Consider the following 55,301-nt stretch of genomic DNA (forward strand, 5'->3'; position numbering starts at 1 on the left):
CGGTTGATCTCGGCGATGACGCGTTCCCAGAACACGACCGGTTTGGTGTGGGGGTTGTCCACGCGGAAGATCCGCACGCCGTGGGACATCCAGTGCTTCAGGACGCGGACGGTCTCGGTGATCAGGCCGTCCATGTCGGTGTCGAAGGCGATGGGGTAGATGTCCTGGTACTTCTTCGGGGGGTTCTCGGCGTAGGCGATGGTGCCGTCGGGGCGGTGGTGGAACCACTCGGGGTGTTTGTGGACCCAGGGGTGGTCGGGGGAGCACTGGAGGGCGAAGTCCAGGGCGATCTCCAGGCCCAGGCTCGCGGCTTTTCGCACGAAGTGGTCGAAGTCGTCGAGGGTGCCGAGGTCGGGGTGGACGGTGTCGTGGCCGCCTTCGGGGGAGCCGATGGCCCAGGGGACGCCGACGTCGTCGGGTCCGGCGGTGAGGGTGTTGTTGCGGCCTTTGCGGTAGGTGTGGCCGATGGGGTGGATCGGGGGGAGGTAGACGACGTCGAAGCCCATGGCGGCGATGGCGTCCAGACGGCGGGCGGCGGTGCGGAACGTGCCGTGGGGGTGTTCGGGGGTGCCCTCGGAGCGGGGGAAGAACTCGTACCAGGAGCCGTACAGGGCCCGTTCGCGTTCCACCAGCAGCGGCAGGGGTTCGGAGGCGGTGACCAGTTCCCGCAGCGGGTACCGGGCCAGGACCTGGTCCACCTCCGGCGCCAACGCCGCCGCCAGCCGGGACTCCGGGGACAGGGAGTCGTCGCCCAGGGCCCGCGCGGCCGCCAGTACCGCCCCGCGCTCCCGGCCCGCGGGCACCCCGCTCGCGGCTCGGGCGTGCAGTTCGGCGCCCTCCTCGAGCACCAGGCCGGTGTCGATCCCCGCCGGGACCTTGATCCGCGCGTGGTGCCGCCAGGTGGCCACCGGGTCGCTCCAGGCCTCCACCGTGTACGTCCAGCGGCCCGTGGCCCGCGGGGTGACCTCGGCGCCCCACCGGTCGGTGCCCGGGGCGAGTTCACGCATCGGCGTCCAGGGCCCCGGGCGGCCCTCGGGGTCCCGCAGGACCACGTTCGCGCCGACGGCGTCGTGCCCCTCGCGGAAGACGGAGGCGGTGACCTGGAAGGTCTCGCCGGCGACCGCCTTCGCCGGGCGCCTGCCGCACTCCACGGCAGGTTGGACGTCCCGGACCGGGATGCGGCCGATGGTCTCGGTCGAGCTCATGGGTGTCACCTCCGCCGTGCGCGAAGCCGGGCCCGGGGCCCGGCTGTGAATCCGATGGGTGCTGGTGGATCAGGTCAGTACGTTCCCGCCGTCGGTCGCCGGTCGGGCGGGGGAGCCCGTCTGGCCCGGCCCTTCACGAGGGGCCGCCCGGCCTGCTCCTGGAGGTAGACGGCGAGGGTGGTGCGCAGATAGCGCTCGGCGGCGTCCGCGGCCTCCCGGGCGCACCGTTTTCCCATCAGCACGCACAGGGTGTAGCCCGAGTCCTCGAAGGCGGCCCGTACCGTGCGGTCGGAGGGCGAGGCGAGCATCAGGCGTTCCCACGCCCGGTACCGCCGCAACAGGCGGGCCACTTCGGCCTTCGCGGGTAGCAGCATGGCCCCTTCACCTTCCGATGCTCTCGACTGGGCACGCTTCCCGACGGTCGGGTGGCATCCGGGCACGGAGAGGCACGGATCCGTTACGGCGATCGAGGCTTTCACTTATGGTGCACGCGCAGCCACGCAACGTCTTGTTGGCTCTTCAACTACCTCACTGTTCTCTCGTGTTGCACGAATGGCGTAGCGCGCGCACTGTGGATCTGACTCAGAAGCGATCAGCGCTCACACTCCGTGTCCGGCACTGGGCCGGGCGCGGCGAGTACGAGCGAGAGCTTCGCCGGTGAGGAGCAAGCGACGATGAAGACCGCAGTGCCCTGCTACTACCACCTCGACGTGGAAGTCAGCCCCGAACGGGTCGGACAGGTCAGCCGCATCCTGGCCGCCCACCTCCGCTACTGGGACCTCGAGAACCTCGTGGATCCGGTCCGCAGCGGCACCGAGCTGCTGTTGCGGGCGATCGACGAGCACGCGACCGACAAGCACATCTCGATCGAGATGTGGTGGAACGGCCAGCACCTCATCACCGCCGTCGGCGGCGACGACCGCGACCTGCGCCCCGACCAGGACCTGCGCACCTGCCTGGTCCGCATCGCCGCGATGAGCGACGGCTGGGGCTGCTGCGCCACGGCCACCGGCAGCAAGATCATCTGGTTCTCCCGGCGCGCCCGTGCCGGCCAGCGCGTCCCGCTGGTCCCGACGGCCCCCGCGCCCAACCTCATCGAGGGGCTCGACCTGCCCCGCGAACCGCCGGTGACCGCCCTCGCCGCCGCGACGGACGGCGCCCTGGAAGGGGCCCGGTGACCGCGCGGCGATCCCGGAAAGGGGCGCCCGTGTGGAGCGGGCACCCCTACCCGCTCGGCGCCTCCTTCGACGGGCAGGGCACCAACTTCGCCCTGTTCAGCGAGGTGGCCGAGCGGGTCGACCTGATCCTGCTCGACGACTCGGGCACCGAGATGCCCGTTCCGCTCAACGAGGTCGACGGCTTCGTCTGGCACGGCTACCTGCCGGGGATCGGGCCGGGGCAGCGCTACGGCTACCGGGTCCACGGACCCTGGGACCCCGACCTCGGCCACCGGTGCAACCCGGCCAAGCTGCTCCTCGACCCGTACGCGCGGGCCGTCGACGGGCAGATCGACAACCACGCCTCGCTGTACGAACGCGCGCCGAGCGGTCCCTCCCCGGCCGACAGCGCCGGGCACTCCATGATCGGCGTGGTCATAGACCCGTACTTCGACTGGGGCGACGACCGCCCGCCCCGGCGGCCGTACGCCGACTCCGTGATCTACGAGGCGCACGTGCGGGGACTGACCCGCACCCACCCCGACGTCCCGGAGCGGCTGCGCGGCACCTACGCCGGCCTAGCCCACCCCGCGGTCGTGGAGCACCTGACCGGACTGGGCGTGACCGCCATCGAGCTGATGCCGGTGCACCAGTTCGTGCACGACGGCGTGCTCCAGGACCGCGGCCTGTCCAACTACTGGGGCTACAACACCATCGGCTTCTTCGCCCCGCACAACGCATACGCCGCCCAGGGCAGCCGGGGCCAGCAGGTCAACGAGTTCAAGGCGATGGTGAAGGCGTTGCACGAGGCCGGGCTCGAGGTGATCCTCGACGTGGTCTACAACCACACCGCCGAGGGCAACGAGATGGGCCCCACCCTCTCCTTCCGCGGCATCGACAACGCCTCGTACTACCGCCTCGTCGACGGTGACTGGGCGCACTACTACGACACCACCGGCACCGGCAACAGCCTGCTGATGCGGCACCCCTACGTACTCCAGCTGATCATGGACTCGCTGCGGTACTGGGTCACCGAGATGCATGTCGACGGCTTCCGCTTCGACCTCGCGGCCACCCTGGCCCGGCAGTTCCACGAGGTGGACCGGCTGTCGGCGTTCTTCGACCTCATCCAGCAGGACCCGGTGATCAGCCGGGTCAAGCTGATCGCCGAGCCGTGGGACGTCGGCGAGGGCGGCTACCAGGTGGGCAACTTCCCACCGCTGTGGTCGGAGTGGAACGGCCCCTACCGGGACGCCGTACGGGACTTCTGGCGGGCCGAGCCCGGCTCCCTCGGCGAGTTCGCCTCCCGGCTGACCGGCTCCGCGGACCTGTACGGGCACAGCCGGCGCCGGCCGCGCGCCAGCGTCAACTTCGTCACCGCGCACGACGGTTTCACCCTGCGCGACCTCGTGTCGTACAACGACAAGCACAACGAGGCCAACGGCGAGGACAACCAGGACGGCGAGAGCGTCAACCGGTCCTGGAACTGCGGGGTGGAGGGCGAGACGGACGACCCCGCCGTACTGGAGCTGCGCGCCCGCCAGCAGCGCAACCTCCTGGCCACACTGCTGCTGTCGCAGGGCATCCCGATGCTCTGCCACGGCGACGAACTGGGCCGCACCCAGCGCGGCAACAACAACGCCTACTGCCAGGACGGCGAAGTGTCCTGGGTCGACTGGCGGCTGACGGAGGATCAGCGAACCCTCACGGACTTCACCCGGCACGTCATCGCGCTGCGCACCGCGCATCCCGTACTGCGCCGCCGCCGCTTCTTCCGCGGCGAGACGGCCACCAACTCCGAGCAGCCGCTGCCCGATCTGGTCTGGCTGCGCTCCGACGCGCGCGAGATGACCGACCGGGACTGGCAGCGCGCAGACGCGCACTCGGTCGGCGTCTTCCTCAACGGCGACGCCATCGTCGAACGGGACGCGCACGGGCGCCCGGTGGTCGACGACTCGTTCCTGCTGCTCCTCAACGGCTACTGGGAGCCCGTGCACTTCCGCCTGCCCGACCGGACCTACGGGGAGCGCTGGGCCACGCTGATCGACACCGCCGATCCCGACGGCGTCCCCGACGAACGGGAACGCAAGGCGGGCACCCGCCTGCGGCTGGAACCACGCAGCCTCGTACTGCTGTCCCGCCCGTCCCGCAGCGCGCCCGCGTAGCCGCGCGGCACCCGGAGGTCACCGCTGGAGGTCACCGGTCGGATCGGGCCGTGACCGTGAACTGCGCGCCGTCGGGGTCGCGCAGGATCGCCTCGTCCACGTCCTCCCGCAGCACGCTCCCGCCGTGCTTCTCCGCCGCCCGGGCGCAGGCCGCCACGTCGTCCACGGCGAAGTGGACCTGCCAGTGCGGCCGGACCGTGGGGTCGGGCGCCGCCTCCGCGGCCCCGGAGTCGATGCGCGCCACCACGTCGCCCCGGCTGCGCAGCACGACCTCGCCCCCTTCGTACTCGACCTGGCAGCAACCGGGACGGTCCGAGGAGGCCCAGTCGAGGATCTCACCGTAGAAGATGGCCGAGTCGAAGGCGTTGCGGGTGTGCAACCGGATGAAGGTCGGTGCCGCCTGGCGCCAGACCTCCCAGTTGGAGACGAGCTTGCCCTCCCAGATCCCGAAGGTGGCACCGTCCCGGTCGGCGAGGAGCGCCGCCCGGCCGGGCGGGAAGGACAGCGGGCCGACGGCCACCGTTCCGCCGCGTTCCCGGGCCCGTGACGCGGCCACGTCCGCGTCCGGGACCGCGAAGTAGGGCGTCCACGCCACCGCCATCTGCCACATGGTGGCGACCGCCGCGATCCCCGCGACCGGTACCCCGCCGGCCAGCGCGATGCGGAAGTGGTCGCCCATCCGGACCTCGCGCCACTGCCAGCCCAGGACGGCGCCGTAGAACTCCTGTGTGGCCCGCAGGTCGCGGCTGGTCAGACTCACCCAGCAGGGCGTACCGAAGACGGAGTGCGTGGAGACGACGTGCGTGAGGTTCCGCGGGTCCGTGGTACCGCCGGGGAGGGTGGTGTCGTGATTCATGGCAGTCGCGTCCTGGTCTCGGCGACCGGCAGCCACCGGTCTCCCACCAGTGTCCATCCGGAAGCGGTACGGGCGCCTGCGGAGTACCCCGTCCGCGTGCGCCCAAACGGCTCGGTGGCGCATGGCGGGGCCCGGCACGACGGTGTATTGATGGGCTCACGGCCGGAAGGCGATGCCCTGGGCCGACAGGGAGGCGACCATGACCACGAACGGCCGCCAGGACGAGGCCGACCCCGATCGCGTCCTCGCGTTGCAGGAAGAGGTCCAGCAGCTGAAGGAGGCCGTCACCTCGCACGCCGTCGTGGACCAGGCGATCGGGGTGATGGTCGGGCTGGGGCGGGTCACGCCCGACCAGGGGTGGGTGGTGCTGAAGGAGGTCTCCCAGCACACCAACACCAAGCTGCGCAACGTCGCCGAGCTCGTGCTGATCTGGGGCCGCACGGGTGACATGCCCGCCGACGTCAGGGCCGCGCTGGAGGACGCCCTCGACCGGCTCGGGCCGACCCAGATTCCCGGGACGCCGCCCGCATGACGGATCAGACCATGTCGGTTTCGGCCAGCAACTCCTCCCGCAGGTGCGTGAAGCAGCTGCTGAGCAGCCGGGAGACGTGCATCTGGGAGATGCCGAGCTGCTGTGCGATCCGGCTCTGTGTCATGCCGCGGAAGAACCGCAGGTAGAGGATCATGCGCTCGCGCTCGGGCAGCGCCTGTAGACAGGGTCTGACCGCCGCCCGGTCGACGACCAGGTCGTAGCCGGGCTCGGGCCCGCCCAGGGCGTCTCCCAGCGCGTAACCGTCCGTGCCGGGCATCTCGGCGTCCAGTGACAGCGCCGTGAAACACTCCAGTGCCTCCAGACCGGTCAGCACCTCGTCCTCGGACAGGTGGGCGCGCTCGGCGATCTCGGCGACGGTGGACGCGCGGCCCGGGGTCGTCTGCGCCAGCTCCTTCACGGTGCTCCGCACACGGTTGCGCAGGTCCTGCACCCGGCGCGGCACGTGCAGGGTCCACATGTGGTCACGGAAGTGACGCTTGATCTCGCCGGTGACGGTCGGTACGGCGTACGCCTCGAAGGCACGGCCGCGCGCCGGGTCGAAGTGGTCGACCGCCTTCACCAGGCCCAGCGCCGCCACCTGGTACAGGTCCTCCAGTGACTCGCCGCGGCCCCGGAAGCGCACGGCGATCCGCTCGGCCATGGGGAGCCAGAGCCGGACCAGTTCGTCCCGCAGCGCCTGCCGCTCCGGGCCGTCGGGCAGCACCGCGAGTCGCTCGAACGCCTCGGCGGTGTCCGGGGCGTCGTCGTGCGGGTGGGGTTTCGTCCTGTTGGTGCCACGCATCGCGCGCACCTCCCTCAGCGGATGCCGGGTGGGAAGACACGTTCGCAGTCGGATGTCTCACAATGAATCACCTCAAAGGGTGACATAAACCGATTATCTCCCTTCCTCTCGCTCTTGACCTCCGCTTGAGCGAGATTAGCTCTGTGACAGAGGTAATCTCGCCGTGTGGAATCGGCGGAATCAGCGGAATCGGTGACTTTTCCGGAGGAACTGGCCAACGCCCTGATGGGGGTGCAGCGGCTCATCCGCCGCCGGATGCGCGGCGGACTCACCGGACCGCGGCTGCGCGGCGCCGAAGTGGAACTGCTGCGCCTGGTCGAGGCCCGTCCGGGCATCGGCATCTCGGACGCCGCCAAGGAGCTGTACCTGGCCGGCAACTCGGTGTCGACCCTGGCCAATCAGCTGGTCAGGGACGGATGCCTGCTCCGGGAGACCGATCCGGCCGACCGGCGCGCCGCCCGTCTGCGACTGACCGAGGCGGCCCGCGACCGGCTGAGCGACTGGCAGCGCCGGCGGGCGGCCCTGGTCGGCCGGCACGTGGCCCGGCTCGGCGAAGCAGACCGGGAAGCGCTGCGCGCCGCGCTCCCGGCGCTGCGCAAGCTGGCCGTCACCCTGCACGAGGAGGCCGAGGAATCATGACGCGGGACACCACCGCCGACGCCGTCACCTGTGCCGGGCTCGCCTACGCCTTCGGGGACACCAACGCGGTCTACGGGCTCGACCTGGCGGTGCGCGAGGGCGAGCTTCGGGCTGCTCGGCCCCAACGGCGCGGGAAAGACCACCGCCGTCCGCTGCATCACCACCCTCCTGCCGGTCCCGCCCGGCATGGTCCGGGTCTTCGGCCACGACACCGCCAAGGACCGCATGGCGGTACGCCGGCTGCTCGGCTACGTCCCCCAGCAGCCGTCCGCCGACAGCGGGCTCACCGGGCGCGAGAACGTCGCCCTGCTCGCGCGGGTCTTCGACGTCCCCCGCCGTGAGCGCGCCGACCGGCTCGCGGGCACCTACTTGGGCGGCATGGTCCGCCGCCTGGAACTCGCCCAGGCCCTGGTCAGCGCCCCGCGCCTGCTGATCCTGGACGAGCCCACCATCGGTCTGGACCCGATCGCCCGCACCGGCGTCTGGGAGCACATCAACGCAGTCCGCGCCGCCACCGGCATGACGGTCCTGGTCACCACCCACTACATGGACGAGGCCGACCAGTACTGCGACCGGGTGGGCCTGATGCACCGCGGCCGCGCCCCGGCTGGCTCCAGGCGGTCAGCAAGGTCAACCCGCTCAGCTACCAGGTCGACGCCCTGCGCGGCCTCCTGCTCGGCACGCCCGCGCATCTCGCCGCCGATTTCGGCGTCCTCGCGGTGGCCGCCGCGCTCGGCATCACCGCGGCCTCCTCGACGCTCGGCCGGCTGGCCCGCTGATCTTGCCGAGGACGTGATGTGCGGCACGCACCCTCACCCCCTCGGCGGGCCCGGTGACGGGATTCCTGCTGCGCAACGCTTGATCGTCGATCAAAGCGGGCGAATCCCCTGGCCACAGCGCATTCTGCTCATTTGACAGTGCGCTGAGCCCACAGATAGGAAGCAGGCCTTGAGGTCGAGAGGGGCACTGTGTACGAGCCGAACGTGGTCGGGGACTGGCAGGAGTACGAGGAGCATGCCGGTCTGCGGGTCCGCGTCCACCGTCTGGAGGCGGCGGAGCCACCGCGCGGACGGGACGACGCCGCCGCCGGGCTGACGTACTTCCGTCTCCGGGTGACCGTCGAGAACCGGGGTGACCAGCACTTCCTCGTGCACCTGGAGGACGGCCAGATCGACGTCCGCCTCGGCCCCGACGGCGAGGGCGCCTTCATCGACTGGCGCAACTCCCAGTTCATCGAGGGCTTCGACGTCTACCCGCTGCGCCGCGCCACCGCCGTGCTGTACGCCGCCGGTCCCGAGGCCGCCCTGGCCCAGGTGGACGTCCAGATCCAGCTGCGGGTCGACGAGGAGTGGACCGAGCGCCGGCTGTGGGCGGGCGGCATCGGCGTGCACGAGACCCAGGTCGGCGCCGGCGCCACCACGGGCGCCGGACCGGGCAGCCTGGCCCACCAGGTCAGCGCCTTCCTGCGGGACCAGGGAGAGCCTGGCTCCGCCACCGCCTAGGGCAGGCCCTCAGTGCGGGATGCCGTCGATGATCTCCCGGGCGCCCTGCCGCAGCAGGGACACCGCGACCGAGGTGCCGAGGGTGGCCGGGTCGAGGCGGCCCGCCCACTCGTGGGCGTTCAGCCGGGTCTTGCCGTCCGGGGTGAACACACACGCCCGCAGGGCCAGTTCGCCGCTGGGTTCGACGCGCGCGTACCCGGCGATCGGGCTGTTGCAGTGCCCCTGGAGCACATGCAGGAACATGCGCTCCGCCGTGGCCTCCCGGTGGGTGTCCGGGTCGCCCAGCCCGCTGACCACGTCGATCAGTTCGGTGTCGCCCTCGCGGCACTGAAGCGCGAGGATGCCCGCCCCGATCGGCGGCATCATCGTCTCCGGCGACAGCACCTCGCTGATCACGTCCCGCCGTCCGATCCGCTCCAGACCGGCGACCGCCAGCAGCAGCGCGTCGGCCTCACCTGCCGCGAGCTTCTCCAGACGCCGGTTGTCGTTGCCGCGGAACGGCACGCACTCCAGGTGCGGATGGGAGGTGGCCAGCTGGGCGATCCGGCGCACGGAGGAGGTGCCGACGCGGGTGCCCGGCGGAAGTTCGCCCAGGGTGAGTCCGTCCGGGTGGACGAGCGCGTCACGGATGTCGTCCCGCTTGAGGAACGCGGCGAACACCGTCCCGGCGGGCAGCGGCCGGTCGGCGGGCACGTCCTTGACGCAGTGCACCGCGAGGTCGGCCGCACCGGCCAGCAGCGCGGCGTCCACCTCCTTGGTGAACGCCCCCTTGCCCTCGACCTTCGCCAGGTCGCCGAGCCACTTGTCCCCGGTCGTCTTCACCGGTACGACCTCGGTGCGCACCTCCGGGTGCAGGGCGGCCAGCTCGGCGCGGACCCGCTCCACCTGGGCGAGCGCCATGGGCGAGTCGCGGGAGACGATACGGATGAGTTCCGGGACAGCCATGGGGACACGATAGTGGGTGCGCGGCCCCCTGGGCGCCACCCTTCACCGGGTGACGGTCAGGCTGTAGCGGAACACTTCCTTCGCCTCAGCGCCGAGCCGGTCGTAGAACCGCACGGCGCCCTCGTAGCTCGGACCGTCGGCGCGCCCGGCGTGCCGCACCCGGGCGGCGCCGGTCGACGGGCCTCGCCCGCGAGCGCGTCGAGGCTCCACGAGGTGAGGCGTTCCGGCAGTGGGCCGGTGCCGTCGAGGACGTGCCGGGAGAACGTCTCCCGTTCGTGCGCGAGCACGGCCGCCTCCCACACGCAGGGAGCGAGTCCCGCCCGCCCCGGCCGCAGCAGGTCGGGCCGCTCCACGGGCCCCGTGAAGACGGCCAGGTCGGACATGTAGCCCTCGATCCAGCTGTGCACCAGCACGTAGTCCCCGTCCCCGCCCGCGTGCGCGATCAGGACCGCGAGTCCGAGCGACCCCCGCGCCCTGCCGAGCGCCAGATGGGCCGCGGCGACCTCCAGTGCCGCCTCCGCGTCCCGCTCGGTGACCTTGCGGCCCCGCGCCTGGAGCGCGTAGACCTTCACCAAGTGACCGGCGGCCTCCCGGGGGCCCACGTACCGGACGGTGCGGGCGTGGTGGTCCTCGGCGAGGCCGAGCAGGGCGTCGGCGTCCACCGCCGGGGGCAGTTCCGCGTGAAGATCCATCAAGTCATCATGGGGCTCCGGCCGGAGGGCGTCCACACCGGAGCTCCCCGACTGTCTCAGGCCGCCGGATCGAACGTGATGCCGGACGGCTTGGCCTTGGTCAGGTGCGAGGCGAAGCTGTCGTCCTTCAGCCCGAAGTGGGCGCTGCCGAAGTCGTACGCGCTCAACTTGTCGCGCAGACCCGCCGGGTAGCCGTTCCAGCCGACCAGCGGCGGGTACTGCCAGGTGTGCTTGTGGTTCTCCGGCGGCTCGTCGTTGCCGTTCGCCAGCCGGAAGCAGTGGGTGCTGATGCCGTCCTTGTGGTAGACGACCTTCGGGTGCGTGCCCTCGAAGCGGACCTCGGAGGCCGCGTGCACGGTGAACGAGCCGTGGTTCGAGGTCGACACGTACTGCACCCGGCCGTCTCGCACCCACACCACGACGTGCTCCCAGTCGTTCCGGTGGCCGCCGATGCTGCTGCCCGGCAGGGCCTGGTCCTTCTCGAAGTACAGGCCGTACATGTAGGCGCACCAGCCGTTGTCGCACTTGTAGCGCGAGTAGCTGTTGGTGTTGTCCAGGTCAAAGGCGTCGTGACAGTTGCCGTTGAGCGCGCCCGTCGGTTTCAGACCGCCGTTGACCGTGCCGTCCGGGCCGATGGCGGGCGTCGGGTAACAGCCGTCGGTGTCGTAGTCGAAGGCGGGCTGGTACGTGAGTTCCGCGGTCTCGGCGTTGACGGGCAGCGCCTGGGGCGGGGCCGCGAAGGCGGCGGCGGGGAAGGCGACGACGAGGGCGGCGGCACCGGCCAGTCCGGCGAGCCATCTCCGGCGCCCGATGCGGAACGTACGGGACGACACTGGTCCTCCAACGGGAGTGGGGGGCAAGGCAGTTCAGCATCCACGCCCGCCCTTGCGTTGCCAAGGGGGCATGGGCGTACCGGTGGTGAAGCCGTGCCCAACAGTGACGTGGCGTCGGGCGGTGTCGGACCGGGCCGGACCGGGCCGGACGGGGCCGGTCGGGGGGCGGGCGGGATCAGACCGTGTCGTCGGGCAGGTCCGCCGCCGACTCCTCCGGCGCGAGGTCCGGGCGCAGCCGCAGCCAGGACGGCTGGCGCAGCAGGCCCGCCCGGGTACGGGTGCTGTAGCTGACCTCGCCGACCAGCCGGGGCAGCACCCAGTGCGCGCCGGAGACCGGCGGCACGGGGTCGAAGGGGCACACGCCGGTCTCGGCGGCCCGCAGCAGCAACGCCAGTTCGGCCCGCTCGGCCTCGCTCCAGCCGGTGCCCACCCCGCCCACGTACCGCAGCCGGCCGGCGGCGCGCTGGCCGACCAGCACCGCGCCCGGCAGCCCGGTCAGCCGCCCCTTCCCGGGCAGCCAGCCGCCGACGATGACGTCCTCGCTGCGCATGTTCCGGATCTTGATCCAGGCGCGGGAGCGCACGCCGGGCTCGTACACCGAGTCCAGCCGCTTGCACACCAGGCCCTCGAGCCCGTGCTCACGGGTCGCCCGGAGCGCCTCGGCACCGTGGCCGACGACGGCGGCCGGGGTCGACCAGGACGGCCCCTCGATGCCGAGTTCCTCCAGCCGTACCCGGCGCCGGACGTAGGGGAGGGGGAGCAGAGGGGTGTCCTGAAGGTGCATCACGTCGAACAGCACCAGATGGGCGGGCACCTGTGCCGCGCGGCGGGCCGCCCGGGCCGGTGCGTGGGCGAGGCCCATGCGGCTCTGGAGCAACTGGAAGTCGGCGCGCCCGTGTTCGTCGAGGGCGAGGACCTCGCCGTCCAGGACGGCGGCGGTGGTACCGAGGGCGCTACCGAGCGGCCGGAGTTCGGGATAGGCGGCGGTGATGTCCTCGCCGGAGCGGTTGCGCAGCAGCAGGCTGCCGTCGCCGGGCAGGTAGACCACCACGCGCTGGCCGTCCTGCTTGGTCTCGTAGGCCCACCGGGCGTCCTGTGCGGCGGGCGGCAGCGTGCCGGGCGTGGCGAGCATCGGCGGGATCAGCGGCAGCGTCACGGCGGTCACGGCTGAAGGTGTCGACCGCGCCCGGCCGCCTCACGCGCCTTTCCGGGCCGGTTCCCCTGAACGGCCGGTGCCGCCCCGGGGCCCCGGCCGGGCGCCGACGACGGGCCGGCCCGTCGCGCGGTCCCGTCCGGGAAGTGCGCGATGAGCGCGCTGATGGCGCCGCGGGACAACGGGACCCTCCCCGCCGGCCACGATGCGGACACCGGCCGCGTGCCATCCCGCGACATGACGGCCGGACCGCGCTCCCGCGGGGCCCGGCCGTGCGGGCACCCGGTCCGGCCCGGGGCGCGCGGCCGGGCCCGTGCCGTTCCTCAGGCCACCTCGGCCGTCTCCGCCGGGGGCGTCGCGGACGGGGCGGGTTCCGCGTCCGCCGGGCGGTGCCGGGGCAGGAAGGAGGCGAGGACGAAGGCGAGGACGGCAGCCGAGGCGCCCAGGGCCATGACGACCTTGAAGCCGTTCTGCGAGGGGAGCGCGTGGCCGCCGAGACTGATGGTCATCTGGGCGAGGATCACACCCGCGACCGCGCTGGCCACCGACGTACCGATGGACCGCATCAGGGTGTTGAGGCTGTTGGCCGCGGCCGTCTCGGCCGCCGGCACCGCGCCCATGATCAGCGCCGGCATGGCGCCGTAGGCGAAACCGACGCCCGCGCCGATGACGCAGGACACCAGGATGAGGTGCCAGACCTCGCTCATCAGCAGGATGTTGAGGCCGTATCCGGCGGCCACGATCACGGCACCGCACATCAGCGTCACCTTGGGGCCCTTGGCCTTGGTGATGGCCGCCGAGACGGGCGCGAAGCCCATCATCACCAGACCCTGCGGGGCCAGCACCAGACCGACCGTCAGCATGGACCTGCCCAGGCCGTAGCCGGTCTGCGTGGGCAGCTGGAGCAGCTGCGGGAGCACCAGCGACATCGCGAACATCGAGAAACCGAACGCGATCGAGGCGAGGTTGGTGAACAGCACCTGGCGGCGGACCGTGGTGCGCAGGTCGACCAGCGGCTGCGCGGTCCGCAGCTCGTACCGGCCCCATGCCGACAGGACCACGACGGCGGCGGCGAACAGCCCCAGGGTGGTACCGCTGCCCCAGCCCCAGTCGGCGCCCTTGGAGACGGCCAGCAGCAGGGACACCAGTCCGGCCGCCAGCCCGAGCGCGCCCACGACGTCGAAGCGCCCGCCGGTGCGCACCTGGGACTCCGGTACCAGGGCGAGGACCAGCGCGAGGGAGACGACGCCGAGGGTGGCGGAGGTCCAGAACAGCACGTGCCAGTCGAAGTGATCGGCGATGAAGGCCGCGGCGGGCAGCCCCAGCGCGCCGCCGACGCCCAGCGAGGCGCTCATCAGGGCGGTGGAGCCGGCGAGCCGCTCGGCCGGCAGTTCGTCGCGCATGATGCTGATGCCGAGCGGCACCACGGCCGCGGCCAGGCCTTGCAGCGCACGGCCCGCGATCATCGGGACCAGCGAGTCGCTCAGCGCGCAGACCACCGAGCCGGACACCAGCAGCACCAGGCTGGCCAGCAGCAGCCGGCGCTTGCCGAACATGTCGCCGAGCCGGCCGGCGACCGGCGTGGCCACGGCGGCGCCGAGCAGCGTGGCGGTCACCGCCCAGGCGGCGTTCGACGCCGAGGCGTGGAGGTAGACGGGCAGCTCCGGGACGATCGGGATCACCAGGGTCTGCATCAGCGACACGGTGATGCCCGCCAGAGCCAGTACGGCCACCACGGCGTTGGGCCGGGGTGGGGCGGATCGTCCGGCCGCGGCGGACCGGACGGCGGGGGCGTCGGACATGACAAGGGCCTCCGAATGACTTCGCATATTTAAGTCAGTTGCTTGACTTACGATAAGGGCAGTGAACTCATGGGTGGGTCCGCGGGCCGCCGGAAGCGGGAACGTAGGCTTCCCTGGCTGGACCTCGCCGCCCCGGTCGAGGACCCGGTGACGGCTCGCGGGACTGGCCGCCCCCGGGGGTGTCGCGCAGTCCCGGAGCGGTGGTGGTCATGGCGGGCAGGACGGCGCGGGCGGATCAGGTCGGCGCGACGCGGGAGGCCATCCTGGGCGCGGCGGAGCGGCTGTTCGCCGAACGCGGCGTGTACGCCGTCTCCAACCGCCAGGTCAGCGAGGCCGCCGGCCAGGGCAACAACGCCGCGGTCGGCTACCACTTCGGTACCAAGACCGACCTGGTCCGTGCCGTCGCCCGCCGGCACGCCCAGCGGATCGAGGGGATCCGGGCCCGCGCGGTGGCCGCCACCGGTGACTCCACCGACGTACGGGACTGGGTGGACTGCCTGGTGCGCCCGGTGACCGAGCACCTGGCCGGGCTCGGCAGCCCCACCTGGTACGCCCGGTTCTGCGCCCAGGTGATGACCGACCCCGCGCTGCACGACATCCTCGTCGAGGAGTCCCTCGAGTCGCCGTCGCTGCGCCAGGTCGTCGACGGCCTCCACCGGACCCTGCCCGAGCTGCCCGACGAGGTCCGCGCCGAACGCGGCCTGATGGCCCGCACCCTGATCCTGCACACCTGCGCCGAGCGCGAACGGGCCCTCGCGGACGGCACCCCGACCCCGCGAACCACCTGGAGCGAGGCCGCCACCGGCCTCGCCGACGCGATCGTGGGGATGTGGCTGGCGCCGGTCACCCCGAGCCGGTGACCCGGGCCCACTACGCGTCGAAGGTCACGACGACCTTCTCCGCGGCCCCCGGGGTCAGCGCGAGCTCGAAGGCCCGGTCGGCCTCGGGGAACGGGACACGGTGGCTGATGAGCTGCTCGAAGCGCCCGTGGTGCTCGACGAGTTCGGGGGTGACCTCGAAGATCTCGGTGGGGTAGCCCTGTGAGGCCACGAGGGTCAGCTCGCTGCGCAGCATCCCGCCGAGGTCGAACTCGGACCCCGTCTTCTGCACGGCGACCATGACCAGCTTCGCGCCCCATTTCGCGGACGCCACCACGGTGTTGAAGACGGCCGCGGCGCCGGCCGCGTCGATGTAGATGTCGGTGCCCGGCCGTGGCTGCCCGAGCGCGTTGGCGCTCTCTCCGTGCAGCTCGGTCAGGCGGGCGGTCACGTCCTCCCGTGCCGAGTCGATGACCGCGTCCGCGCCGACGGCCAGCGCCTTGTCGAGCCGTGCGGGGATCACGTCGGCCACCACCACGTGCTCCACCCCGCGCAGCTTCAGCCAGATGGCGGCGCCGAGCCCGATCGGTCCGGCGCCGAAGACCACCACCTTGTCGGCGGGCCCCGCCGCGGAGCGGTTGACGCAGTGCAGGGCCACCGCCATCGGCTCGTTCAGGGCGGCGACGTCGAAGGGCACGGTGTCCGGGAAGACCGCCACGCTTTTGCCGACGACGGCGTTCTCGACGAGCAGGTACTCGCTCATGCCGCCGTACTTCCCGCCGCAGCCGATGATCCCGGTGGGCGCGTCCTGCGGATCGACCACGACCCGGTCACCGGCCTTCAGGCCCGTGACCTCCGCCCCCACCTCGACGACCTCGCCGGCCGGCTCGTGGCCCAGCGCGACGGGCACCGTCTCGCCGCCCAGGTGCGCGCGGGCCGGCATGCCGCCCATGCGCAGGAAGGTGACGTCGGTGCCGCAGATGCCGCAGGCGCGGATCCTGACCAGCGCGTCCTTGGGCCCGGGCACGGGACGCTCGACGTCCACCACCTCGACCTTGCCGACGCCGGCGGTTCTGAGGGACTTCATCGTGGTCATGGGGCGACTCCCTTTCCTGAGGGGTGTCCTCGGGCCGGCGCCGACGGGGGGGGTGACGGCGGCCGGCCCGAGGACCGCGCCCGGCCCCGTCCCCACGGGTCCGGCGCGTCGGGGCCGCCACCGCTCGAAGGCGCCCCGGTTCCGGGTGAGCTTGCTTGAGTTAGGCAAGCACATGTAACTTACTTGAGTCAAGCAAGCTGTTTTGCTCGTGCCCGGACCGGGCGCTTCGAGGCGGAGCGGGTCACTCCCGCGTCGTCACGATGCTCACCGTGTTGGCGGCGACGACCGCTGCGATGCCCGCCCACTCCCAGGCGGCCAGCCCCTGCCCGAGGACGACCCAGCCGACCATGGCCGCGAGCACGGGGTTGACGCTCATGAACAGCCCGAACGTCTGCGCCGGCACATGCCGCAGGGTGAGCAGGTCCGCGAGGTAGGGCACGGCCGAGGAGAGCACCCCGGCGGCGACGGCGCACAGTACGGCGCCCGGCGTCGGCGGGTGCCGAAGGGCGATGGCGATCCCGACGGGCAGGAAGGTGAGCGCGGACAGACCCGCCGCGGCCGCGGGCCCCTGGGTCCCGGGGACGCGCCGGCCGACGACCCGGTTGAGCAGGATGTACGACGCCCAGCAGCAGGCGGCCACCAGGCCGAGCCCCATGCCGAGGTAGTCGGCGGAGGGCCGCGGGCGCATCAGCACGACCACCCCCGCCGTGGCCAGCACCGCGCATCCCGCGTCCAGCCGGCGCCGCGACCCGGCGAGCGCGACGGCCAGCGGGCCGAGGAACTCCAGGGTCACCGCGAGCCCCAGGCCCACTCGGTCGACGGCGCTGTACAGGGTGAGGTTCATGGTGCCGAAGACCCCGGCCAGCAGCAGGACCGGCCACCACTGCGGCCAGGTGAAGCTCCGCACGCGGGGCCGGCCGACGGCCAGCAGGGCCAGCGCCGCGACGTACTGACGCACCGCCACCACACCGAGCGGACCGAGGACGGGGAAGGCCAGCGCGCCGATCGCCGCACCGGTCTGGTTGGACAGACCGCTGCCGAACATGACGGCCACGGCCCTCGGCCGCCGCCCGCCGCGCGCGGGGACCGAGGGGGGCGCGGAGGCCGTGGCGCCCGAGGAGGTCGGGGTCGCCGGAACGCCGGCCGGTTCGAGGACTTGGCTCATGCCCGCATCGTGCGCGGCGCCATCACTTGCGCAAAATGCATGCACCATGCGATCTATACGCTTGGCTCATGGATGACCTGGAGCTCCGGCAACTGCGCTGCCTCGTGGCCATCGTCGACGAGGGCACCTTCACCGACGCGGCGATCGTCCTCGGCGTCTCCCAGGCGGCGGTGTCCCGCACCCTGGCCTCGCTGGAACGGGCCCTGGGGGTGCGGTTGCTGCGGCGCACCTCCCGCGAGGTGACGCCGACGGCCACCGGACTGCGGGTCGTCGCGCAGGCCCGGCGCGTGCTGTCCGACGTGGCCGAGCTGGTCCGTGACGCCACGTCGGGGCACACCCGGCTGCGGATCGGCTACGCCTGGTCGGCGCTGGGCCGTCACACGGTCGCCTTCCAGCGCCGCTGGAACGAGGCCCGTCCCGGCACCGACCTGCACATGGTGCGGGTCAACTCGGCGTCGGCGGGCCTCGCCGAGGGGATCAGCGACCTCGCGGTGGTGCGCAGGCCGCTGGAGGACCGGCGGTTCGACTCCGCCATCGTCGGCCTCGAACGCCGCCTGTGCGCCCTGGCCGCCGACGACCCCCTGGCCCGGCGCCGCTCCGTGCGGCTCGCCGACCTCGCCGGGCGCCGGCTGCTGGTCGACCGCCGGACCGGGACCGCCACCCCGGAACTGTGGCCCCCGGACTCCCGCCCGGCCACCGAGGAGACGCACGACGTCGACGACTGGCTCATCACGATCGCCGCGGGGCGTGGAATCGGCGTGACGGCCGAGTCGACCGCCCACCAGTACCCGCGGCCCGGCGTCGTCTACCGGCCGGTGCGCGACGCCGAGCCCGTCGCGGTCCGCCTGGCCTGGTGGCGGGACGACCCGCACCCCGCCCAGCAGGCGGTGATCGAGCTGCTCACCGAGCTGTACCGCGCGGAATGAGGGGCGGGCGCGAGCCGCTCCGACCATCGCGCGCAATACGGCAGACAAAATTGTTGACAATCTTGTTTGGCTAGATTTAGGTTCGACAGGCACTCATTCAGGGAGGGCACATGCCGAAGGAAGCCGGTCCCACCACCGGAGAGCAGGCCAAACAGCATGCGCTCGCGCAGCTGCGGCAGGCGATCCTGCACGGCGAGATGGCACCGGCGCAGCGGCTGGTGGAGAACGAGCTCGCCGAGCAGTTCGGTGTGACGCGGGCCAGCATCCGGGCGGCGCTGATCGATTTGGAGGCCCAGGGGCTGGTCGAGCGGATCCGCAACCGCGGCTCGCGGGTGCGGGTGGTGACCGTGGAGGAAGCGGTCGCCATCACGGAGTGCCGCATGGTCCTCGAAGGGCTGTGCGCGGCCAAGGCGGCCGTGGCGGCCGGCGACGACCAGCTCGCCGAGCTGACGGAGCTCGGTACGGCCATGACCAAGGCCGTGGCCGGCGGCGAGCCGCTGACCTACTCCGAACTCAACCAGGAACTGCACGCCAAGGTCCGGGAGTTCTCCGGTCAGCGGACGGCCCTGGACCTGCTGGAGCGACTGAACGCCCAACTGGTACGCCACCGCTTCCAGTTGGCACTCCGGCCGGGCCGCCCCCAGCAATCCCTGAACGAGCATCTGGCGATGATCGAAGCGATCACGGCCAGGGACCCGCAGGCGGCCGAAGCGGCCGTCCGTGCCCACCTCACCAGCGTGATCGAGGCGCTGCGCGACTGACGCACCACGCGCCGGACGCGGGGGCGGGCGTCCACCTGTCCAGTCAAGGAGAACCGAGCATGACCCAGGCCAACGCGCCCGCCGCCCCACCGCGGTCCACTCTTGTCGTCACCGCCCACGCGGGGGACTTCGTGTGGCGGGCGGGCGGAGCGATCGCCCTGGCCGCCTCCCGGGGCGAGAAGGTCACCATCGCGTGCCTCACCTTCGGGGAGCGCGGCGAGTCCGCCAAGGCATGGCGCGAGGGCAGGCAGCTGGAGGAGATCAAGGCGATACGCCGTCAGGAGGCGGAACAGGCCGCCGCCACCCTCGGTGCCGAGGTCCGCTTCTTCGACGCCGGCGACTACCCGCTCCTCGCCACCCCGGAACTCACCGACCGACTCGTCGCCGTCTACCGCGAGACGCAGCCCGACGTCGTCCTCACCCACCCCGTCGAGGACCCGTACAACGGCGACCACCCGGCCGCCAACCGCATGGCGCTCCAGGCCCGCGTCCTCGCCCAGGCCATCGGCTACCCGGGCGACGGCGAGATCATCGGCGCCCCGCCGGTCTTCTACTTCGAGCCGCACCAGCCCGAGATGAGCGGCTTCAAGCCCGAGGTGCTGCTCGACATCACGGAGGTGTGGGACACCAAGCGCAAGGCGATGGAGTGCATCGGCGCCCAGCGGCACCTGTGGGACTACTACACCGACCTCGCCGTCCGCCGCGGCGTCCAGCTCAAGCGCAACGCCGGCCCGAACCTGGGCCTGGCCCACGGGACCATGGCCGAGGCGTACATGCGCCCCTACCCGCAGATCGCGAAGGAGCTGGCGTGAGCGGCGTGATCGTCACGGGCCCGCCGAAGGCCGACCCCGAGGACGTAGAGGCGCTGGCCGGCTTCGGCGTGGCCACCGTCAGCGAGGCCATGGGCCGTACCGGTCTGCTCGGGCCGGGGATCCGTCCCGTCCAGCAGGGCGTGCGTGTCGCGGGCACCGCGGTCACCGTGCTCAGCTGGCCCGGCGACAACCTCATGATCCACGCCGCCGTGGAGCAGTGCGGCGAGGGCGACATCCTGGTGGTCACCACCACCTCGCCCTCCACCGACGGCATGTTCGGGGAGCTGTTCGCCACCGCGCTGCGACGGCGGGGCGTGCGCGGCATCGTCATCAACGCCGGCATCCGTGACACGCAGGAGCTGCGGGACATGGGCTTCGCCGCCTGGTCCCGCGCCGTGTCCGCGCAGGGCACCGTGAAGGCCACCGGCGGTTCGGTCAACGTGCCCGTCGCCATCGACGGCCAGGTGATCCGCCCCGGCGACGTGATCCTCGCCGACGACGACGGCGTGGTGGTCGTGCCCCGCGAGCAGGCCCGCCGGGCCGCCGAGGCCGCCGCGGCCCGCGAGGACAAGGAGGCGGCGTCCCGCGCCGCCTTCCTCGACGGCCAACTCGGCCTGGACCGCTACGGGTTGCGGGAGAAGCTCGTGGAGCTGGGCGTCACGTACCAGAGCTACGACGAGTACGCGGAGTACGCGCCGGACGGAGCCGGGGCGTGACGGCCCCCTCGGAGGTGCGCTGCATGCTGATGCGCGGCGGTACCTCCAAGGGCGCCTACTTCCTGGCCGAGGACCTCCCCACGGACCCCGCCGAGCGCGACGACCTGCTGCTGCGCGTCATGGGCAGCCCCGACCCGCGCCAGATCGACGGCCTGGGCGGGGCCCACCCGCTGACCAGCAAGGTGGCCGTGGTCTCCGCGTCGGACGACGCCGAGGTGGACGTCGACTACCTCTTCCTCCAAGTGGCCGTGGGCCGCCGCGAGGTGACCGATCGTCAGAACTGCGGCAACATCCTCGCCGGTGTCGGCCCCTTCGCCGTCGAACGGGGGCTGGTGGCCCCCGGTGACGGCGAGACGTCCGTACGGATCCGGATGCTCAACACCGGGGAACGGGCGCTCGCCACCTTCCCCACCCCGGACGGGCGCGTCGACTACACCGGCGACGCCGCGATATCCGGGGTGCCCGGGACGGCCGCGCCCGTGGTGATCGGGTTCCCGGCCGGGCACAGCCCGCTGCTGCCCACCGGCAACGTCCGCGACAGCGTGGCGGGGACGGAGGTGACCTGCGTGGACAACGGGATGCCGACCGTGCTGATCCCCGCCTCCGCGCTGGCGGTCACCGGGTACGAGGAGCCCAGGGACCTGGAGGAGGACCTCACCCTCGCCGACCGCCTGCGCGAGATCCGGCTGGCGGCCGGCAAGCTGATGGGCCTCGGCGACGTCGAGGACACCACCGTCCCCAAGCTCACCCTGCTCGCCCCGCCCCGGCACGGCGGCGCGGTCACCACCCGCACCTTCATCCCGGTGCGCTGCCACACCTCCATCGGCGTGCTGGGCGCCGCGAGCGTGGCCGCGGGCCTGCGACTGCCCGGGGGAGTGGGGGAGGACATCGCGGAACTCCCCGAGCGGGGGGACCGGATCCGCATCGAGCATCCCACCGGCTTCCTGGACATCGACGCCGCCGTCGACCCCGGCTCCGACGCCTCCCCGCCGGCGGCCCGCCGCACCGCCGTCGTCCGTACCGCACGAAAGATCTTCGACGGCACCGTCTTCCCCCGGCCCGCCGCGACCGCCCCCGCTCCCACCCCCGCACGCCCCCTAGGAGGCAACGATGGCCCCGCCTCTCGGTGACATCGCCCATGTCGGCCACGCCCAGCTGTTCACCCCGGACCTGGACGCCAGTGTCGCCTTCTTCACCGACTTCCTCGGCCTGACGGTGAACGGGCGGCACGGCGACACCGTCTACCTGCGTACCTTCGACGACTACGAGCACCACAGCCTGGTGCTGACCGCCCGCGAGCGGCCCGGCCTCGGCCGGCTCGCCCTGCGCACCTCCAGCGAGCAAGCCCTCCGCCGCCGGGTCGAGGCGGTCGAGGAGGCAGGCGGCTCCGGCCACTGGGTGGAGGACGAACCGGGCCTCGGCAAGCTGTACGTGACCACCGACCCGGACGGCCACGAACACGCCCTCTACTGGGAGAGCGAGCACTACCGGGCCCCCGAGGAGCTGAGGCCCGCGCTGAAGAACCAGCCGCAGGCCAAGCCCAACCGCGGTGTGGGCGTGCGCCGCCTGGACCACGTCAACTTCCTCGCCGCGGACGTGCTCGCCAACGCCGAGTTCCAGGAACACGTGCTGGGCGCCCGGCCCACCGAGCAGATCCGGCTCGACTCCGGGAAGATCGCGGCGCGCTGGCTGACCTTCACGAACAAGTCGTACGACGTCGTCTACACCTCCGACCGGACCGGCTCCACCGGCCGGCTGCACCACATCGCGTTCGCCACCGACACCCGCGAGGACGTCCTGCGCGCCGCCGACCTGGCCATCGACAACGGGGTGTTCATCGAGACGGGGCCGCACAAGCACGCCATCCAGCAGACGTTCTTCCTGTACGTCTACGAGCCGGGCGGCAACCGCATCGAGCTGTGCAACCCGCTCACCCGTCTGGTGCTGGCGCCGGACTGGCCGCTGATCACCTGGACCGAGGCCGAGCGGGCCAAGGGGCAGGCGTGGGGGCTGAAGACCATCGAGTCCTTCCACACCCACGGAACACCACCGGTCGGCTGATCTCCGGTCGCAGGGGGACGGGGGGCCTGACTTGTCGCTGAGATTGTTAACAAAAGCGTTGACACTTCCTCGCCGGGTGCTTAGCGTCTTCCGCACCGCCTCAGAGATCCCCTCCAGGCAACGCTCCTGGACGAGAGGAAAACGACGATGTCCTCCTCCCCCTCCCTGCCCGCTCGCGGCAGCAGACTGGCCGCGCTGGTCGTCGGTCTGTGCTGGCTGGCCGTTCTCTTCGACGGCCTCGACATGTTCATCTACGGCTCGGTGCTGCCCCACATGCTGGCGAGCAAGGCCCTCGGGATCACCCCGGACCAGGCCGGCGACCTCGGCAGCTACGCCACGTTCGGCATGCTGGTGGGCGCCCTGACGGCGGGCACGGTCGCCGACCGCATCGGCCGCAAGAAGCTGATGATCGCCTGTGTCACGCTCTTCTCGCTGGCCTCCGGCGTCTGCGCCCTCTCCGGCTCCGTCACGGTCTTCGGCCTCGGCCGGACCCTGGCCGGCGTGGGCCTCGGCGGACTGCTGCCGACGGCGATCAGCATGGTCACCGACTACGCCAGGGGCGGCCGCGGCGCTCTCACCATCGGAGCGCTGATGACCGCCCACCACGCCGGCGGCATCCTCTCCGCCTACGTGGCCAAGTGGCTGGTGGAGCCGGTCGGCTGGCGCTCCGCCTTCTGGGTCTGCGTCCTGCCGCTGTTCTTCGCCCCCGTGCTCGCCAAGGCCCTGCCGGAGTCGCTGAGCTTCCTGGTCGCCAAGGGGCGTACCGAGGAGGCCCGCGCACTGGCCGAGCGCTACGAGACCGAGCTGCCCGGCGCCCCCGGGACGAAGTCGGCCGCCGACCGCTGGGACGCGCTGCTAGCCCTCTTCCGGGGCGGCGAGTGGCTCCAGACCCTGCTGTACTGGCTGGCCTCCTTCGGTGGACTGCTGCTCGTCTACGGCGTCGCCACCTGGCTGCCCACCCTGATGCGCGGCGAGGGCTACAACCTCGGCTCCGCGCTCACCTTCGTGGTCCTGTTCAACCTCGGCGGCATCGTGGGCATGCTGGTCGCGGGCCGCGCCTCGGACGCCTTCGGCGCGCCGCGCGTCTCCGCGATCTGGTTCGCGCTCACCGCGGCCGGTGTCTTCCTGCTCAGCGTCCACATGCCGCTGGGCGTGACCTACCTGGTCGTCTTCCTCACCGGTGTGTTCCTCAACAGCGCCCAGGCGATGATCTACGCGACGGTCTCCGTCCGCTCCACCCCGGACAACCGCGCCACCGCGGTCGGCTGGACCTCCGGCATGGGCCGCTTCGGCGCCGTCTTCGGCCCGTGGCTCGGTGGCCAGTTGCTCGCCGCGAACAAGGGCGACTGGGGCTTCACCGCCTTCGCGCTGGCAGGCGTCTCCTCGACGGTGTTCATAGGCGTCGCCGCCCTGCGTTCGGCCCGGCGGCCGGAGCGCAGCGGCGCCCCGCGGGAACTGCTCACCACCGGCTGACCCCCGCCGGGTGCGGTTCAGCCCTGGGCCGGCGGCTCCACGTCCCATCCCGTGCAGGCCAGTTCCTCGTCCACCTCCGCGCACGCTTCCACGCCCCGGGGTGACGGCACGGGAATCATGGGGCTGGTGTAGCCGGCCGTGTCCTCGGCCGGATAGGCCGCCGAGAGCACGTCCTGGCCCGCGCGCACGGAGACCTCCCGGGCGCGCGGGGAGCGCACCCGCACCTCCGACCAGGCCGTGCCGCAGGCCGGTGAGTAGCGCAACCGGACGTCGTAGGCACTGCCGGTGACCCGGCTCCGCGTCTGCGCGTCGCGTGCGCAGGCCGACGCGTCGGGCAACTCGCCCTGGCAGGAACGCCCGTGACAGCGGGGCGCCGCCATCACCTCCTGCGTACGCGTACCGGACGCATCGTGCCGGCCGAGGAGGACGAACATGGCGGCGACCACGGCGGTCACTCCCAGCAGTACCAGCGCCGGCAGGGGCGGGCGCCGCCACCGGGGGAGTGGCCGGGCGTTTCCCGTGGCGGGCGGCGCGCTCGCAGGCTCGTCGGTGGCCTCCCACAGGGCCAGTAAGGGGCCGGGATCGACGCCCGCGAGGCGGGCGAGCGCCTCCACGGCCGAACGGGGCGGCCGTTTGCCGCCGGTCAGATAGCGGTGCCAGGCGGACTTGCTGTACGGCGTGCGGGCGGCCAGCGCGGCCAGGCTCAGCCCCGTACGGTCCTTCAGCTCACGCAGTCCGACCACCAGCGGCTCGTCCGGTGTGGTCGGTCCTTGGGGGTGCCGCATGGTGCGTCCCTCGACTTCATATCCGCTATGGGCGTTTCACCCTTGATGTCGCGATGACTTCCCGAGGACGAGGCGACGCAAAGCCCGGCAAGGTATGAGGACGGTGAGGCGAGGGAGGGCAAGGGGGACATGCCAAAGGCCTGTTCGAGAAGGGGGCGGTTCCCGAACAGGCCTCGGCGGTCAGGACGTACGGCGGTCCGGAGCCGTCAGCACCACGGCACGGCCGCGCCGGCCCACACGTAGCGGGCGGAGACGTACCCCTTGTGATGGGCGAGCCGGTACCACAGGTGGTCGCCGAACACCCCCGAGCCGTAGCACTTGCAGGTCAGGGAGACGAGCCGGTGGTGGTGCCGGTGGCCCACCACGCGGTAGCCGGTGCCCGGCCCGGAGCGGACGTTCAGCACGAGGCGGCGTGTGGCCACGCGTCCCGCCACATGGTGCCGGGCGTGGTGGACACGGTGGGTGGTGTGGTGCCGCACCGGGAGGTGCCGGGCGGGGAGCAGGGAGGGCAGGGTGTGCTGAGCGGTGGCGGCGGGCACGGGCTGCGGGGCGGTCGCGCCCGCCGGGGCGGCGCCTGCCGCCGTGGGCAGGAACGCGAGTACCGCGACCGCGGCCAGCAGGCCGCTCCGCACGGTCCGTCGGATCATGGAAACCTCCGGCTGTCGTTCTCGTGACCACGAAGCGTGATCACGACAGCCAGCGTTTCCGTGACGGCCCGTCACAATGCCGTCCCCGCTTCCCGCGGGACACCGGGGACGTCCCCGGGACGCGGGCCCTCAGTCCACCCGGTCCCCGGCGCCCACCGCCTGCCGCAGGTGACGGGTGATGAGGGCGTAGACCTCCCGGGCCCTCTCGTCGTCCTGACCGTCGTACCCGTGGTCGGCCCCGGCCACGTCGTGGAACGCGGTCAGCGCGCCCGCCGCCCGCAACCGCTCGGCATAGCGCGCCCCCTCCGCCTGGAGGAGGTCGTACTCGGCCGTGATCACCAGGGCCGGGGCGATGCCCGTCAGGTCGGCGGTGTCGGACGGATGCGCGGGTGAGACCAGCGGGTCGGCGCGCCGCTTCGGGTCCGGGACGTACGACGTGTCGAAGACGTCGGCCATCCACGGCCGCAGCATCGGCCGCGGCCCGGCGGCGCGTTTGTCGCGGGCGCCGGTCGCCAGGTCGAGCGGGGGGTAGTGCAGTACCTGGAGGGCGATTTCGGGGCCGCCCTCCTCGAGGGCCTGCCGGGCCACCGCCGCCGCGAGCCCGCCGCCGGCGCTCTGGCCGCCCACGGTGAGCCGCGTACCGTCCCAGCCTTGTTCCGCGCCGTGCGAGGCGATCCAGCGGACGGCCTCGAAGGCCTGCCGCGGCGGTTCCGGGAAGGGGTGCTGTGGGGCGACGACGTAGTCCAGGTTGACCACGACCACCCCGGCCCGCGCGGCGAGGAAGCGGCACAGCGGGTCGTCGATCTCGGTGAGGTCCATGACGTAGCCGCCGCCGTGGAGATTCACGTGCACCGGGGGCGGCGGCCCGTCGGCGGCGGCCTCGGGCAGGTAGACCGTCGCGCGGGCCGGGGCGACGGTCGTGGGGATGGTCAACTCGCGGGTGCGGCGAGGGTGTTCCGGGAACCGGGCGTGCCAGGAGGCGTCGGAGCCGGCGCCGCTCGCGCGTCGGCTCGCCAGCCGGGAGAGGGTCTGCATCGTCCTGGCGGCGAGCTGGGCCACCGCCGGGCGGGCAAGGAGGGACATACGACTCCCACAGCCAGTAATTTACTTGAGTTACGCAACGATATGGTAAACTGGGCCCCATGTCCACGGAACCGCTGCCGCCCGCGTCCCCGGAAGTCACCGAGATCGAGCGCGCCCTGACGCGCATCACCTATCTGAGCACCCGGGCCCGGCAGCACGACCGGCTCATGGCGCTCGCCGGTGTGCCGCTGGACCGTGCCGCGGTCGCCCTGCTGCGCCAGGTCGCCGATGCCGAGCCGCTGCGGCCGGGGGAGCTCGCCCAGCGACTGGGCGTCGAGGCGTCCCATGTGACCCGGACCGTGCAGCAGCTCCAGAGGACGGGGTACGTCACCCGGGTCCCCGACCCGCATGACCGGCGCGCCCAGCGCATCGAGCTCACCGGCGCCGGCCGGCAGGCGGTCGAGCGCATCCGGGAGGTCGGCGCGCGCGGTATGCAGCTGGCGCTCGCGGACTGGTCCCCCGAGGAGCTGCGGCAGCTGGCCGCCCTCTTCCACCGCATGGTCGACGACTTCCTCTCCTACGCCGTCGAGGACGAGTACGGGCAGCAGGCGGACGCCCCGATGCCCTCCGCCTGAGCGGACACTCCGAAGGGCCGACGCGCCGTCTCTACCGGGGAGTAATATCCGGGGTCAGGCCATCACCAGGAGGAACCGTGCCCCGGTCCGAACGCTCGCCCCTGCTGCTCGCCGGTCTGCTGGCCGCCGCGGGTGTCGCCCACTTCGCCTCACCACGCCAGTTCGACGCGACGGTCCCGCGGGCCCTGCCGGGATCGCCCAGGACGTGGACGTACGCGAGCGGGGTCGTGGAACTGGCGCTCGCGGCGGGCGTGGCACTGCCCCGCACGCGGCCCGCGGCGGCGAAGGCCGCCGCGGCCTTCTTCGTCGGCGTGTTCCCCGCCAACGTGCAGATGGCCGTCGACTGGCGGCACCGACCCGCGCCGCTCAGGACCGCCGCCCTCGCCCGGCTGCCGCTCCAGGTGCCCCTGGTGCTGTGGGCCCGTGGCATCGCGCGCGGAGCGGAGGGCCGGGCATGAGCGAGGACGTCGGCGTCGGCGACAAGGCCCCGGACTTCGAACTGCCGGACGAGACGGGCACGCCGCGACGGCTGTCGGAGCTGCTCGCCGACGGCCCCGTGGCGCTGTTCTTCTACCCCGGCGCCCTGACCAGGGGCTGCACCGCCGAGGCCTGCCACTTCCGTGACCTCGCCGCCGAGTTCGCCGCGGTCGGCGCGCGGGCCGTGGGCGTCAGCGGCGACCCGGTCGAACGCCAGCAGGAGTTCGCCGGACGGCACACCCTCGGCATGCCCCTGCTGTCCGACACCGACGGCGCGGTCCGCGAGCGATTCGGCGTCAAGCGCGGTTTCTCGATGGCACCCACCAAACGGGTCACCTTCGTGATAGCCGAAGACCGCACGGTCCTGGACGTCGTGCGCAGCGAACTGCGCATGAACACGCACGCCGACCGCGCCCTGGCCGCCCTGCGCGCACACCGGGGGTGAGGCACGGCGCACGCGCGCTTGATGCGGTAGCGCAAAGGGATCATTCTGGGGCGTATGGAGCATGTCGCGGCTGCGGCGACCCTTGACGCCCTGGGTGTGGTGACCGGGTGGAGCGGAGGTGCCCGGCTGCTCACGGGCCACTCGGCCGAGGAGGTCGTGGGACGCCCGGCGGCCGCACTGCTCGCCGAGGCCCCGCCGCCCGCCACCGTCGCCGCCCGCACCGGAACCGTCGCGCTGCGCCACCGCGCCGGCCACCGCGTCGAGCTCACCCTGACGGCGTGCCCGCTGCTCGGCCCCGACGCCCGGCCGGCCGGGTTCGTCGTCACGGCCTCGCCGCCGGACGACGGCGAGCTCACGCTCGCGGGCCGGGCCTTCCAGCAGGCGTCGATGTCCATGTCGGTCTTCGACACCCGGCAGCGCTACATCCGCCTGAACGACGCCGCCTGCCATGTGATGGGCGTGCCGGAGGAGACACTGGTCGGCCGGCCCTTCTCCGACACCGTGGAGGACGCCGAACACAGCCGGGGCTTCCTGCGCCATCTGCGCCAGGTCGCCGAGACGGGCCGGCCGGCCCGCTACGAGAGCTTCACCGGCGCGCCCGCCCTGAACCGGGAGCGCGCCTGGAACATCGAGATGTGGCCGGTGCGCGACCCCTCCGGCGAACTGACGGGCGTCGCCCTGGCGGCCCTCGACAACACCGAGCAGTACTGGGCACGGCGGCGGCTGGCGCTGCTGAACGAGGCGGCGACCGCGATCGGCACCACCCTGGACGTCGTGCGCACCGCCGAGGAAGTGGTGGAACTCCTCGTACCGAAGTACGCCGACTTCGCCAGCGTCGACCTGCTCGACTGGGTCCTCGGGTCGGAGGAGCCGCCCGTGGTCCCGGCGGGCGACGTCGTGCTGCGCAGGGTCGCGCACGGCTCGGTCACCGAGGGAACCCCGGAAGCTGTCCTGCACCTGGGCCAGACGGACGTCTACGGAGGGACCACCCCGCCCGCGAGGGCGCTGCGCGAGGGGCGGGCCGTGCTCGGCCAGGCGGGCGAGCCGGACTTCGTCCGCTGGGTCGCCGAGCGCAACACCCGGCGTCCCGCGGGCCGCCGGTACCGGGTGGGTGTCCACTCGATGATCGCCGTACCGCTGCGGGCCCGCGGCACGACGCTGGGCGTCGCGGTGGGCGTCCGCATCGGCCACCCCGACGACTACGGTGCCGACGACGCGATGTTCGCCGAGGAACTCGCCAGCCGGGTCGCCGTCTGCCTCGACAACGCCCGCCGCTTCGCCCGCGAACGCACCACCGCCCTCGCCCTCCAGCACAGCCTCCTGCCTCGCGGGCTGCCCGGGCAGGCGGCGGTCGACATCGCCCACCGCTATCTGCCGTGCGGGTCGCTGGCGGGCATCGGCGGCGACTGGTTCGACGTGATCCCGCTGCCCGGCAGCCGGGTGGGCCTGGTCGTCGGTGACGTGGTCGGGCACGGCATCCAGTCGTCCGCGACCATGGGCCGCCTGCGCACCGCCGTACGGGCCCTGGCTGACGTGGACCTGCACCCGGACGAGCTGCTCACCCACCTGGACGACCTGGTGACCCACCTGGCGGCCGACGGCAGCGCCGAGGAGATCGCCGAGCTGGGCGCCACCTGCCTGTACGCCGTCTACGACCCCGTCTCGCGCCGGCTCGCCCTGGCCGCCGCCGGCCACCCGGCCCCGGCACTCGTCCTGCCCGGCCGCGCCGCCGAGCTCGTCCCGATGACCGCCGGACCGCCGCTCGGTGTCGGAGGCCTGCCGTTCGAGGCGACGGAACTGGAACTGCCCGAGGGCTCGGTGCTCGCCCTGTACACCGACGGCCTCGTCGAGGACCGAGACCGCGACGTCGACCGGGCGACCGAGGAGCTCTGCCGCGCGCTGACCATCCCCGCCGACTCGCTCGAGGTGCTCGGCGACAACGTGCTCAAGGCCGTCCTGCCCGAGCAGCCCGGCGACGACGTGGCCCTGCTGCTGGCCCGCACCCGCGTACTCGGCGCCGACCGGGTCGCCACCTGGAACGTCCCGCAGGAGCCGGCCGAGGTGGCCGTCGTCCGGCAGGCGGCCACCGAACAACTGGCCGTCTGGGGACTGGACGAGGCGGCCTTCATCACCGAACTCGTCGTCAGCGAACTGGTCACCAACGCGATCCGCTACGGAGTACCGCCCATCCAGCTGCGCCTGATCCGTGACCGCGCCCTCATCTGCGAGGTCTCCGACGGCAGTTCCACCTCACCGCACCTGCGCCGCGCACAGGCCTACGACGAGGGCGGCCGCGGACTGCTGCTGGTCGCCCAGCTCACCCAGCGCTGGGGCAGCCGCCAGACGACCGGCGGCAAGACGATCTGGGCCGAACAGCCGCTGCCGGAGCGGTCACCGGAAGCCGGCTGATCACTGGAACGGGCAGCCCGGGTTCGCCGCGTCCTCGGAGAAGGGGGCGCCGTGCGGCAGCACGTAGAGCACGTCGAGCACGAGCGCCGTGTCACCGAGGTTGCGGCCGATGTGCACGTGGTCCGCGCCGGACGGCTCCTGGATCGTGCTGCCCGTCCGGTACACCCCGTCGGAGGCGCAGTCCGAGTCGAAGTGGCTGAGGGTGCCCTGCTTGACGTAGCCGTACAACGGGCCGTCGTGGTAGTGCCAACCGGTGCTCTGGCCGGGCGGGATCGTTATCTCCCGCAGGGTGTAGTCCGTGCCGTCCACGGTGGTCCGGCTGATGATCCTGGCGGTCACCCCCGGCCCCGCCGGGGTGGCGCCGGCGGGGCCGCAGAGGAGAACGGCGGCGGCGGTGACCGCGCCGGTGACGGCGGTGCGAAGTGCGAAGCGCATGCGGGAGCCTCCGGGGACGCGAGCGGATACCGCCGCGAACATAGAGGCACAGCTGGACGGTTGGGGGCGGAATCCGGTGATCCGGATTCAGCCGGCCGCGCGCTCCGGCACGGCGGCCCCGGGCTTCTTGTCCTCGCGGAGGCCGAGGAACCGCGGATGCCGCGGCATCCCGTCCCGTGTCCACTCGGTGAAGGCGATCTGGGCGACCAGTTCCGGCTCCCCCCAGCGGGCGCGCGCCTCGCGCACCGGCCCGCCGACCAGCCGTCGACCGCCGGGGCTGGTACGGCCCGTCGTCCCGTTTGGCGATCAGCCCCTCCCAGCCGCGCCCGCAGGCGTCGGCCGGCAACATCGGGAGGAGTCCGTCCGGCCGCCCGCGAAGGCGACCACCTCCCCGTCGACGGTGAAGTCGTCGCACTCCCGCGCGGCGAGGGCCCCGGCTATGTCCGGACACGTTGCGTCGAGCCGCTGCCCGGTCCGGGACAGCAGCCGCACCCCGTCCAGCTTCCGCTCGAACAGCCGTCCCGCGCCCGCGGGAGCGGGGCGCAGCAGGGCGCGCTGCGCGTCGGGCACCGTGTCGAGCGGGCCGGACACGGCGGGTCACGCCCCGCCGTCGTCCGCCGCGACCTGGGCGAGTGTGCGGCCGGTGCGTACCGAGCGGGCCCGGCGGGGATCCGGGGTGCCGTGCCCCGCGGTCCGGGCCGGCCCCTTCTTCACCAGCAGCCAGGACTGTTCCTCGCCGTCGCCGTCGCCGGAGCGGAACCGGGTCAGGGCGTACTCGCCGTGCAGCTTGGCGCCGTGCAGCCGGAAGGTCGCGTGCCCGTGCTCCAGGGACTCCGCGAAGTCGACGGGGCGGCCCCGGCGGTCGTGGCTGAGCGGCTCGTACGTCCCGTGGTCCCAGACGATCACGGTGCCGCCGCCGTACTCGCCCTTGGGGATCACGCCCTCGAAGTCCTCGTACTCCAGCGGGTGGTCCTCGGTGGGCACCGCCAGCCGCTTGTCGTGCGGGTCGGTGGACGGCCCCTTGGGAATCGACCAGGACCTCAGCACGTCACCGACCTGCAACCGGAAGTCGAAGTGCATCCGGCGCGCGTCGTGGATCTGGACGACGAACCGGGGTTCCTCCCCGGAGGACGCCGTCCTCCCCGACGGTTCCCGGGTCCGTTCGAAGTCCCGCTTGCCGCGGTACTCCCGCAGCCGGTCGTCCGCACCCACGCCACGACTCCCTTCCACGAGCCCGTACGGCATCTCGTCGGCCCGGGTACCCCGGCGCGGGCGCACCCAACGACCCCCCGGCCTTCCTGGGCGCGCCCCTTCCTGGGAGTGACAGGGACAGTCACCCGGCCGGACCCGCCCCTTACGGTGGAGGGCATGGAAGCGAACGCCGGCAACGCCCTCGGCGAGTTCCTGCGCGCCCGCCGGGCGCTGGTCCGGCCGGAGGACGCCGGTCTGCCCGGCGGCGGCCTGCGCAGGGTGCCGGGGCTGCGCCGCGAGGAGGTCGCGCTGCTCGCCGGGATCAGCGCCGACTACTACCTGCGGCTGGAGCAGGGCCGCGACCGCAACCCGTCCGCCCAGGTGATGCAGGCGCTCGCCCGGGTGCTGCGGCTGGACGACGAGACCACCGCGCACCTGTTCGGCCTGGCCCGGGAGCGCCCGGCCGACGGCCGCGGCGGCGGACGGGCGGCGGGCAGGGGCCGCCCGCGGGAGACCGTCCCGCCGAGCATCCGCGGGCTCATCGACGGCTGGCCCCGCACCCCCGCCTACGTCCAGAACCGCTACACCGACGTACTCGCGGTGAACACCCTGGCCACGGCCCTCACCCCGAACTACGCCCTGGGCGTCAACCTGCTGAGGGCCGTGTTCCTCGATCCCGCCGAGCGGGAGCTGCGCCGGGACTGGGAGGACCTCACCGAGGAGGGCGTGGCCACCCTGCGCGCCCGCGCCGGGGCGGACGTCGACGACCCGCGGCTGCTGGACCTGGTGGGGGAGCTGTCGGTGCGCAGCGAGCGCTTCCGCGCACTGTGGGCCCGCCACGAAGTGCGTCCCCGGCGGGCCCGGGTCAGCCACCTCAGTCACCCCCAGGTCGGCGACCTGGACCTGCACTCGGACAAGCTGGGCGTGGACGGCGCCGGAGACCTCACCCTCGTCGTCTTCCACGCCGAGCCCGGCAGCCGCAGCGCCGAACTGCTGGACATCCTCGGCAGCCTCACCGCGAGCCGGTCGGACGGCGTCGTCGCGCCGGAGCGGATCGAGGAGCGGTAGGCGGATCGAGGAGCAGTAGGGGGTCCGGCTCAGAGCTCCTCGTGCTGTTCGGGGTCGCCGCCCAGGCGCCGGCGGACCTGGTCGGCGATGACCGTCATCTGGGCGGGACCCAGTTCGAACCCGAAGACGTCGAGGTTCTGCCGCTGCCGGGCGGGGTCGGCCGACTTCGGGATCGGCACGGCACCGAGCTGGACGTGCCAGCGCAGGACCACCTGCGCGGGTGTCACGCCGAGCGCCTCGGCGACCGTGATGACGGTCGGGTCGTCCAGGATGCGACTGCCCCGGCCCAGCGGGCTCCAGCTCTCGGTGACGATGCCCTTGTCGGCGTGGAAGGCGCGCAGCTCCTCCTGGGGGAAGAGCGGGTGCAGCTCGATCTGGTTGACGGCGGGCAGGACCCCGGTCTCCTTCTCGATCCGACCGATGTGCTCCGGCGTGAAGTTGGAGACGCCGATCGACCGGACGAGGCCGTCCTGGCGCAGCTTGACCATGGCCTTCCACGAGTCGACGTACTTGCCGACACCGGGGTTCGGCCAGTGGATCAGGTAGAGGTCGACGTACTCCAGGCCCAGGCGGCGCCGGGACTCCTCGAAGGAGGCGAGGGTCTCCTCGTAGCCGTGGTGGCGGCCGGGCAGCTTCGTCGTCACGACGATCTCCTCCCGGGGGACCCCACTGCTCGCGACGGCCCGGCCGACCCCCGTCTCGTTGCGGTAGTTCGTCGCGGTGTCGACAAGTCGGTAACCAGCCTGGAGAGCGTCGCGTACGGCCTGCTCGGCCTGCGTGTCGTTCATCGGCCAGGTGCCCAGGCCGATCCCGGGGAGCGCCGTGCCGTCGTTGAGGGTGTGGGCCGGAATACTGGTCACGGTGGGGCCTTCCGTCGACTGTGCCGTCCCTCCAGCGTCAGGGACGGGGCGGGTTGTGATCAACCGGGGCCCGGGACGACTTCAGGACGACCATCGGAGCGCGTATGACGACGGACCGTATGACGACGGACAGGGACACGGCGGACCGGGCCAAGACGGCTCAGGCCGCGGGGGTCGAGATCAGGCCGGTCGCGGGACACATCGGCGCCGAGGTCACCGGGGTGGACCTGGCCGGTGACCTCGACGCCGGCGTGGTCGCCCTGATCAGGCAGGCCGTGCTGCGCTGGAAGGTGGTGTTCTTCCGTGGGCAGCGGCTGGACCACGCCGGCCATGTCGCCTTCGCCCGCCGGTTCGGCGAGCCGGTCGTCCTCGGGCGGCGCGGGAGCGCCTCGCCGGCCGGTTTCCCCGAGGTGGAGACCACCGCCGACCGGCTGGAGCTGGGCGGACGGTTCGGCATGGACCACGACGAGTGGCTCCAGCGGCGCCGGCACACCCTGCTGCGCGGCTGGCACTGCGACCACGGCGCCCGGATCGACCCGCCCGCCGCGACGATCCTGCGCGCCGAGACCGTCCCGCCCTACGGCGGCGACACCACCTGGTCGAACCTGGCCGCCGCGTACGCCGGGCTGTCCGCGCCCGTACGGGCCTTCGTCGACGGGCTGCGGGCCGAGCACCGGCTCGGCGTCGGCTACCAGCCGCGCCCCGGTGACGACGCGTACCTCCGGCACCTCCTCGACCACCAGGTCGCCTCCGTGCACCCGCTGGTCCGCGTCCACCCCGAGACGGGGGAGCGGGTGCTGTTCGTCAACGGCTACTACGTCGAGCAGATCACGGGCGTGTCCCGGCCGGAGAGCGCCGCCCTGCTGGAGATGCTCCTGGAGCAGGCGGTGCGGCCCGAGTACACCGTCCGGTTCCGCTGGGAGCCCGGCAGCGTCGCCTTCTGGGACAACCGGGCCACCATCCACCTCGCCCCCAGTGACAACGCCCACCTGGGCCTCCCGCGGATCATGCACCGGGTGATGCTCGCGGGTGAGGTGCCGGTGGGTGTGGACGGCAAGCCGTCCGAGCCGGTCACCGGCACCGAGGCGGGCCGCTGGTGAGTCGGACGGCGGGCCGTCCCAGCGCCGGGCCGAGCCGTTCGGCCATGTCGGTGAGGATCTGCACGTAGTCCTCGTGCCCGAAGGTGAACGGCAGCGCGAACGCCACCTCGTCCACCTCCCGGAACGCGGCGTGCGCGTGCAGCCGTTCGGCGATCTCGGCCGAGGTGCCCACCAGGTCCGGCGCGAACAGCAGCCGCGCCGGGCCCTGCGGGGCGGTGGTCCGGGGCAGGCGCTTCGCCGCGTACTCCTCGTACCTGGCGCGCTGCTCGGGCGTCGCGGAGTCGGTGGGGATCACCACGAGGCCCTGGGAGACGCGGGCCGTCTCGCCGTCGGGGTGGTGGGCGCGGAACTCGCGGATGTGGGACAGCTGGATCTCCGCGAAGTCCGTCGGGCCGTCCGGGTCCTCCGCCTTGACGACACTGCTCGTCAGGAAGTTCATCGCGTGCTCGCCCGCCCAGCGCGCCGACCCGAGGCTCCCGCCGCCGTACCACATGCGGCGGCCCAGCCCGGGGGAGTGCGGCTGCACGACATCGGAGAACACTTCGAACCCCTCGACACCGCTGAAGTCGGTGGCCGGCTTGCCCCGTACGAAGTCCAGCAGCCGCCGCACCCGCTCGTAGGAGAAGTCCTCGACGCCGGCCGTGTCCGGGTACAGAGCCTCCTTCACCTGGTCGTAGTGCATGGGCGGGCCCACGCTGATCCCCGGGTTGAGGCGGCCTCCGGAGAGGATGTCGACGGTCGCCAGGTCCTCCGCGAGGCGCAGCGGGTTCTCCCAGCCCAGCGGGGTGACCGCGGTGCCGAGCTCGATGCGGCGGGTGCGCTGCGAGGCCGCGGCCAGGACGGCGACGGGGGAGGAGATGCCGTACTGGAGGTGGCGGTGGCGTACCCAGGCGCTGTCGAAGCCCAGCCGCTCGCCCAGCTCGATGATCTCCAGCGTGGACTCGTGGCCCCGGCGCGGATCGGCCGCGTCGAACAGGCCGATCGTGAGGAAGCCCAGCTTGCGCAGCGGGCGTGCGGCGGACGGCATGGGCTTCCTCCGGCGGTCGTACGTCAGTCCTGAAGTCCTGGAGCTCCGATCCGATTGTCGCAGGCGAGTGTTGCGCGCGTGTGATCAGATCAGCGGGATGACGACCTCGTCCTCGAGCGGTGGCGCGACCTCCTGCGCGCGGTTCCCGGTCGCCGCGAAGCAGCGCAGCCGGACCGCCTCCGGGGTGACGTCCAGACGCAGGAACGACTTGAAGAACGGCGGGCTGTAGGTGGCCGAGCCCGGCGAGAACAGCTGGGTGTACATCTTGCGCACCGGCAGCCGGAACCGGGACTTCCGCTCGGGCCGGCGTCCGGCGCCCAGCAGACTCGCGACGAGCCGGACGCGGCGGGTGAGGCGCACCGGTGTGCCCGGGGTGCGGGTCGGCGGGATGCCCAGCCGCTCGGCGACGACGGCGGTCGCCTCGGCCTCGGTGAGGGTGAAGAAGCGGCGCAGCCGCAGGCGGTGCCCGTACAGCCTGCTGTAGAAGGCCAGGGAGTCGCCGCGCAGCGGATAGCAGCGGAAGTCCCGCTCGGTGACGCCCTCGACACAGACCCGGGGAATGGTGTGCGTGGCGTGCATGAAGGCTCCGCCGCCGCCCGAGACCACGTACTGGATGGTGCGGCCGTCCACGTCGACCGGGTACCGCTGGTAGTTGTGGATGTCGCCGCCGATCGCCGCCACGTAGTGGTGGGCGGGGTCGCGGACGATGTCGTCGACGGTGCCGCCGCCCTCGACGGCGCAGGGATGGCGCTCGCCGTCCACGTACAGGGGCGAGCCGGTGACGAGGATCTTGGGCCGGGGCCCCCGCGACACCTCGCGCAGCCACGCGCCCTGTTCGGCGTCGATGGTGCCCAGCAGCCCGGTGTCGATGCCGACGATCCGCACCGGTCCCGCGTCGATCGCCCAGTACGGCCCCGGCTGGACCGCCCGCTGCTGCGGTGCCGACCGCAACGTCCGTGCGGCGGCGAGGCGTTGCTCGTCCGCCGGGCGCGGCCTGTGCCACAGCAGCGAGCGCCACCAGGCGCGGCCCAGGGGGCGGGGCGCCGGCTCGGGAGCGAGGGGCGGGGTGTCGTCGCAGAAGACGCGCATGAACGCGCCGAGGTCCTCGTACCAGTCGTGGTTGCCGGGTATCGCGTAGATCGGTGCCCGGTAGTCCTGGTACGGGCGGAAGAACTTGGTGCCGTAGTCGTCGGTGCTGCCGACCGGGTAGATCACATCGCTGGCGATGACGGCGAAGTCGGTGCCCTGACTGATCTTCAGGAAGCCTGGTACGACGGCGTACTGGGAGTCGTCGCCCTCGCCGGTGTCACCGATGACCATGAAGGAGAACCGGTCCCCGTCGTCGCGCCGGATCACCTTGTCCGCCGGGGCCCCCGCGGCGGCCCGCTGTGCCACCCAGCGGCCGCGGGTGCGGCCCGTGGGGTCGCCGAACCAGGACGCCAGTACGCCGTTGCGCGCGGCCCACAGCATTCTGGGGTCGAGCCATGACAGCTTCTCGACGTGGTCCGGCATCAGCCGCCGGTAGTCGCCGGCTTCGGCGGCGCCCCAGCCGGCGCCTTCCGCGGTATCGCGCGAGGAGTCGGACACGCCGTGAACCGTAACAACGGCCCGTCACGGGGCGATTGGCGGGGCACGGCCCGCGCTCTGCTGACTCCCGGGTAGGGAAAACCCTTGATTACCCCGGGCGGTGATGACATGCGCCCGTCAAGGGTGTCATTCTCCCTCAGCACAAGGATCCTCCCCCTCTCGCTCCACTTGTCACGGTTCACGGCTCCGCACAGCTCAGCTCTTCCCGGGCAGCACACCCGTTCTGCCCGGTCTGTCACCGGCCGCGACCCGGCGGCCGCAGCAGGAGGAGTACGAGTGAGACGCCTTCCCCACACCCGGGCCGCAGCCGCCCTGGTCTCCACCGCGGCCTTCCTGGCCGTAGGCCTCCAGGCGGTCCCGGCCGCCGCCCGACCCGCCGCCCCCCACCCCAGCCCCCTGCGCGCCGGCGGGCAAGAGGCGAAACTGACCCCGGCCCAGCACGCCGCGCTGCTCAAGTCCGCCAAGCAGAAGACCTCCGCGACCGCCCGCACCCTCGGCCTCGGCGCCAAGGAGAAGCTGGTCGTCAAGGACGTCGTCAAGGACAAGGACGGCACCGTGCACACCCGTTACGAGCGCACCTACGACGGCCTCCCCGTCCTCGGCGGCGACCTCGTCGTGCACACCCCGCCGGCCTCCCTGGCCGCCGGCACGGTGAGCACCACCTTCAACAACAAGCACACGATCAAGGTCGCCTCCACCACCGCGGCCTTCACCAGGTCGGCCGCCCAGGCCAAGGCGCTGAAGACCGCCAAGGCGCTCCACGCCGAGAAGCCCACCGCCGGCAGCGCCCGCAAGGTGATCTGGGCCGGCACCGGCACCCCGAAGCTGGCCTGGGAGACCGTGGTCGGCGGCTTCCAGGACGACGGCACGCCCAGCAAGCTGCACGTCATCACCGACGCCACCACCGGCAAGGAACTCCACCGTTACCAGGCGGTCGAGACGGGCACCGGAAACACCCAGTACAGCGGCACCGTCACCCTGAACACCACGCTGTCCGGCTCGACGTACCAGCTGTACGACACCACGCGCGGCGGCCACAAGACGTACACCCTGAACAACGGCACGTCGGGCACCGGCACCCTGATGACCGACTCCGACGACGTCTGGGGCACCGGATCCGGCTCCAACACCCAGACCGCCGGTGCCGACGCCGCCTACGGCGCCCAGGAGACCTGGGACTTCTACAAGAACACCTTCGGCCGCAGCGGCATCAAGAACGACGGCGTCGCGGCCTACTCCCGCGTCCACTACAGCAGCGGCTACGTCAACGCCTTCTGGGACGACGACTGCTTCTGCATGACCTACGGCGACGGCTCCGGCAACACCCACGCCCTGACCTCGCTGGACGTGGCCGGCCACGAGATGAGCCACGGCGTCACCTCCAACACCGCGGGCCTCGACTACAGCGGTGAGTCGGGCGGTCTGAACGAGGCGACCTCCGACATCTTCGGCACGGCGGGCGTCGAGTTCTACGCGAACAACTCCTCCGACGTCGGTGACTACCTCATCGGCGAGAAGATCGACATCAACGGCGACGGCTCGCCGCTGCGGTACATGGACAAGCCGAGCAAGGACGGCGGGTCGGCCGACAGCTGGTACTCGGGCGTCGGCAACCTGGACGTGCACTACTCCTCGGGCCCGGCGAACCACATGTTCTACCTGCTGTCCGAGGGCAGCGGCACCAAGACCATCAACGGCGTCACCTACAACAGCACCACCTCCGACGGCGTCGCCGTCACCGGCATCGGCCGGGCCGCGGCCCTCCAGATCTGGTACAAGGCGCTGACGACGTACATGACGTCGAGCACCGACTACGCGGGCGCCCGCACCGCCGCCCTCAACGCGGCCGCCGCGCTGTACGGCACCAACTCCACCCAGTACGCCGGGGTCGGCAACGCCTTCGCCGGCATCAACGTCGGCAGCCACATCACCCCGCCCAGCACCGGCGTCACGGTGACCAACCCGGGCAGCCAGTCCTCCACGGTCGGCACCGCGGTGAGCCTGAAGATATCGGCGTCCAGCACCAACAGCGGCTCCCTTACGTATGCCGCGACCGGACTGCCCACCGGCCTGTCGATCAACAGCTCGACCGGCGCGATCACCGGCACGCCCACCACGGCGGGCACCTACAGCACCACCGTCACGGTGACCGACTCCACCGGCGCGACCGGCACGGCGTCCTTCACCTGGACGGTCAGCTCCAGCGGCGGCGGTGGCACCTGCACCTCGGCCCAGCTCCTGGGCAACCAGGGCTTCGAGTCGGGCAACACCACGTGGACCGCGTCCAGCGGCGTCATCACCAATGAGAGCGGCCAGACGGCCCACGGCGGTTCCTACTTCGCCTGGCTCGACGGCTACGGCTCGACCCACACCGACACGCTGTCCCAGTCGGTGACGATCCCCAGCGGCTGCAAGGCGTCGCTCACCTTCTACCTGCACGTCGACACCGCGGAGACCACCAGCAGCACGGCCTACGACAAGCTGACGGTCACCGCCGGTTCGACCACCCTGGCCACCTACTCCAACCTCAACAAGGCCTCCGGGTACTCCCAGAAGACCTTCGACCTGTCCTCCTTCGCGGGCTCGACGGTCACCCTGAAGTTCACCGGTGCCGAGGACTCCTCGCTCCAGACCAGCTTCGTCGTGGACGACACCGCCCTGACGACCAGCTGACCCCTATCGGCCCCGGGCCGACCCCTGTGTCCCGCACGCGGAAGCCGTCCGCGTGCGGGACACACGTGTCTCAGCCCATCGGGTCCAGCGTCAGGTAGGCCTGCTGCGGGCTCCCGTCGTGGACCAGCGACTCCTGGTTGCCGACGTCGTCGAAGGCGAAGGCGTACGCCTTGCCGTCGGCCATCTGCGCGTGGATCTTGCGTGCGTAGTGGTTGGTCACCGTGTCCTGGTAGAAGTTCGCCGACGAGGTGTCCGGCTGGTTGGGGTTGACCAGCAGCGTCGAACGGTTGAAGCCGGCGCACAGGGTGCGGGAGATGGGGCCGCGCACAGTGTCGTTGGGCGCGTCCAGCAGCTTGTGGCAGCCGAAGACGCTGGCGGCGTCCGGTTTCTGGAAGCTGGTGACGACCGCGCCGGAGGAGTTGGTGAAGTTCATGACGTTCCCGGAGACCCGGCCGTAGTACTTGGTGTTCGGCTGGTCGGTGAACGGGGTGACCGTCAGCGTGGACGTCGTGTACTTCTGCCAGACCCGGTTCACGTAGTCGTCCATGACGTTCGCCGGCAGGGCCCCGGTCTCCACGCCGTACAGCGGCGACAGGGCCCGCAGCACGGTCCCGTCGGACCGCGTCTGGATCAGGTTGGCCCAACCGCCCGGCTGGCCGCGCAGCGCGTTGAAGAAGCCGGTGTAGCCGCCCGCCTTGAGGTGCCCGGTGCTGGTCACGCTGCCGTCGGCGCGCTGGACGCCGACCGCGTACGGCGCGGAGAACATGTCGACCTGGGTGCTGTTGAGCCACAGCCCCGAGTCGTTGAGGGTGTACTCCGACCAGTTGAAGAGGATGTTCCGGTTGGGGTCGCTCGGGTTCTGCACGGCCGGCTGCACCAGACCGCCGGTGGTCAGCCTGAGGTCCAGCTTCTGGCCGTAGGAGAAGTAGATCCGGCCGGAGAACTTGGGGATCCGGATGGTCTTCGACTGTCCGGCGGCCGGTCCGGCGATCGACGCGTCCGGCGCGGGCGTAGGCGGATTGCCTCCCGCGGGCCAGGGGTGGAACGTACCGTTCGCGTCGGCCCAGCCCTGCTGGCCCGTCGAGAGCAGCGTTCCGAGGTCGTACACGTACACCGGCTCACCGCGGCCGGAGTTGTTGGTCAGTTTCAGGGGGATCGTGGCGGGCACCGCTGCCCCCGCCGGTTGCGGGGTTCCCAGGGTGAGCACCGCGCCGACCAGGGCGGCCGAGCCGGCCAGGGGCAGCGCCTTGCGCAGGAATCTGCCGAGCACTCTCCACCTCCGTGTGGGGTTCGGGGTGGCACGGACGTTGGTCCGGACCAGTTGTGAGAGCGCTCTCAATGTCGGGCCGAGATGCGTGCATGTCAATAAGTTGAACGACATGCGAGCGGCGCGGCGCCCGGCGGACGGGCGCCGCGCCGACGGATCAGAAGGTGCCGAAGTGGCAGAAGGTGATGGATCAGAAGGTGATGGATCAGAAGGTGCGGTCCAGCAGATCGAGCAGCGCCGCCCAGTGCCGCTCGTCGGCCTCCTGGTCGTACGCCGCCGTGTCGGCCTGCGTGTAGCCGTGGTGGGCGCCCGCGTACACCTCGCAACGGTGCCGGACGCCCGCCTGGGTGAGAGCCTGCTCGAACCGCTTGATCTGCTCCTCGGGCAGCGACGGGTCCTGGTCCGCGTGGCCGAAGTACACCTCGGCGGTGATGCGTGCGGCGGCCACGTGGGGACCAGCCGGGTCGTCGGTGGCGAGCTGTCCGCCGTGGAATCCGGCCGCGGCCGCGACCCGGTCCGGGTGGGCAGCCGCGGTGAACAGCACCAGCCGGGCACCCATGCAGTACCCGGTCAGCGCGACCGGACCGTCGGCGGCCAGGGGGCTGCCGGCCAGCCAGTCCAGATAGGCGCCCGCGTCCCGCTCGGCGAGTTCGGGCGTCAGTGACCGGATCAGCGGGGTGAGCTGCTCCCACATCTGGGGGCGTGCGGCGGGGTCGATGAACTCCGGCAGCTCCACCACCGGGGCGCGCCCGTGCCGGTAGAACACGTTGGGCACCAGGACCGTGTAGCCGGCCGCGGCGAGCCGGTCGGCCATGGCCTTCAGGTGCGGGCGCAGCCCGAAGGCGTCCTGGTAGAGCAGGACGGCCGGGTGGGGGCGGCCGTCGCCGGGATGGGAGAGGTAGGCGTCGGCGGTGCCGTCCTCGGTGGGGATGTCCACGTCGGTGCCCTGTACGGCGGTCATGGCGAGAGTGCCTCCCTGCGGAGAATGATCGCCGGGACTGCCTGCCTCCCCGGCGCGGCGTGCGAGGCCCATGCTGCCACGCAAGATCCCCACCCCGGCGCGCGACCCCGCGTCCGGGGCGCGGGACCGGCCGCGGACACGACCGGGCCGGGGGAGCCGCCGCCTGGCGGCATCCCGGGCCGGATCCGCCGCGGCCCCGGGGTCACTCGAAGCGTGTGGTGTCGCCCGCTCCCCGTCGCACGATCTCCGCCTCCCCGCCGGAGAAGTCGACGACCGTGGTCGGCTCGGTGCCGCAGTCGCCGGAGTCGACCACCGCGTCCACCACGTGGTCGAGGCGGTCCTTGATCTCCCAGCCCTGCGTCATCGGCTCCTCCTCGTCGGGCAGGAGCAGCGTGCTGGACAGCAGCGGCTCGCCGAGTTCGGCCAGCAGGGCCTGGGTGACCACATGGTCGGGGATGCGCACGCCGACGGTCTTCTTCTTGGGGTGCAGCAGCTTGCGCGGCACCTCCCTGGTCGCCGGGAGAATGAAGGTGTAGCTGCCGGGGGTCGACGCCTTCACCGCCCGGAACACGTCGTTGTCCACCCGCACGAACTGGCCGAGCTGCGCGAAGTCGCGGCACATCAGCGTGAAGTGGTGGCGGTCGTCCAGCCGGCGGATGGACCGGATCCGGTCGATGCCGTCACGACTGCCCAGCTGGCAGCCCAGCGCGTAGCAGGAGTCCGTGGGGTATGCGATCAGCGCTCCCGAGCGGATCGCGTCGGCGACCTGGGCGATGCTGCGCGGTTGCGGGTTCTCGGGGTGCACGTCGAAGTACTTCGCCATCCGCCGAGCTTATGCCGACTGACCGCCGCCGCCGCGCACGTGCCCCGCGGACCCGCCCCGCGCGACGAACCGACCGGCGTGGGCGTCTCGTCGGCCCTGGCCGGGAAGCCCGACGCGGTTCGGGACGCCGTGGCCGCGGGAGTCGCCCCGAGTCGCCCCGGTCTCCGACGGCATGCGCGCCGGGCCGCGGGCGGCAGTCGGCAGGCGTCCGGCGCGGCACCGGGGCGGGGGACGAGTGAACTCGACCCCGGTTCCGAGGTGTAGGGGGCGTGTTCCCGGGCACCCGGGGAACGAAGCGCCCGGTGGACTTCCCCCGGCCCCGGGCAACGCGTCTCCGCCGGCGGCTCACCTCCCCCCGTGACCGCCGGCGGAGCCGTATCCTCCGGCACCGCCGGAGCGGAACGGAGCTCCGCGGGTCCCGGCCCGCGCGTGAGGTACCTTTCCCCTCCGTATGCCGAGGTCGTCGCGACAGGCGAGGGGAGAGGTCCGAGGTGGCAGGCCGAGCGGACGAGGGACCGCGGACACCGATGCCGTACCGCGGCGCCTGGGCCGAAGAACTCCTCGACCAACTGCGCCCCCCGGCCCGTGATCCGCGTCGGCTCGTCGCCTGGCTCGCCCGCACCGTGGACGCGACCGTCTGTCTGCGGGGCGGCGACGGCTCCCTGCTCGCCGGCGAGCCGATCGCGCTGGACGACACGCTCGTCGCGGACGTCGTCACCGGCCGGATCTCCGCCGCCGCACTCCAGGACACGGGCCGGCACGTCCGCCTGGTCGCGATCCGCCACCCCGGGCGGCCCCAGCCGCAGAACGCGTCGACGGGAGTCCTCGCCGTCGTCCGCGAGGCCCCCTTCGACCGGGATGCCGCCGACATCGTCACCCACACCGCCGGAATCGTCGAGCTGCTGCTCAGGGAGCGGGCGTTGACGGCCGCCGGACACCGGCTGCGGCGGGCCACCGCCGACCTGCGGCTGGCCATCCTGCAACTGCTGATGGTGGAGGACACCGTCGCCGCCCGCCGGGTCGCCGCCGGACTCTGGCCGGGCCTGCTCGACACCGACACCGCCCGCGTGTACGTCGTCGAGAGCCTCCCCGAGGAACGGGACCGGCTCGCGGACGAATGCCTGGACCTGACCGACGGCCAGGCCCTCGTCGTCCGCTGCCCGGCGATGGACGGGCACGTCATCGTCGTCAGCCCCACGCCCACGGCCCAGGACGGGCTGCGCACCCTCGTCCGCGAACGTCCCGCCACCTACCTCGGCGGCAGCCTCCGGCAGAGCCTCGCGCAGACCGCGGGCGCCTACGGCCAGGCGATCAGCGCCCTGGCCGTGGCCCGCTTCAGCCCCGACCACACGGCGGTCTACGCCGAACGGACCCGTCCCGAGCGGCTGATGGACCCCGCGGAGCTGCACGCCTGGTCCGCCGACGTGCTGCGCCCCCTCGACAGCCTGGCCCACCACACCCGGGCCGAACTGCTCGCCACCACCCGGCTGGGCCTACAGTTCACGGCCGTGAACGCGGCCAAGGTGCTCGGCGTCAGCCGCAACACCGTGCGGGCCCGCATGGACCGCGTCGAGGCCCTGCTGGGCACCGACTTCACCGACCTCACCGTCCGCGCCGTCGCCCACCTCGCGCTGAACACGCAGGCCGCCCACGCGCTCGCGCCCGCCGACGGCACGGCCTCCGCGGCGTCCGCCGTGCGGCTCGACGGCCTGCTCTCCGGGCCCGCGCTGGGCGCCTGGGCGCACGACCTGCTCGGCCGCCTGGACCAGGACGGCCGGGACCTGCGCGGTACGCTGCGCGCCTGGATCGCCGCCGGCGGCAACGCCGAACGCGCGGCCCAGGCCCTCGGTGTGCACGCCCAGACCGTGCGCGAGCACGTCCGTGGCGCCGAACCCGTCCTCGAACACCGGCTCCTCACCGCCGGCACCGACCTCTACGAGGTCGTCCTCGCCCATCTGGCCGCCGGAGACCTGGCCGCCCCCGTGCTGGGCCGGGCGAATCAGGGCCCTTCGGACGCACCTGTGCACGGGTGAGCCCTCCGCGTGCCCCATCGGGCATCGGCGCGATACCCAACGGCCCAGCTCACACGTAGCTTCGGCAGTCCCGGGGGCGCGACCGGCACGGGGGACCGGTCGGGCCCCATCAGGGGTTCCGTCCCCGCAGGGTGACCGGCACCTCCTGCCAGCCGAAAGCGATGAACGACGGCACCTGCCGCAGTTCGCCGTCCTCGGCGGCCAGCCGCAGGCCCGGGAAGCGGTCGAACAGCGTGGGCAGCGCGGCCAGGGCCTCCACCCGGGCCAGCGGCGCGCCGATGCAGCGGTGCACCCCGATGCCGAACGACAGATGGTCGTCCGCCGCACGCGCCGCGTCGAAACGGTCCGCGTGTGGCCCGTAGTGCGCGGGATCCTGCCCGGCGGCGGCGTACGTGGTGACGATCGCGTCCCCGGCCGGGATCGTGACGTCCCCGACCTTGAGGTCCTCCACCGCGAAGCGCAGCGGCAGCGTGGCGATCGACGGGTGCACCCGCATCGTCTCGTCGATCACGCCGTCCCAGCCGAGCGCGCCGGAGCGCACCGCCGCCAGCTGCTCCGGGTCCCGCAGCAGCGCCACCGCCGCGTTGCCGATGAGGTTGACCGTGGTCTCGAAGCCCGCGCCGAGCACCAGCAGCAGCGTGTACAGCAGTTCCTCGTCGCTGAGCCGGTCGCCGTCCTCGTCCCGGACCCGGATCAGCTCGGTGGTCATGTCGTCGCCCGGGTGCTGGCGCTTGTGGGCGATCAGCCCGCCCAGCACCGTACCGATCCGCCGCTGCGTGAACGCGGCGCGCTCCGGACTCTGATCGGAGGTGTCGATGAGGTCCCCGACCAGTCGAGCCGTGTCCTTGCGCATCTCCTCGGGCACGCCGAACAGTTCACAGATGAACCGCAGGGGCAGCGGAAGCGCGAGCCCCGCGCGCAGATCGACGACCCGGCCGTCGGCCCCGGCGCTCTCCAGCGCGTCGAGCAGTTCGGCGGCGATGGCCGCCACGCGCGGGCGCATCGCCTCCGTGCGGCGGTGCGTGAAGCTGGGCGCCACCAGCTTGCGCAGCCGCCGGTGGTCGGGGCCGTAGGCGGAGAGCATGTTGACCACGCCCACCCAGCTCAGCACCCAGCCCCACGAGGGGTGCTCGCCGATCTCCGGCCACAGCCGCCAGTGCTGCCGCGCGTCCTTGCTCACCCGCGGATCGAGGATGAGTTCCTTGAGGACCTCGTAGCCGGTGGGCGCCCAGGCCGGGATGCCGCCGGGCAGCTCGACGGGCACGACCGGGCCCAGCCTGCGCAGCCGGGCGCTCTCGCCGGGGATGTCGGCGCCGAACGGGTCGATGGCGTAGCGGTCGCCGGGATCGGTCACGGGCACGAAGATTCTCCTGACTGGTCCGGTCATTGACTCACCGCAGTACACACCGTCACCGACCGCTCTCGACCGGCTGAGTGAGAGTTGGCTTCGAAACACCCCCCTTTCTGTCCGTATCCGTGCGGGCCGTACGCGCTGCGGCAAACGGCGTACCTGACCCGTCGGCGACGGCGTGCCGGGCCGGGGCCCGTCGGCGCCCTGCCTCTAATGGGACTCCGTGGCCCGCGTCAGGGACGGTCCGCGCCAGGACGGAGACAGATGCACGAGATGTCCATCGCGCTCGCGGTGATCGAAGAGGTGGAGGCGGCGGCGGAACGGGCCGGTGACGTCACCGCGGTGCGATCGGTGCGGCTCGAGGTGGGCGAACTCGCCGGTGTCGTCCCCGACGCCCTGTCCTTCTCCTTCGAACTGGCCTGCGCCGGCACCGTCCTTGAGGGCGCCGAACTCGTCGTCGGCACGGTGCCGGGCCGGGCCCGCTGCGGGCCGTGCGCACACGAGTGGGCCGTCGGGATGCCACCCCTGCTGAGCTGCCCGCGCTGCGACGGCGGCACCACCGAGCTGCTGTCCGGCCGTGAGCTGCGCATCGCCGACGTGCGCTGGGAGACCGGCCCGACGCCCGGTGCCGCCCGCGAACCGATCCTCGAGGAGCGCTGAACCATGTGCCGTGTGGTCGACCTGCAACAGGCCGTGCTCGCCCGCAACGACGAGGCCGCGCGCACCCTGCGCGAGGAACTCGCGGCCCTGGGCACCACCGTCGTCAATCTGCTCTCCAGCCCGGGCAGCGGCAAGACCGCGCTGCTCGAACACGAACTGACCCTCGCCCGGGAGCGGTCCGTGCCGGTCGCGGCGCTGACCGCCGACCTCGCCACCGAGAACGACGCGGCCCGCCTGGCCCGTTCGGGCGTCCCGGTCAAGCAGATCCTCACCGACGGCCTGTGCCACCTGGAAGCCGCGATGCTCGCCCGGCACCTTCAGGGCTGGCTGCCCGAACCCACCCGGCTGCTGTTCGTGGAGAACGTCGGCAACCTCGTCTGCCCGGCCTCCTACGACCTCGGAGAGACCCTGCGGGTCGTCCTCGCCTCGGTGACGGAGGGCGAGGACAAGCCACTGAAGTACCCCACCGCGTTCGGCCTCGCCCATCTGGTGGTCGTCACCAAGACCGACATCGCCGAGGCCGTCGGCTTCGACGAGGCGGAGTTCCGGGCCAACGTCGAGCGGGTCAACCCCGGGGTGGAGGTGCTGCTCACCTCGGTGCGCCGCGGGGAGGGGGCCGGCGCCCTGCTCGACCGGGCGCTGGCGGCGGCGGACGGCGCGCTGCTGCACAACCCCGTCATGGGCCGTCCCCGGCACGAACACGCCGCCCCCGCCGACGTCACCGTCACCGCCGACGTCACCGTCCCGTCCGGCTCGTGAGCATCCTGCCCCCGCCGGCCGGGACCGGTCACCGCACCGCGCTGCGCCGCCGGATCACCGTGCGGGGCGTCGTGCAGGGCGTCGGCTTCCGGCCGTACGTGCACTCCCTCGCCACCTCCCTCGAACTGACCGGACACGTGACCAACACGCCCGAGGGCGTCGTCGCCGAGGTCGAGGGCGCGCCGGAGGCCGTCGCCCGGTTCTGCGCCCGTATCGCGCGCGACGCACCGCCGCTGGCCCGTGTCGACACGGTCGACCACGAGGAGGTGCCCGCCACCGGCTCCGCCGCGTTCACCATCCTGGCCTCCCGCGCCGCCGGCCGGGCCCGGACCCTGGTCCCGCCGGACACCGCGACCTGCGCCGCGTGCCTGCGGGAGCTGGCGGACCCCGCAGACCGGCGCCATCGCCACCCGTTCGTGAACTGCACCCACTGCGGACCGCGGTTCACGATCGTCACCGGCCTGCCCTACGACCGGGCGTCCACCACGATGGCCGGGTTCCCGATGTGCTCCGACTGCGCCCGCGAGTACGCCGACCCCACCGACCGGCGCTTCCACGCCCAGCCGGTCGCCTGCCCGGCCTGTGGCCCGCGACTGCGCCTGCTCACCGCCCCGGCGGAACCCGGCGGGGCACCCCGGGAGACCGGCGCGACGGACCCGGTCGCCGCCGCCCGGGCGCTGCTGGCCGGCGGCGCGATCGTCGCCGTGAAGGGACTGGGCGGCTACCACCTGGCCTGCGACGCCACCGACCCGGACGCGGTCGCCCTGCTCCGCCGCCGCAAGGCCCGCGGAGACAAGCCGTTCGCCCTCATGGCCAGGAGCGCCGCCGACATCGAGCACCTCGTCCGGCTCGGCCCCGAGGAACACGCCCTGCTCAGCGGCCCCGCCCGGCCCATCGTGCTGCTGCGCCGCCGCGACACCGGCGAGGGTGCCGCACCCCCGCGCCCGGCCCCGGCCGTCGCCCCCGGCAGCCCCGACCTCGGCGTCATGCTGCCCTACACCCCCGTGCACCACCTCCTGCTCGGCCTGCCGGGGGACGCCGAAGGGCCCCGGCTGCTGGTCATGACCAGCGGCAACGTCTCCGGCGAACCGATCGTCACCGACGACGCGGAGGCGCTTGGGCGGCTGGCGCACCTGGCGGATGCCTGGCTCGCCCACGACCGGCCGATCCACGTGCCGTGCGACGACTCCGTGGTCCGCGTGTGCGACGGGAGACCCCTCCTCGTGCGCCGGGCCCGCGGCTACGCGCCCGTGCCGCTGGACCTGCCGGTCCCCGTCCGCCCGGCGCTCGCCGTCGGCGGTGACCTCAAGAACACCTTCTGCCTGGGCGAGGGCCGCCGCGCCTGGCTGTCGGCGCACATCGGCGACATGGACGACCTCGCCACCCAGCGGGCCTTCGCCCGGGCCGTGACCCAGCTGGAGTCCATCACCCCGGTCCGGCCCGGGCTGCTGGCGGCCGACCGGCACCCCGGCTACCGCTCCGCCGGATGGGCCGAGCGGAACGCGGCCGGCCGGACCGTCGTCCGGGTCCAGCACCACCACGCCCACATCGCCGCCGCGATGGCCGAGAACGGCCTCGACGGCACCCGCCCGGTGCTCGGCGTCGCCTTCGACGGCACCGGTTACGGCGACGACGGGGCGGTGTGGGGCGGGGAGTTCCTGCTCGCGGACTACGACGGCTTCACCCGGTTCGCCCACCTCGCCTACGTGCCCCTGCCCGGCGGTGACGCCGCGGTGCACCGCCCCTACCGCATGGCCCTGGCCCACCTGCGCGCGGCCGGGCTCGACTGGTCCGCGGGCCTGCCGTGCGTGGCCACCTGCCCGCGCGACGAGATGGCCGTGCTCGCGCGCCAGCTGGAGCGGAACCTCAACTGCGTGCCCACCTCCAGCATGGGACGGCTCTTCGACGCCGTGTCCTCTCTCGCGGGGGTCTGCCACAGGGCGGGGTACGAGGCACAGGCGGCCGTCGAGCTGGAGGCCGCCGCGCTGGACGCCCCGCGCGGGCAGGGCGACGGCTACGCCTTCGCCCTGCCCGAGCCGCCCGGTGACGGCCCCCTGCCGGCCGATCCCGCACCCGTCCTCGCGGCGATCGTGGACGACCTGAGGGCCGGCATGCCGACGGCGACGGTCGCGGCCCGTTTCCACCGGGGCACGGCCGACCTGGTCCACCGGCTCTGCGTACGCGCGCGGGAGCGGCACGGAGTGGACACGGTCGCCCTCACCGGGGGCGTGTTCCTCAACACCGTGCTCTCGTCGGCCTGCGCCGAGGCCCTGGACGGCGACGGCTTCACGGTGCTGCGCCACCACCTGGTACCGCCGGGCGACGGCGGCCTGGCCCTCGGCCAGCTCGTGGTCGCCGCCCGCGCCGGCGCGACAGTTCCCGACTGACCCGAGAGCGAGGAGAGACCCATGTGCCTTGCCGTACCCGGCAGAGTGCTGGACATCCAGGAACGCGACGGCACCCGGATGGCCGCCGTCGACTTCGGCGGCGTCGTGAAGGACGTGTGCCTCGAGTACCTCCCCGACCTCCAGGTCGGTGAGTACGCCATCGTGCACGTCGGATTCGCGCTCCAGCGGCTCGACGAGGAGTCGGCGCGGCAGACGCTCGAACTCTTCGCCGAACTCGGCATGCTCGAAGAGGAGTTCGGAGACCCCTGGAAAGCGGCCACGGGCGAGGAGGCGCACAAGTGAAGTACATCGACGAGTTCCAGGACCCGAAGCTGGCCCGCCGGCTGCTGGACGAGATCCACGCCACGGTGACCCGGCCCTGGGCCCTCATGGAGGTCTGCGGCGGACAGACGCACTCCATCATCCGCCACGGCATCGACCAGCTCCTCCCCGAGCAGGTCGAGCTGATCCACGGCCCGGGCTGCCCGGTGTGCGTGACCCCGCTGGAGGTCATCGACAAGGCCCTGGAGATCGCCTCCCGGCCCGAGGTGATCTTCTGCTCCTTCGGCGACATGCTGCGCGTGCCGGGCACCGGACGCGACCTGTTCCAGGTGCGCGGCGAGGGCGGGGACGTCCGGGTGGTCTACTCGCCGCTGGACGCCCTGCGGATCGCCGAGGAGCACCCCGACCGTCAGGTGGTGTTCTTCGGCATCGGCTTCGAGACGACCGCGCCCCCGAACGCGATGACCGTGCACCAGGCCCGCAAGCTGGGCATCCGCAACTTCAGTCTGCTGGTCTCGCACGTCCGGGTCCCGCCCGCCATCGAGGCGATCATGCGCTCCCCGGACTGCCGGGTGCAGGGCTTCCTGGCCGCCGGGCACGTGTGCACGGTCATGGGCGTCGACGAGTACCCGGAGCTGGCCGAGCGGCACCGCGTCCCGATCGTGGTGACCGGCTTCGAACCCCTGGACATCCTCGAAGGGATCCGCCGCACCGTGGCCCAGCTGGAACGTGGCGAGCACCGCGTCGACAACGCCTACGCCCGGGCCGTCCAGGCCGGGGGCAACCCGGCCGCCCGCGCCATGCTCCAGGACGTCTTCGAGGTCACCGACCGGGCCTGGCGGGGCATCGGCGTGATCCCCGACAGCGGCTGGCGGCTGTCCGCGAAGTACCGCGAGTACGACGCGGAGTTCCGCTTCTCCGTCGAGGACATCCAGACCCGCGAACCCGCCGAGTGCCGCAGCGGCGAGGTCCTCCAGGGCCTCCTCAAGCCGTACGAGTGCGAGGCGTTCGGCACCCGCTGCACCCCGCGCACCCCGCTCGGCGCCACCATGGTCTCCAGCGAGGGCGCCTGCGCCGCGTACTACCTCTACCGGCGCCTGGAGACCACCCCCGCCGCCCGGGAGGCGAACCCCGTTGCCTGACACCACCGATCGCCTTGACCTGACCGGCTGGACCTGCCCGGCCCCGCTGCGCGACCAGCCCCGGATCGTCATGGGCCACGGCGGGGGCGGCACCCTCTCCGCCGAACTGGTCGAGCACGTCTTCGCCCCCGCCTTCGGCGGCGCCACCCTCGCCCAGCTGGGCGATGCCGCCACCGTGTCCCTGGGCGGGGCCCGGCTGGCGTTCTCCACCGACTCCTTCGTCGTACGGCCGCTGTTCTTCCCCGGCGGCAGCATCGGCGACCTCGCCGTCAACGGCACCGTCAACGACCTCGCCATGAGCGGCGCCCGGGCCGCCTACCTCTCCTGCGGGTTCATCCTGGAGGAGGGCGTGGAGATGGAGACCGTCTCCCGGGTGGCCGAGGCGCTCGGCGCGGCGGCGCGGACGGCGGGCGTCGAGGTGGCCACCGGTGACACCAAGGTGGTCGAGGCCGGCCACGGCGACGGGATCTACGTCAACACCGCCGGCATCGGTCTCGTGCCCGCCGGGGTCGACCTGCGCCCGCAGCGGGTCGTGCCGGGTGACGTGGTGATCGTCAGCGGCCCGGTCGGGGTGCACGGCGTCGCCATCATGAGCGTGCGCGAGGGCCTGGAGTTCGGGGTGGAGATCGTCAGCGACTGCGCGCCGCTGGGCTCCCTGGTCGAGGCCATGCTCTCCGTCACCCCGGACCTGCACGTGCTGCGCGACCCCACCCGCGGCGGTCTCGCGGCCTCCCTCAACGAGATCGCGGCCGCCTCCGGCGCGGGCGTCGTCCTCACCGAACGCGAGGTCCCGGTCCCGCCCGCCGTCGCCAACGCCTGCGCGGTGCTGGGCCTCGACCCCTTCTACGTCGCCAACGAGGGCAAGCTGGTGGCGTTCGTGCCGCGCGAGCACGCCGACGCCGTCCTGGCCGCGATGCGGGACCATCCGCTGGGCGCCGAGGCCGCGATCATCGGCGAGGCGGTGGCCGACCACCCCGGGATGGTGGTGGCCCGCACCGGTCTTGGCGGCACCCGGGTGGTCGACATGCCGCTCGGGGAACAGTTGCCCCGGATCTGCTGACGTGCCGCACCGGGCCCGGACATCGTGTGCTTGTCGGACCGGTCCCTGACTCCGATCGGGCGATGGGTTCACCCGGGCCGGTGAGCGCCCGGGTGCCGGCGTACCACCGGCGCGCGGTGCGCGTTGGCACCGGCATGGACCGACTTCCCTTCGCGCTCCGGCGCTCACGGTGCCCGGAGCCCGTGCCCCTGAGGCCCGCCGCGGCGGTCGCCGCGCTGCGCACGCGCGAGCCGATCTATGCCCAGCTGGTCTCGGAGTGGCGCGCCGAGGGCCGTACCGTCCCCGCCGGATCCGAGGCGCCGGGATCCTCGCCGGGCGGGCGCGTGCCCCGGGCCCGGCCGGAGGGGGAACGCCGCTGACGGGTCAGCCGTCGTGCGCCGGCGCCAGGACGGCGAGGGTGCCGTTGGCCTGGCGCAGCGCCAGTTCCAGGGTGGCTGGGGAGTGCAGCGCGCCGGTGCCGTCGGGCGGGATCAGCCACTCCAAGGACCGGGCGGCCCGGTACGGCGGGGGCACGGCCACCCAGGCGCCCTTGGTCGTGTACCGCAGTCCGGAGCCGATCCACCGGCCGGACGGATCGGGCGGCAGGAAGAAGCCGACCCGGTGGGCCACGGTGTCCACCAGGGTGGGCCCGGGGACGGGCAGCGCGGGCTGCCAGAGCAGATCGAGGGTGAGCAGCCCCAGCCGCTCGGGCACGCTGAGCAGGTCCCAGAAACGGCCGGCCTCCAGCAGCGCGACCCCGTCGCCGTGATCCCACTCCCGTTTGCAGGCCCGGGGGTCCGGCGCGGCGGCGGCGAGCCACTCCACGCCCTGCGTCCACATCGTGTTCATGCGCTGCTCCGGCTGATATCTGGCACTACGGGGTGACTGCGCCCCAAGTCGGCACATGCATGCTGGTAGATATTTCTATGCGGCGGAAGGGGTGGCGCAGCATGGCGTTTCTGTGACCACCGTGACAGGAGTGACTCGGCAGGAGTGACTCAGGACGCCGGAGGGGCGATCTCCGGCGGCACCGGCCCCGACTCCGGTGTCAGCAGCAGCATGGTCGCGTCGTCCAGGACGACACCGCAGTACTCCACGAGATCCGCCCACACCCGGCCGGGCAGCCCGGCCGGATCGCCCTCGGCGAGCGCACCGAGCCGGTCGACCAGCGGATAGAACGCGCCGGCGGAGTCCCTGGCCTCCCAGACGCCGTCCGAGGCCAGGAACAGCCTGTCGCCCGGCCGCAGCTCCACCGTGGCCTCCTTCGGCGGGTCCAGATCGGTCAGCCCCAGCCCGAGCGGAGGCCCCGGCACGATCTCGACCCCGCGGGCCCGCCCCTCGTGCAGCAGCAGCGGCGCCGGATGACCGCAGGCCACCATGCGCACCGACCGGGCGTCGCCGGAGAACTCCAGGAACACCGCGGTGGCGAACAGCTCGGCGTGCCGGACGGCCGCCGAGTCCACCCTGAGCCTGCGGTCCAGGCGCGCGGCGACGGACTCCAGATCGGGCTCGTCCAGCACCGCCTCCCGGAACGCCCCCAGCAGGGACACCACGCTCGGGACCGACGCCAGCCCGTGTCCCTGCACGTCCACCATCACCGCCCGCACGCCGTACGGACTCGTCCGTACGTCGATGAAGTCCCCGCCCACCAGCGTGCCTTGCTGCGCCGCCCGGTAAAGGCCCACGCACCCCACCGGCCCCACCCGCTCCGGCAGCGGCGGCACCACGGACCGCTGCACGGCCTCGGCGACCGTCCGCTCGGTGACCAACTGGGCGTCGCGGTGACTGCGCACGAAGGAGACGAACACGCTCAGCATGGAGACGAAACAGATGGTGAGCAGGTCGGTGTTGCCCGGCCGGTCGAGGTTCGCGGCCGGGACGTTCAGCAGCCCGATGGCCGCGCCGCCCAGCACGGCGGTCGCCAGCGGCCCGTACGACAGCACGGCCAGCGGCGGGATGGCGCCCAGCATGAAGCCGATGTCGAGCGGGTGCGGACTGGCCACCGTGGCCGCCGTCACGCCCGCGAGCAGCGCCACGGGCAGCACCCGTACCCAGCGCGGCGGCGGCGCTCCCCGCAGCCAGCCGGAGCGGTCCGCATACCGGCTCGACGGCCGGACGCCCACC

General features: G+C 72.8%; 55 protein-coding genes and 2 pseudogenes (1 of these 57 running past the window's edge). 30 read left to right on the forward strand and 27 right to left on the reverse strand.

What is annotated here, in order from left to right:
- Window positions 1-1,205 (reverse strand): maltotransferase domain-containing protein (locus ACFY01_RS35965; RefSeq protein ID WP_390739963.1); only part of this gene is annotated, 1,205 nt, incomplete at its 3' end.
- A 74-nt stretch (window positions 1,206-1,279) separates the two neighbouring features.
- The gene (locus ACFY01_RS35970; RefSeq protein ID WP_390739964.1) at window positions 1,280-1,579 is read right to left on the reverse strand and encodes a DUF5133 domain-containing protein; all 300 of its coding nucleotides are present in this window, start codon (window positions 1,577-1,579) and stop codon (window positions 1,280-1,282) included.
- Window positions 1,580-1,879: 300 nt separating this feature from the next.
- Between ACFY01_RS35970 and ACFY01_RS35975 the strand changes: the two genes are divergently transcribed.
- Window positions 1,880-2,383, forward strand: a complete 504-nt coding sequence (locus ACFY01_RS35975) for a pep a2 (RefSeq protein WP_390739965.1) — start codon at window positions 1,880-1,882, stop codon at window positions 2,381-2,383.
- On the forward strand, window positions 2,380-4,527 hold the full coding sequence (gene glgX, locus ACFY01_RS35980; protein ID WP_390739966.1) for a glycogen debranching protein GlgX: 2,148 nt from the start codon (window positions 2,380-2,382) through the stop codon (window positions 4,525-4,527). Before ACFY01_RS35975 ends, glgX begins: the two co-directional genes overlap by 4 nt.
- A 31-nt stretch (window positions 4,528-4,558) precedes the next feature.
- On the opposite strand, the gene ACFY01_RS35985 is transcribed toward glgX, so the two are convergent.
- Entirely contained in the window at window positions 4,559-5,383 is an 825-nt protein-coding gene (locus tag ACFY01_RS35985) for a VOC family protein (RefSeq protein ID WP_390739967.1), read from the reverse strand.
- A gap of 199 nt (window positions 5,384-5,582) precedes the next feature.
- Here ACFY01_RS35985 and ACFY01_RS35990 point away from each other — a divergent pair, with 199 nt between their 5' ends.
- Window positions 5,583-5,915, forward strand: coding sequence for an ANTAR domain-containing protein (locus ACFY01_RS35990; protein WP_390739968.1), 333 nt, complete (start codon window positions 5,583-5,585; stop codon window positions 5,913-5,915).
- A gap of 4 nt (window positions 5,916-5,919) precedes the next feature.
- Here ACFY01_RS35990 and ACFY01_RS35995 read toward each other — a convergent pair whose 3' ends face one another.
- Window positions 5,920-6,717 carry an RNA polymerase sigma factor SigF gene (locus ACFY01_RS35995; protein WP_390739969.1) on the reverse strand — a complete coding sequence of 266 codons (798 nt, stop codon included), beginning with the start codon at window positions 6,715-6,717 and terminating at the stop codon, window positions 5,920-5,922.
- A gap of 225 nt (window positions 6,718-6,942) precedes the next feature.
- Between ACFY01_RS35995 and ACFY01_RS36000 the strand changes: the two genes are divergently transcribed.
- The 4 genes and pseudogenes from ACFY01_RS36000 (at window position 6,943) to ACFY01_RS36015 (ending at window position 8,858) form a co-directional block, all read left to right on the forward strand.
- The gene (locus tag ACFY01_RS36000; protein WP_390740144.1) at window positions 6,943-7,356 is read left to right on the forward strand and encodes a MarR family winged helix-turn-helix transcriptional regulator; all 414 of its coding nucleotides are present in this window, start codon (window positions 6,943-6,945) and stop codon (window positions 7,354-7,356) included.
- Window positions 7,353-7,965, forward strand: a pseudogene (locus ACFY01_RS36005) (ATP-binding cassette domain-containing protein); the annotation flags it as partial. The gene ACFY01_RS36000 and the pseudogene ACFY01_RS36005, both read left to right, overlap by 4 nt.
- Window positions 7,959-8,135 (forward strand): annotated as a pseudogene (locus tag ACFY01_RS36010) (multidrug ABC transporter permease); the annotation flags it as partial. The pseudogenes ACFY01_RS36005 and ACFY01_RS36010, both read left to right, overlap by 7 nt.
- Before the next feature lie 189 nt (window positions 8,136-8,324).
- The gene (locus ACFY01_RS36015; protein WP_390739970.1) at window positions 8,325-8,858 is read left to right on the forward strand and encodes a hypothetical protein; all 534 of its coding nucleotides are present in this window, start codon (window positions 8,325-8,327) and stop codon (window positions 8,856-8,858) included.
- A 9-nt stretch (window positions 8,859-8,867) separates the two neighbouring features.
- Here ACFY01_RS36015 and hemC read toward each other — a convergent pair whose 3' ends face one another.
- The 5 genes from hemC to ACFY01_RS36040 form a co-directional block, all read right to left on the reverse strand.
- The gene (hemC, locus tag ACFY01_RS36020; protein WP_390739971.1) at window positions 8,868-9,803 is read right to left on the reverse strand and encodes a hydroxymethylbilane synthase; all 936 of its coding nucleotides are present in this window, start codon (window positions 9,801-9,803) and stop codon (window positions 8,868-8,870) included.
- Window positions 9,804-9,859: 56 nt separating this feature from the next.
- The gene (locus tag ACFY01_RS36025) at window positions 9,860-10,495 is read right to left on the reverse strand and encodes a hypothetical protein (protein ID WP_390739972.1); all 636 of its coding nucleotides are present in this window, start codon (window positions 10,493-10,495) and stop codon (window positions 9,860-9,862) included.
- Between the two features lie 56 nt (window positions 10,496-10,551).
- Complete coding sequence (locus ACFY01_RS36030; RefSeq protein WP_390739973.1) at window positions 10,552-11,328, reverse strand: NPP1 family protein; 777 nt, start codon at window positions 11,326-11,328, stop codon at window positions 10,552-10,554.
- Window positions 11,329-11,503: 175 nt separating this feature from the next.
- Window positions 11,504-12,484: an ATP-dependent DNA ligase gene (locus ACFY01_RS36035; RefSeq protein ID WP_390740145.1), complete on the reverse strand. Its 981-nt coding sequence runs from the start codon at window positions 12,482-12,484 to the stop codon at window positions 11,504-11,506.
- Window positions 12,485-12,804: 320 nt separating this feature from the next.
- Window positions 12,805-14,283: an MFS transporter gene (locus ACFY01_RS36040; protein ID WP_390739974.1), complete on the reverse strand. Its 1,479-nt coding sequence runs from the start codon at window positions 14,281-14,283 to the stop codon at window positions 12,805-12,807.
- Between the two features lie 209 nt (window positions 14,284-14,492).
- Between ACFY01_RS36040 and ACFY01_RS36045 the strand changes: the two genes are divergently transcribed.
- A complete protein-coding gene (locus tag ACFY01_RS36045; protein WP_390739975.1) occupies window positions 14,493-15,143 on the forward strand; it encodes a TetR/AcrR family transcriptional regulator in 651 nt (216 codons plus the stop codon).
- Window positions 15,144-15,153: 10 nt separating this feature from the next.
- Here ACFY01_RS36045 and ACFY01_RS36050 read toward each other — a convergent pair whose 3' ends face one another.
- Window positions 15,154-16,197 (reverse strand): zinc-binding dehydrogenase, encoded by a 1,044-nt coding sequence (locus tag ACFY01_RS36050; RefSeq protein WP_390739976.1) that lies wholly within the window; start codon window positions 16,195-16,197, stop codon window positions 15,154-15,156.
- Between the two features lie 241 nt (window positions 16,198-16,438).
- Window positions 16,439-17,251: a DMT family transporter gene (locus ACFY01_RS36055; RefSeq protein ID WP_390740146.1), complete on the reverse strand. Its 813-nt coding sequence runs from the start codon at window positions 17,249-17,251 to the stop codon at window positions 16,439-16,441.
- 179 nt (window positions 17,252-17,430) lie between these two features.
- Between ACFY01_RS36055 and ACFY01_RS36060 the strand changes: the two genes are divergently transcribed.
- The 7 genes from ACFY01_RS36060 (at window position 17,431) to ACFY01_RS36090 (ending at window position 24,111) form a co-directional block, all read left to right on the forward strand.
- Window positions 17,431-18,288 carry a LysR family transcriptional regulator gene (locus ACFY01_RS36060; RefSeq protein WP_390739977.1) on the forward strand — a complete coding sequence of 286 codons (858 nt, stop codon included), beginning with the start codon at window positions 17,431-17,433 and terminating at the stop codon, window positions 18,286-18,288.
- A gap of 110 nt (window positions 18,289-18,398) precedes the next feature.
- Window positions 18,399-19,049, forward strand: a complete 651-nt coding sequence (locus tag ACFY01_RS36065; protein ID WP_390739978.1) for a GntR family transcriptional regulator — start codon at window positions 18,399-18,401, stop codon at window positions 19,047-19,049.
- A 59-nt stretch (window positions 19,050-19,108) separates the two neighbouring features.
- The gene (locus ACFY01_RS36070; RefSeq protein ID WP_390739979.1) at window positions 19,109-19,861 is read left to right on the forward strand and encodes a PIG-L deacetylase family protein; all 753 of its coding nucleotides are present in this window, start codon (window positions 19,109-19,111) and stop codon (window positions 19,859-19,861) included.
- Window positions 19,858-20,577, forward strand: a complete 720-nt coding sequence (locus tag ACFY01_RS36075) for a 4-carboxy-4-hydroxy-2-oxoadipate aldolase/oxaloacetate decarboxylase (protein ID WP_390739980.1) — start codon at window positions 19,858-19,860, stop codon at window positions 20,575-20,577. The genes ACFY01_RS36070 and ACFY01_RS36075 overlap by 4 nt, the downstream gene beginning before the upstream one ends.
- Before the next feature lie 23 nt (window positions 20,578-20,600).
- Window positions 20,601-21,707, forward strand: a complete 1,107-nt coding sequence (locus ACFY01_RS36080; RefSeq protein WP_390740147.1) for a 4-oxalomesaconate tautomerase — start codon at window positions 20,601-20,603, stop codon at window positions 21,705-21,707.
- Window positions 21,688-22,638: a catechol 2,3-dioxygenase gene (locus tag ACFY01_RS36085; protein WP_390739981.1), complete on the forward strand. Its 951-nt coding sequence runs from the start codon at window positions 21,688-21,690 to the stop codon at window positions 22,636-22,638. The genes ACFY01_RS36080 and ACFY01_RS36085 overlap by 20 nt, the downstream gene beginning before the upstream one ends.
- A 147-nt stretch (window positions 22,639-22,785) precedes the next feature.
- Complete coding sequence (locus ACFY01_RS36090) at window positions 22,786-24,111, forward strand: MFS transporter (protein ID WP_390739982.1); 1,326 nt, start codon at window positions 22,786-22,788, stop codon at window positions 24,109-24,111.
- A gap of 17 nt (window positions 24,112-24,128) precedes the next feature.
- Here ACFY01_RS36090 and ACFY01_RS36095 read toward each other — a convergent pair whose 3' ends face one another.
- The 3 genes from ACFY01_RS36095 to ACFY01_RS36105 form a co-directional block, all read right to left on the reverse strand.
- Entirely contained in the window at window positions 24,129-24,896 is a 768-nt protein-coding gene (locus tag ACFY01_RS36095; RefSeq protein WP_390739983.1) for a DUF2690 domain-containing protein, read from the reverse strand.
- Between the two features lie 206 nt (window positions 24,897-25,102).
- Window positions 25,103-25,543, reverse strand: coding sequence for an SH3 domain-containing protein (locus ACFY01_RS36100; protein ID WP_390739984.1), 441 nt, complete (start codon window positions 25,541-25,543; stop codon window positions 25,103-25,105).
- A gap of 129 nt (window positions 25,544-25,672) precedes the next feature.
- The gene (locus tag ACFY01_RS36105; RefSeq protein WP_390739985.1) at window positions 25,673-26,626 is read right to left on the reverse strand and encodes an alpha/beta hydrolase fold domain-containing protein; all 954 of its coding nucleotides are present in this window, start codon (window positions 26,624-26,626) and stop codon (window positions 25,673-25,675) included.
- Window positions 26,627-26,685: 59 nt separating this feature from the next.
- Between ACFY01_RS36105 and ACFY01_RS36110 the strand changes: the two genes are divergently transcribed.
- The 4 genes from ACFY01_RS36110 to ACFY01_RS36125 all read left to right on the forward strand — a co-directional run bounded on the left by ACFY01_RS36110 (window position 26,686) and on the right by ACFY01_RS36125 (window position 30,532).
- Window positions 26,686-27,201, forward strand: coding sequence for a MarR family winged helix-turn-helix transcriptional regulator (locus ACFY01_RS36110; protein ID WP_390739986.1), 516 nt, complete (start codon window positions 26,686-26,688; stop codon window positions 27,199-27,201).
- A 77-nt stretch (window positions 27,202-27,278) separates the two neighbouring features.
- Window positions 27,279-27,659 (forward strand): DoxX family protein, encoded by a 381-nt coding sequence (locus tag ACFY01_RS36115; RefSeq protein WP_390739987.1) that lies wholly within the window; start codon window positions 27,279-27,281, stop codon window positions 27,657-27,659.
- A complete protein-coding gene (locus ACFY01_RS36120) occupies window positions 27,656-28,123 on the forward strand; it encodes a peroxiredoxin (RefSeq protein ID WP_390739988.1) in 468 nt (155 codons plus the stop codon). Before ACFY01_RS36115 ends, ACFY01_RS36120 begins: the two co-directional genes overlap by 4 nt.
- Window positions 28,124-28,177: 54 nt before the next feature.
- The gene (locus tag ACFY01_RS36125; protein ID WP_390739989.1) at window positions 28,178-30,532 is read left to right on the forward strand and encodes a SpoIIE family protein phosphatase; all 2,355 of its coding nucleotides are present in this window, start codon (window positions 28,178-28,180) and stop codon (window positions 30,530-30,532) included.
- On the opposite strand, the gene ACFY01_RS36130 is transcribed toward ACFY01_RS36125, so the two are convergent.
- The 4 genes from ACFY01_RS36130 to ACFY01_RS36145 form a co-directional block, all read right to left on the reverse strand.
- On the reverse strand, window positions 30,533-30,967 hold the full coding sequence (locus tag ACFY01_RS36130; protein WP_390739990.1) for a cupin domain-containing protein: 435 nt from the start codon (window positions 30,965-30,967) through the stop codon (window positions 30,533-30,535).
- A gap of 87 nt (window positions 30,968-31,054) precedes the next feature.
- Window positions 31,055-31,213 carry a hypothetical protein gene (locus tag ACFY01_RS36135; RefSeq protein ID WP_390739991.1) on the reverse strand — a complete coding sequence of 53 codons (159 nt, stop codon included), beginning with the start codon at window positions 31,211-31,213 and terminating at the stop codon, window positions 31,055-31,057.
- A gap of 60 nt (window positions 31,214-31,273) precedes the next feature.
- On the reverse strand, window positions 31,274-31,558 hold the full coding sequence (locus ACFY01_RS36140; RefSeq protein ID WP_390739992.1) for a hypothetical protein: 285 nt from the start codon (window positions 31,556-31,558) through the stop codon (window positions 31,274-31,276).
- Window positions 31,559-31,564: 6 nt separating this feature from the next.
- Window positions 31,565-32,179 carry a DNA polymerase ligase N-terminal domain-containing protein gene (locus tag ACFY01_RS36145; protein ID WP_390739993.1) on the reverse strand — a complete coding sequence of 205 codons (615 nt, stop codon included), beginning with the start codon at window positions 32,177-32,179 and terminating at the stop codon, window positions 31,565-31,567.
- 156 nt (window positions 32,180-32,335) lie between these two features.
- Between ACFY01_RS36145 and ACFY01_RS36150 the strand changes: the two genes are divergently transcribed.
- The gene (locus ACFY01_RS36150) at window positions 32,336-33,226 is read left to right on the forward strand and encodes a helix-turn-helix domain-containing protein (RefSeq protein WP_390739994.1); all 891 of its coding nucleotides are present in this window, start codon (window positions 32,336-32,338) and stop codon (window positions 33,224-33,226) included.
- A 29-nt stretch (window positions 33,227-33,255) separates the two neighbouring features.
- Here the strand turns inward: ACFY01_RS36150 and ACFY01_RS36155 are convergent, their stop codons facing one another.
- Complete coding sequence (locus ACFY01_RS36155; protein ID WP_390739995.1) at window positions 33,256-34,086, reverse strand: aldo/keto reductase; 831 nt, start codon at window positions 34,084-34,086, stop codon at window positions 33,256-33,258.
- Window positions 34,087-34,205: 119 nt separating this feature from the next.
- Between ACFY01_RS36155 and ACFY01_RS36160 the strand changes: the two genes are divergently transcribed.
- Window positions 34,206-35,186, forward strand: a complete 981-nt coding sequence (locus ACFY01_RS36160) for a TauD/TfdA dioxygenase family protein (RefSeq protein WP_390740148.1) — start codon at window positions 34,206-34,208, stop codon at window positions 35,184-35,186.
- Here ACFY01_RS36160 and ACFY01_RS36165 read toward each other — a convergent pair.
- Window positions 35,158-36,213 (reverse strand): LLM class flavin-dependent oxidoreductase, encoded by a 1,056-nt coding sequence (locus ACFY01_RS36165; RefSeq protein WP_390739996.1) that lies wholly within the window; start codon window positions 36,211-36,213, stop codon window positions 35,158-35,160. The two genes, ACFY01_RS36160 and ACFY01_RS36165, sit on opposite strands and share 29 nt — an antisense overlap.
- Window positions 36,214-36,297: 84 nt before the next feature.
- Complete coding sequence (locus ACFY01_RS36170; protein WP_390739997.1) at window positions 36,298-37,800, reverse strand: metallophosphoesterase family protein; 1,503 nt, start codon at window positions 37,798-37,800, stop codon at window positions 36,298-36,300.
- 276 nt (window positions 37,801-38,076) lie between these two features.
- Here ACFY01_RS36170 and ACFY01_RS36175 point away from each other — a divergent pair, with 276 nt between their 5' ends.
- Window positions 38,077-40,473, forward strand: coding sequence for a M4 family metallopeptidase (locus ACFY01_RS36175; protein ID WP_390739998.1), 2,397 nt, complete (start codon window positions 38,077-38,079; stop codon window positions 40,471-40,473).
- Between the two features lie 70 nt (window positions 40,474-40,543).
- Here ACFY01_RS36175 and ACFY01_RS36180 read toward each other — a convergent pair whose 3' ends face one another.
- The 3 genes from ACFY01_RS36180 to ACFY01_RS36190 form a co-directional block, all read right to left on the reverse strand.
- Window positions 40,544-41,743: a glycoside hydrolase family 64 protein gene (locus tag ACFY01_RS36180; RefSeq protein WP_390739999.1), complete on the reverse strand. Its 1,200-nt coding sequence runs from the start codon at window positions 41,741-41,743 to the stop codon at window positions 40,544-40,546.
- A 202-nt stretch (window positions 41,744-41,945) separates the two neighbouring features.
- Entirely contained in the window at window positions 41,946-42,701 is a 756-nt protein-coding gene (locus tag ACFY01_RS36185; RefSeq protein WP_390740000.1) for a dienelactone hydrolase family protein, read from the reverse strand.
- A gap of 202 nt (window positions 42,702-42,903) precedes the next feature.
- Window positions 42,904-43,524 carry an L-threonylcarbamoyladenylate synthase gene (locus ACFY01_RS36190; protein ID WP_390740001.1) on the reverse strand — a complete coding sequence of 207 codons (621 nt, stop codon included), beginning with the start codon at window positions 43,522-43,524 and terminating at the stop codon, window positions 42,904-42,906.
- A 491-nt stretch (window positions 43,525-44,015) separates the two neighbouring features.
- Here ACFY01_RS36190 and ACFY01_RS36195 point away from each other — a divergent pair, with 491 nt between their 5' ends.
- Entirely contained in the window at window positions 44,016-45,557 is a 1,542-nt protein-coding gene (locus tag ACFY01_RS36195; protein WP_390740002.1) for a helix-turn-helix domain-containing protein, read from the forward strand.
- Between the two features lie 109 nt (window positions 45,558-45,666).
- Here ACFY01_RS36195 and ACFY01_RS36200 read toward each other — a convergent pair whose 3' ends face one another.
- On the reverse strand, window positions 45,667-46,944 hold the full coding sequence (locus ACFY01_RS36200) for a cytochrome P450 (RefSeq protein ID WP_390740003.1): 1,278 nt from the start codon (window positions 46,942-46,944) through the stop codon (window positions 45,667-45,669).
- A gap of 228 nt (window positions 46,945-47,172) precedes the next feature.
- On the opposite strand from ACFY01_RS36200, the gene hypA reads away from it, so the two are divergent.
- The 7 genes from hypA to ACFY01_RS36235 all read left to right on the forward strand — a co-directional run bounded on the left by hypA (window position 47,173) and on the right by ACFY01_RS36235 (window position 53,557).
- Window positions 47,173-47,568 carry a hydrogenase maturation nickel metallochaperone HypA gene (gene hypA, locus ACFY01_RS36205; RefSeq protein ID WP_390740004.1) on the forward strand — a complete coding sequence of 132 codons (396 nt, stop codon included), beginning with the start codon at window positions 47,173-47,175 and terminating at the stop codon, window positions 47,566-47,568.
- A 3-nt stretch (window positions 47,569-47,571) separates the two neighbouring features.
- Window positions 47,572-48,327, forward strand: a complete 756-nt coding sequence (gene hypB / locus ACFY01_RS36210) for a hydrogenase nickel incorporation protein HypB (protein ID WP_390740005.1) — start codon at window positions 47,572-47,574, stop codon at window positions 48,325-48,327.
- Complete coding sequence (gene hypF / locus ACFY01_RS36215; protein ID WP_390740006.1) at window positions 48,324-50,714, forward strand: carbamoyltransferase HypF; 2,391 nt, start codon at window positions 48,324-48,326, stop codon at window positions 50,712-50,714. Before hypB ends, hypF begins: the two co-directional genes overlap by 4 nt.
- 21 nt (window positions 50,715-50,735) lie before the next feature.
- Window positions 50,736-51,017, forward strand: a complete 282-nt coding sequence (locus ACFY01_RS36220) for a HypC/HybG/HupF family hydrogenase formation chaperone (RefSeq protein ID WP_390740007.1) — start codon at window positions 50,736-50,738, stop codon at window positions 51,015-51,017.
- Window positions 51,014-52,138, forward strand: coding sequence for a hydrogenase formation protein HypD (hypD, locus tag ACFY01_RS36225; protein WP_390740008.1), 1,125 nt, complete (start codon window positions 51,014-51,016; stop codon window positions 52,136-52,138). Before ACFY01_RS36220 ends, hypD begins: the two co-directional genes overlap by 4 nt.
- The gene (gene hypE, locus ACFY01_RS36230; protein ID WP_390740009.1) at window positions 52,131-53,198 is read left to right on the forward strand and encodes a hydrogenase expression/formation protein HypE; all 1,068 of its coding nucleotides are present in this window, start codon (window positions 52,131-52,133) and stop codon (window positions 53,196-53,198) included. Before hypD ends, hypE begins: the two co-directional genes overlap by 8 nt.
- Before the next feature lie 182 nt (window positions 53,199-53,380).
- Window positions 53,381-53,557: a hypothetical protein gene (locus tag ACFY01_RS36235; RefSeq protein ID WP_390740010.1), complete on the forward strand. Its 177-nt coding sequence runs from the start codon at window positions 53,381-53,383 to the stop codon at window positions 53,555-53,557.
- Between the two features lie 4 nt (window positions 53,558-53,561).
- On the opposite strand, the gene ACFY01_RS36240 is transcribed toward ACFY01_RS36235, so the two are convergent.
- Both ACFY01_RS36240 and ACFY01_RS36245 read right to left on the reverse strand, forming a co-directional pair.
- Window positions 53,562-54,017, reverse strand: a complete 456-nt coding sequence (locus ACFY01_RS36240) for a hypothetical protein (RefSeq protein ID WP_390740149.1) — start codon at window positions 54,015-54,017, stop codon at window positions 53,562-53,564.
- A 158-nt stretch (window positions 54,018-54,175) separates the two neighbouring features.
- Window positions 54,176-55,301: the 3' portion of a PP2C family protein-serine/threonine phosphatase gene (locus tag ACFY01_RS36245; protein WP_390740011.1), read on the reverse strand. 8 nt of this gene lie beyond the right edge of the window; 1,126 of the gene's 1,134 nt are visible here — the last part of the coding sequence; its start codon lies off the right edge, out of view; the stop codon is at window positions 54,176-54,178.

The sequence above is a fragment of the Streptomyces sp. NPDC001480 genome, assembly GCF_042894725.1.
Taxonomy (GTDB): Bacteria; Actinomycetota; Actinomycetes; order Streptomycetales; family Streptomycetaceae; genus Streptomyces.

Bases quoted from the DNA above. Each gene is read 5' to 3' on its own strand.
- ACFY01_RS35970 (WP_390739964.1), bottom strand. From the start codon at position 1,579: ATGCTGCTACCCGCGAAGGCCGAAGTGGCCCGCCTGTTGCGGCGGTAC.
- ACFY01_RS35975 (WP_390739965.1), top strand. From the start codon at position 1,880: ATGAAGACCGCAGTGCCCTGCTACTACCACCTCGACGTGGAAGTCAGC.
- ACFY01_RS35985 (WP_390739967.1), bottom strand. From the start codon at position 5,383: ATGAATCACGACACCACCCTCCCCGGCGGTACCACGGACCCGCGGAAC.
- ACFY01_RS35990 (WP_390739968.1), top strand. From the start codon at position 5,583: ATGACCACGAACGGCCGCCAGGACGAGGCCGACCCCGATCGCGTCCTC.
- ACFY01_RS35995 (WP_390739969.1), bottom strand. From the start codon at position 6,717: ATGCGTGGCACCAACAGGACGAAACCCCACCCGCACGACGACGCCCCG.
- ACFY01_RS36000 (WP_390740144.1), top strand. From the start codon at position 6,943: ATGGGGGTGCAGCGGCTCATCCGCCGCCGGATGCGCGGCGGACTCACC.
- hemC (WP_390739971.1), bottom strand. From the start codon at position 9,803: ATGGCTGTCCCGGAACTCATCCGTATCGTCTCCCGCGACTCGCCCATG.
- ACFY01_RS36025 (WP_390739972.1), bottom strand. From the start codon at position 10,495: ATGGATCTTCACGCGGAACTGCCCCCGGCGGTGGACGCCGACGCCCTG.
- ACFY01_RS36040 (WP_390739974.1), bottom strand. From the start codon at position 14,283: ATGTCCGACGCCCCCGCCGTCCGGTCCGCCGCGGCCGGACGATCCGCC.
- ACFY01_RS36045 (WP_390739975.1), top strand. From the start codon at position 14,493: ATGGCGGGCAGGACGGCGCGGGCGGATCAGGTCGGCGCGACGCGGGAG.
- ACFY01_RS36050 (WP_390739976.1), bottom strand. From the start codon at position 16,197: ATGACCACGATGAAGTCCCTCAGAACCGCCGGCGTCGGCAAGGTCGAG.
- ACFY01_RS36060 (WP_390739977.1), top strand. From the start codon at position 17,431: ATGGATGACCTGGAGCTCCGGCAACTGCGCTGCCTCGTGGCCATCGTC.
- ACFY01_RS36065 (WP_390739978.1), top strand. From the start codon at position 18,399: ATGCCGAAGGAAGCCGGTCCCACCACCGGAGAGCAGGCCAAACAGCAT.
- ACFY01_RS36070 (WP_390739979.1), top strand. From the start codon at position 19,109: ATGACCCAGGCCAACGCGCCCGCCGCCCCACCGCGGTCCACTCTTGTC.
- ACFY01_RS36080 (WP_390740147.1), top strand. From the start codon at position 20,601: ATGCTGATGCGCGGCGGTACCTCCAAGGGCGCCTACTTCCTGGCCGAG.
- ACFY01_RS36085 (WP_390739981.1), top strand. From the start codon at position 21,688: ATGGCCCCGCCTCTCGGTGACATCGCCCATGTCGGCCACGCCCAGCTG.
- ACFY01_RS36090 (WP_390739982.1), top strand. From the start codon at position 22,786: ATGTCCTCCTCCCCCTCCCTGCCCGCTCGCGGCAGCAGACTGGCCGCG.
- ACFY01_RS36095 (WP_390739983.1), bottom strand. From the start codon at position 24,896: ATGCGGCACCCCCAAGGACCGACCACACCGGACGAGCCGCTGGTGGTC.
- ACFY01_RS36100 (WP_390739984.1), bottom strand. From the start codon at position 25,543: ATGATCCGACGGACCGTGCGGAGCGGCCTGCTGGCCGCGGTCGCGGTA.
- ACFY01_RS36105 (WP_390739985.1), bottom strand. From the start codon at position 26,626: ATGTCCCTCCTTGCCCGCCCGGCGGTGGCCCAGCTCGCCGCCAGGACG.
- ACFY01_RS36110 (WP_390739986.1), top strand. From the start codon at position 26,686: ATGTCCACGGAACCGCTGCCGCCCGCGTCCCCGGAAGTCACCGAGATC.
- ACFY01_RS36120 (WP_390739988.1), top strand. From the start codon at position 27,656: ATGAGCGAGGACGTCGGCGTCGGCGACAAGGCCCCGGACTTCGAACTG.
- ACFY01_RS36125 (WP_390739989.1), top strand. From the start codon at position 28,178: ATGGAGCATGTCGCGGCTGCGGCGACCCTTGACGCCCTGGGTGTGGTG.
- ACFY01_RS36130 (WP_390739990.1), bottom strand. From the start codon at position 30,967: ATGCGCTTCGCACTTCGCACCGCCGTCACCGGCGCGGTCACCGCCGCC.
- ACFY01_RS36150 (WP_390739994.1), top strand. From the start codon at position 32,336: ATGGAAGCGAACGCCGGCAACGCCCTCGGCGAGTTCCTGCGCGCCCGC.
- ACFY01_RS36160 (WP_390740148.1), top strand. From the start codon at position 34,206: ATGACGACGGACAGGGACACGGCGGACCGGGCCAAGACGGCTCAGGCC.
- ACFY01_RS36165 (WP_390739996.1), bottom strand. From the start codon at position 36,213: ATGCCGTCCGCCGCACGCCCGCTGCGCAAGCTGGGCTTCCTCACGATC.
- ACFY01_RS36185 (WP_390740000.1), bottom strand. From the start codon at position 42,701: ATGACCGCCGTACAGGGCACCGACGTGGACATCCCCACCGAGGACGGC.
- ACFY01_RS36190 (WP_390740001.1), bottom strand. From the start codon at position 43,524: ATGGCGAAGTACTTCGACGTGCACCCCGAGAACCCGCAACCGCGCAGC.
- ACFY01_RS36200 (WP_390740003.1), bottom strand. From the start codon at position 46,944: ATGACCGGACCAGTCAGGAGAATCTTCGTGCCCGTGACCGATCCCGGC.
- hypA (WP_390740004.1), top strand. From the start codon at position 47,173: ATGCACGAGATGTCCATCGCGCTCGCGGTGATCGAAGAGGTGGAGGCG.
- hypB (WP_390740005.1), top strand. From the start codon at position 47,572: ATGTGCCGTGTGGTCGACCTGCAACAGGCCGTGCTCGCCCGCAACGAC.
- ACFY01_RS36220 (WP_390740007.1), top strand. From the start codon at position 50,736: ATGTGCCTTGCCGTACCCGGCAGAGTGCTGGACATCCAGGAACGCGAC.
- ACFY01_RS36240 (WP_390740149.1), bottom strand. From the start codon at position 54,017: ATGTGGACGCAGGGCGTGGAGTGGCTCGCCGCCGCCGCGCCGGACCCC.